Genomic DNA, 57,183 nt, shown 5'->3' with positions numbered 1-57,183 from the left:
GCCTGCCGGCCTGCGCGGGTATGCCGCCGAGTACCAGAACAACGGCCTGGCCCTGTACCTTACCCCTGACGGCAAGCATGTACTGGTCGGCAGCCTGTTCGACGAACAGGGCAAGGACCTCAGTGCCGAGCCGCTGAAGAAGCTGGTGTATGCGCCGATGAGCAAGGAAATCTGGGCGAAGATGGAGAAAACCGCCTGGATCGCCGACGGCAAGGATGATGCGCCACGCAAGGTGTACCTGTTCAGTGACCCCAACTGCCCGTACTGCAACATGTTCTGGGAGCAGGCGCGGCCTTGGGTGGAATCGGGCAAGGTGCAGTTGCGCCATATCATGGTCGGCATCATCCGCGAGGACAGCCCGGGCAAGTCGGCGGCGCTGCTGGCGGCGAAGGACCCGGCCAAGGCACTGCAGCAGCATGAAAAGGCCGGCAAGGCCAGCACGCTGAAGCCGCTGGAGCAGGTGCCGGAGGCGGTGCAGCAGAAACTGGCGGCGAACATGGCGCTGATGGAGGAGATGGGGTTGCAGGCAACCCCGGCGATTTTCTATCAGGATGAACAGGGCAACCTGCAGAGCCAGCAAGGCGCACCGCGGCCGGAGTTGCTTGGGAAGATTCTCGGCAAGCGCTGAAAGATACGGTGCCTGCACCGGCCTCTTCACGGGCGGGCTTGTCCCGCGTAGCGCCGCGCGGGCGGCGCTCGATCTCACAGGCACCACAAATGCCCTGACATGCCCCCGATCGCCCCTGCCCCCTACAACTGCAATCGCATGAAACCAATTACGCCTCTCATTTGACAATTATTATCATTCTGAATAGCTTGTCGCCCGTCGTAGGAAGCTTCCCAACTTTGGGGGCGTCCTCTCCCCCTCTGTAACAAGGTGATTTCCATGACGGAACAACTATCCACAAGTAAGTGCGATTCACCATTACTGCAGGCCTTCGTCGACAACCGCAACATCCTGGTCAAGATCGCTGCCCGTATCACCGGCTGCCGGTCGCGCGCCGAAGATGTGGTGCAGGACGCCTTTTTCCGGCTCATCGCCGCCCCGCAGATCACCTCGTCATTCAAGGCGCAGCTCAGCTACCTGTTCCAGATCGTGCGCAACCTGGCCATCGACCACTACCGCAAGCAGGCAATGGAGTTGAAGTACTCCGGCAGCGAGGAGGAAGGCCTGAACGTGGTCGTGCAAAATGCCTCCCCCGAAGCCACCCACATCAACCTCGCCGCACTGGATGACATTGCCGAGGCGCTGAACGAACTGCCCCAACGCACCCGCCATGCCTTCGAGATGTACCGGTTGCATGGCGTGCTACAGAAGGACATTGCCAAGGAACTGGGGGTGTCGCCGACACTGGTCAACTTCATGATCCGCGATGCGCTGGTGCATTGCCGCAAGACAGCCAATCGGCAGACCTGATCAAGCACAGGGTTCGGGCGCACGGCGTGGGTGGCGTTTGCCGTTGCTCAAAGGCATCGGCTTGGCTCACGGCAATGAAGATAAGGTTTACCGCTGAGAACGTTGCCACAACGCGGGAATTCAGTCTTTTGGTGCAGTCACTGTAATGCGGTAGGGCTCGAAGATGCGCGCCAGCTCGCCACTGTCGCGTAACCCGCGCAGCAACGCCGCGAACGACTGCTCGCCGATAGGCGCCCCCGGGCGCAGCAAGGCGTAGTGATGGTAGACCTGGTCAATGCGCTGCGAGGGCACCAACCGCTCCCGGCTGGCCGGATTGCGCGCCAGGAAATCGCTGAGGTAGGAACGCGTGACCAGGGCGATGTCGGCGCGGCCGGCCTGCACCATCAGCAGGTTGCTGTCATGGGAATAGGTCAGGGTCGCGTTGTAGGTCCTGCGCAGGTAATCCGGGTCGGGGTTGAAGCCGGCGAACGCATAGTGATAGCCGTTGAACAGCGCCAGGCGCTTGCCGTTCAGGTCGTCGAAGTAATGCGGGTCATGACCATTGGCCTGGCGGGCGACAAACACTTCGGCGTCTTCCAGGCACATGTCCACGGTCTTGTGGGGAATCTGCTGCCAACCCCATTGCGGGTTCTCGAAAATGGCCATGTCCGTACGGCCTTGCTGGAAGTCACCGAAACGCCGCTGGACGGACGTGGGTACCAGAACGAAGCGGTAGTGCTGCTGCACGCGGTTGAGCGCGTCGACCAACTGCGGTAGCAGGCCGGTGTCGGCGCCCTGCTCCGGGCGCACGGTGTAGGGCGGGAAATGCGCCGCGCCAATCTTCACTTCTACGGCACCAGCCGCCCATGACGGCGCCGCCGGCCAGAACACAGCCAGCAGCATCATACAAAACAGGGCCTTGAGGCCGGGCGCTGGAGTCAAGAAGGACACTCATCACGGTTCATGCCTGGGTCCGCCTAAGCTAGGCGTTTTCCGGGCCGGACACAACAGCCGGCTAGGTGGCCCTTTATGCCAAAGCCACGGGCAAATTGCCAGGGGGTGCCGGATGCCCGGAGTTTGGCTACGCTCTAGCAGGATCTGCAAGGGAGCCTGGTATGGGCCATTGGTTGGTGATCGACCTGGAAGCCACCACCGATAATGGTGGGTGGCCGGTCACAGAGATGGAAGTCATTGAAATCGGCGCAAGCCTGGTAACCCGCGAAGGCCGCGAGGTCGACCACTTCCAGCGCTTCGTAAAGCCCCGGCGGCGGCCGCAGCTGACCCCGTTCTGCCGCGAGCTGACCCACATCAGCCAGGCCAGCGTGGACAGTGCCGCATCGTTCCGCGAGGTGTGGGCAAGCTTCGAGCGCTGGCTCGGGCACCACCGTGGGCAGCTTCAGGCGTGGGTCAGCTGGGGCGACTACGACCGCCAGCAGTTGCACCAGGAATGGCAGCAACACGGGCTGGACAGCCTGCTGCGGACCCTGCCACACATCAACCTCAAGCAACGCTTCGCCAAGGCCCGCCACTTGCAACGGCCCACCGGCCTGAACAGTGCCCTGCAACTGGCCGGCATGCACTTTTGCGGGCAGCAGCACCGGGCCCTGGAAGATGCGCGAAATACCGCGCGGCTGCTGCCGTTGAGCCTGCCTGCGGGGGCTACCTGAAAGCAGATGACGGGGCCCCTGGGCTTGGGCATACTGGCCAGCCCTTTTTCATCCCCCCTTTTCAGGAGTCGCCCATGTTCCAGGTCAACGAGTACTTCAACGGCACCGTCAAGTCGATCGCCTTCGCGGGCGAAGAAGGTCCGGCCACTGTCGGTGTGATGGCCCCGGGCGAATACGAGTTCGGCACTGCCAAGCGCGAGATCATGCACGTGGTTTCGGGTGCACTGACCGTGAAACTGCCAGGTAGTGACAACTGGGAAACCTTCAAGGCGGGCGACAAGTTCAACGTGCCGGCTGACAGCAAGTTCCAGCTGCAGGTGAAGGTGGATACCGCTTACCTGTGCGAGTACCGCGACTAAGCGTCAGCCTGGTCCGGCCTCTTCGCGGGTAAACCCGCTCCCACAGGTACTGCACAGTTTTCAGATCCTGTGGTGAACCTGTGGGAGCGGGTTCACCCGCGAAGAACCCGGCACTAATCCTTCAGGAATGCTGCAACCTTCTCAGCCGCCGCCTGCAAATGCTGCTCATGGCTGAACCCCGAGGCCTTCAGCGGCTTCAGGTCATGGTCCCCCGCCACTAGCCAGCTCACTTCGATCGCCGGCGACAACGCATACCCTGCCACCGCCTCGCGGTTACCCAGTGCATCCCGCTCGCCCTGCACGATCAAGGTCGGCGTCTTCAAGTCGGCCAGGTGCTCGACCCGTGGCTTCTCCGGTTTGCCCGCCGCATAGAACGGATAGCCCAGGCACACCAGTGCATCAGCCCCCAACTCATCGGCCAGCAGGCTGGCCATGCGCCCGCCCATGGACTTGCCACCCACCGCCAGCCTTCCCGCGACCAAAGGTCGCACCTGCCGGTACACCTCGCGCCAGCATTCGAGCAACACCTTCTGCGGGTTCGGTGGCCGCTTGCCGCCGGTAACCCGGCGCTCGGCCATGTAAGGGAATTCGAAGCGCACTACCGCTACCCCAAGCGCCGCAAGCCTTTGCGCCATTTCGTCCATGAACCCGCTGTCCATCGGCGCACCTGCGCCATGGGCCAGGATCAGGCAGCCCTTGTAGCCGCCCTTGCTCTGAACGTGCGGAGGATCGCAGCGCAAGCCTGGGACATTTGCGACCTTCGCCCATTGATCCCCGTCAATACCGGCACTTTGCCCATTAATCATGCTTGCCTCGCTGTAAAGCCTGCCAAATAACCGTGGATGGGAACCCATACATGAACACAACCAGCAGTACCGCCTATAACTACAAGGTGGTCCGCCAATTCGCCATCATGACGGTGGTGTGGGGAATCGTCGGGATGGGGCTCGGCGTCTTCATCGCCGCCCAGCTCGCCTGGCCTTCCCTCAACTTCGACCTCCCCTGGACCAGCTTCGGCCGCCTGCGCCCCCTACATACCAATGCGGTGATCTTCGCCTTCGGCGGCTGTGCGCTGTTCGCCACCTCCTATTATTCGGTGCAACGCACCTGCCAGACCACCCTGTTCGCACCGGGCCTGGCCGCGTTCACCTTCTGGGGTTGGCAATTGGTGATCCTGCTGGCGGCCATCAGCCTGCCGCTGGGCTACACCAGTTCCAAGGAATACGCCGAACTGGAATGGCCGATCGACATTCTGATCACCATCGTCTGGGTGAGCTACGCCATCGTGTTCTTCGGCACGCTGATGAAGCGCAACACCAAGCATATCTACGTTGGTAACTGGTTCTTCGGCGGCTTCATCCTCACCGTGGCGATGCTGCACGTCGTCAACAACCTGGAACTGCCAGTCAGCCTGACCAAGTCTTACTCGGTCTATGCCGGCGCCACCGATGCCATGGTGCAGTGGTGGTATGGCCACAACGCCGTGGGCTTCTTCCTGACCGCAGGCTTCCTGGGGATGATGTACTACTACGTGCCCAAGCAGGCAGAACGTCCGGTGTATTCCTATCGCCTGTCGATCGTGCACTTCTGGGCGCTGATCACCCTGTACATCTGGGCAGGTCCGCACCACCTGCACTACACCGCGCTGCCCGACTGGGCGCAGTCGCTGGGCATGGTGATGTCGCTGATCCTGCTGGCACCCAGCTGGGGCGGCATGATCAACGGCATGATGACCCTGTCCGGCGCCTGGCACAAACTGCGCAGCGACCCGATCCTGCGTTTCCTGGTGGTGTCGCTGGCGTTCTATGGCATGTCCACCTTCGAAGGCCCGATGATGGCCATCAAGACGGTCAACGCCCTGTCTCACTACACCGACTGGACCATCGGTCACGTCCATGCCGGCGCCCTCGGCTGGGTAGCGATGATCTCGATCGGCGCGCTGTACCACACTATCCCGAAAGTGTTCGGCAAGGAGCGCATGTACAGCATCGGCCTGATCAACGCGCACTTCTGGCTGGCCACCATCGGTACCGTGCTGTACATCGCCTCGATGTGGGTCAACGGTATCGCCCAGGGCCTGATGTGGCGCGCGGTCAACAGCGACGGCACGCTCACCTACTCGTTCGTGGAAACCCTGGTGGCCAGCCACCCAGGCTTCATCGTGCGCTTCGTCGGCGGTGCGATCTTCCTCAGCGGCATGTTCCTGATGGCCTGGAACACCTGGCGCACCGTGCGTTCGCCGGCGCTCGATGTCGCCCCTGCGAACGCCCAGCTGGCTTGAGGAGACCTGCCTGATGAAACATGAAGTCATCGAGAAAAACGTCGGCCTGCTGGCCCTGCTGATGGTATTTGCCGTCAGTATCGGCGGCCTGACCCAGATCGTCCCGCTGTTCTTCCAGGACGTCACCAACAAGCCGGTGGAAGGCATGAAGCCCTACACCGCGCTGCAGCTGGAAGGCCGCGACATCTACATCCGCGAAGGCTGCGTGGGCTGCCATTCGCAGATGATCCGCCCGTTCCGCGCCGAAACCGAGCGCTATGGCCACTACTCGGTGGCCGGTGAAAGCGTGTGGGACCACCCGTTCCTGTGGGGCTCCAAGCGCACCGGGCCGGACCTGGCCCGGGTCGGTGGCCGCTACTCGGACGACTGGCACCGTGCGCACCTGTACAACCCGCGCAACGTGGTACCGGAGTCGAAGATGCCGTCGTACCCGTGGCTGGTCGCCCAGCAGGTCGACAACAGCCATACCGACACCAAGATGCGTACCCTGCGCACCCTGGGCGTGCCGTACACCGACGACGACATCGCCGGGGCCCGCGACGCGGTCAAGGGCAAGACCGAGATGGACGCCCTGGTCGCCTACCTGCAGGTGCTCGGCACCGCGATCAAGAACAAGAGGTGAATGCGATGGGAATGGACATCGGCATGATCCGCGGCCTGGGTACCCTGGTGGTGATGATCGCCTTCATCGGCCTCACCCTGTGGGTATTCAACCGCCGCCGCGACCATGATTTCGCCGAAGCGCGCCTGCTGCCCTTCGTCGACGACCGCCTGCCCTCTGCCGGACAGGAACCTGCTGCAAAAAGGAGTAACGGGCAATGACCACCTTCTGGAGTACGTACATCTGCGTACTGACCATCGGTAGCCTGATTGGCCTGACCTGGCTGCTGCTCGCCACCCGCAAGGGCCAGAGCAACAACACCGCCGACCAGACCATGGGCCACAGTTTCGACGGCATCGAGGAGTACGACAACCCGCTGCCCAAGTGGTGGTTCTGGCTGTTCGTCGGCACCCTGGTGTTCTCGGTCGGCTACCTGATCCTCTACCCGGGCCTGGGCAACTGGAAGGGCATCCTGCCGGGCTATGAAAATGGCTGGACCGGCGCCAACGAATGGCAGAAGGAAATGGACAAGGCCGACGCAAAATTCGGCCCGATCTTCGCCAAGTACGCCGCCATGCCCGTGGAAGAAGTGGCCAAGGACCCGCAGGCGCTGAAAATGGGCAGCCGCCTGTTCGCCTCCAACTGCTCGGTATGCCACGGTTCGGATGCCAAAGGTGCCTATGGCTTCCCCAACCTCACCGACAAGGACTGGCGTTGGGGCGGCGAGGCGGAAACCATCAAGGCGTCGATCATGAACGGTCGCCACGGCGTGATGCCGGCCTGGGCCGAAGTGATCGGCGAGCAGGGCGTGGCGGATGTGGCCGCGTTCGTGCTCACCAACCTCAATGGCCGCACCCTGCCGGAAGGGGCCAAGGCCGACCCGGCCAAGGGCAAGGAGATCTTCGCCGGCAACTGCGTGGCCTGCCACGGGCCTGAAGGCAAGGGCACTCCGGCCATGGGCGCGCCAGACCTGACCCACCCGCAGGCATTCATCTACGGTTCGAGCTTTGCCCAGCTGCAGCAGACCATTCGCTATGGTCGCCAGGGTCAGATGCCGGCGCAGGCGGAGATCCAGGGCAACGACAAGGTGCACCTGCTGGCGGCATATGTGTATAGCCTGTCGCAGGATGGTGCTGCTGAAACCGTCACTGCCAAGTAATACCGCCCAGGGCCGCTTTGCGGCCCATTCGCAGCACAAGGTTGCTCCTACAAGGGGACCGCGCAAGATTATGCGCCCCTGTAGGAGCAGCCTTGTGCTGCGAATGGGCTGCAAAGCAGCCCTCCCCCGCTCTACCCCCTCCTTGCACCCCCTCCGAACAGAACTAAGCTTGTTGCCTCAGTGGGCCTCGCTCCGAAAGGACCGAAGCAGACGCGGCGCGTAGCCTGTCGCCGTCCCGATTAAAAGCCTGACCGATCGATCAGAAAAAGACGAAAAACGGTACACATTACAAATATTTATTTGTGTACAATCGTCCAGACCCGATCGCTGCGGGACATCAGTGAACGGGCTCGGGCACGGGTCGGCGTACCAAAGTTGCGTTGCGGTAACCCCAGTGGTTATCAATACTGGCGCCGATTTTTCGACCAACAAGAACATCAAAACCGTGGAACCTTAGCAATGAGCACAGCAATCAGTCCGACTGCTTATAACTATAAGGTCGTCCGCCAGTTCGCCATCATGACGGTGGTCTGGGGGATCCTTGGCATGGGCCTCGGCGTCTTCATCGCCTCGCAGCTGGTATGGCCGCAACTGAACCTGGACCTGCCCTGGACCAGTTTCGGCCGCCTGCGCCCGCTGCACACCAACCTGGTGATCTTCGCCTTCGGGGGCTGTGCGCTGTTCGGCACCAGCTACTACGTGGTGCAGCGCACCTGCCAGACCCGGCTGATCTCCGACAGCATGGCCGCCTTCACCTTCTGGGGGTGGCAGGCGGTGATCGTCGGGGCGCTGATCACCCTGCCGATGGGCTACACCACCACCAAGGAATACGCCGAGCTCGAGTGGCCGCTGGCGATCCTGCTGGCCATCGTCTGGGTCACCTACGGGCTGGTGTTCTTCGGCACCATCGTCAAGCGCAAGACCAAGCACATCTATGTCGGCAACTGGTTCTACGGCGCCTTCATCGTGGTTACCGCGATGCTGCACATCGTCAACCACATCTCGCTGCCGGTAAGCCTGTTCAAGTCGTACTCGGCTTATTCCGGCGCCACCGACGCGATGATCCAGTGGTGGTACGGCCACAACGCCGTGGGCTTCTTCCTCACCACCGGCTTCCTGGGGATGATGTACTACTTCGTACCCAAGCAGGCCGAACGCCCGATCTACTCGTATCGCCTGTCGATCGTGCACTTCTGGGCACTGATCACCCTGTACATCTGGGCCGGCCCGCACCACCTGCACTACACCGCCCTGCCTGACTGGGCACAGTCGCTGGGCATGGTGATGTCGATCATCCTGCTGGCACCCAGCTGGGGCGGCATGATCAACGGCATGATGACCCTGTCCGGTGCCTGGCACAAACTGCGCACCGACCCGATCCTGCGCTTCCTGGTGGTGTCGCTGGCGTTCTACGGCATGTCCACCTTCGAAGGCCCGATGATGGCCATCAAGACCGTGAACTCGCTGTCGCACTACACCGACTGGACCATCGGCCACGTCCACGCCGGCGCCCTCGGCTGGGTGGCGATGATCTCGATCGGCGCCGTGTACCACATGATCCCGAAACTCTACGGTCGCGAGCAGATGCACAGTGTCGGCCTGATCAACGCGCACTTCTGGCTGGCCACCATCGGTACCGTGCTGTACATCGCCTCGATGTGGGTAAACGGCATCACCCAGGGCCTGATGTGGCGCGCCATCAACGATGACGGCACCCTCACCTACTCCTTCGTCGAAGCCCTGCAGGCAAGCCACCCTGGCTATATCGTCCGCGCCCTGGGCGGTGCGTTCTTCGCCACCGGCATGCTGCTGATGGCCTACAACGTGTTCCGTACCGTACGTGCCGCCAACCCGGCACAGGCCGAGGAAGCCGCCAAGATCGTCGTCGTGGGAGCGCACTGATGAAGCATGAAGCCGTCGAGAAGAACATAGGCCTGCTGGCCTTCTTCATGGTCATCGCCGTGAGCGTCGGTGGCCTGACCCAGATCGTCCCGCTGTTTTTCCAGGACGTCACCAACAAGCCCGTGGAAGGCATGAAGCCGCGCACCGCGCTGGAACTGGAAGGCCGCGATATCTACATCCGCGAAGGCTGCGTGGGCTGCCACTCGCAGATGATCCGCCCGTTCCGCGCCGAAACCGAGCGCTATGGCCACTACTCGGTGGCCGGTGAAAGCGTGTGGGACCACCCGTTCCTGTGGGGCTCCAAGCGTACCGGGCCGGACCTGGCCCGGGTCGGTGGCCGCTACTCCGATGACTGGCACCGTGCGCACCTGTACAACCCGCGCAACGTGGTACCGGAATCGAAGATGCCGTCGTACCCGTGGCTGGTCGAGCACAAGCTCGACGGCAAGGACACCGCGAAGAAGATGGAAGTACTGCGCACCCTCGGCGTGCCATACACCGACGCCGACATCGCAGGGGCCCGCATTGCTGTCAAGGGCAAGACCGAAATGGACGCCATCGTCGCGTACCTGCAGGGTCTTGGCACCATCATCAAGAGCAAACGGTGACGCTGATGGATATCGGGATGATTCGCGGCCTGGGCACCGTCGTGGTGATGGTGGCCTTCGTGGGCCTGGCGCTGTGGGTGTTCAACCCACGGCGTAAAAAGGACTTCGACGAAGCCACCCAACTGCCCTTCGCGGATGACCCCGAGGCTAGCAGGCACGTCGAGCAAGCAAAAGCTTCTGGGAGCAAAAAACAATGACAACCTTCTGGAGTCTGTACGTTACCGTCCTGACCCTGGGCACCATCTTCTCGTTGACCTGGCTGCTGCTGTCGACCCGCAAGGGCCAGCGCGAAGAGGTTACCGATGAAACTGTCGGGCATGCCTTCGATGGCATTGAGGAATACGACAACCCGCTGCCGAAATGGTGGTTCTGGCTGTTCGTCGGCACCATCATCTTCGCCCTCGGCTACCTGGTGCTGTACCCGGGCCTGGGCAACTGGAAAGGCGTCCTGCCGGGCTACTCGTACCTGGATAACGACAAGCAGACCGAGTTCTCCAACGGCCAGCCGGGCTGGACCGGCGTGCACGAGTGGGAAAAGGAAATGGCCAAGGCCGACGCCCGCTTCGGGCCGATCTTCGCCAAATTCGCCGCCATGCCCATCACCGAGGTGGCCAAGGACCCGCAGGCACTGAAGATGGGCGCTCGGCTGTTCGCCTCCAACTGCTCGGTGTGCCACGGCTCCGATGCCAAGGGTGCCTTCGGCTTCCCTAACCTCACCGACAACGACTGGCGCTGGGGCGGCGAGCCGGACACCATCAAGGCCACCATCATGGGCGGTCGCCACGGCGTGATGCCGGCCTGGGCCGAGGTGATCGGTGACCAGGGCGTGGCCGATGTGGCCGCGTTCGTGGTCAGCAAACTCGATGGCCGTACCCTGCCAGAGGGCGTGAAGGCCGATGCCGAGAACGGGCAGAAGATCTTCGCCGCCAACTGCGTGGCCTGCCATGGGCCTGAGGGCAAGGGTACGCCGGCCATGGGTGCGCCGAACCTGACTCATCCGCAGGCGTTCATCTACGGTTCGAGCTTTGCGCAACTGCAGCAGACCATCCGCTATGGCCGCCAAGGGCAGATGCCGGCCCAGGAGCAGTTGCAGGGAAATGACAAGGTGCACCTGCTGGCGGCGTATGTTTACAGCCTGTCGCAGCAGGCCGAACCGGCCAAGGCCGAGTAAGGCAGGCCCGGCCTCTTCGCGGGTAAACCCGCTCCCACAGGTACTGCGCTCGCGTCAGGATCTGTGCGGTCCCTGTGGGAGCGGGTTCACCCGCGAAGAGGCCGGTACTGAAAACACATTTGTTGCAGGCCCCATGACCTGGATCAATTGACACCCGCCATAACACGATTCATACCACGAACCCAACGCGACTAAAGGTCGCAGCTCGACCCCGTACTGCCATCAGCGGCGTATCATGGGCCGCAGAGCGCTAGCAGATTGCGCGAGACTGCGGCCGGCATGCACTGGCCGCGGCGTTTTTCCACTGCCGTGGGACTTGATGATGAGCAAGCAAATTCCGGTACATGACGTCACCCCGCCTGCCAACAAAGGGAAGGATTCCGTCGACCTCTACGCCTCCCGGGAAAAGATCTACACCCGCGCCTTCACCGGTTTGTTCCGACGCTTGCGCATGGTCGGCGGGGCAGTGCTGTTCCTGCTCTACTTCGGCACCGTATGGCTGAACTGGGGCGGCCACCAGGCCGTGTGGTGGAACCTGCCCGAGCGCAAGTTCTACATCTTCGGCGCCACCATCTGGCCGCAAGACTTCATCCTGCTCTCGGGCATCCTCATCGTTGCCGCCTTCGGTCTGTTCTTCATCACCGTATTCGCCGGGCGGGTGTGGTGCGGCTACACCTGCCCGCAAAGCGTGTGGACATGGATTTTCATGTGGTGCGAAAAGGTCACCGAGGGCGATCGCAACCAGCGCATGAAGCTCGACAAAGCCCCCATGAGTGGCAACAAGTTCCTGCGCAAGTTCGCCAAGCACAGCCTGTGGCTGCTGATCGGTTTCGTCACCGGCATGACCTTCGTCGGCTATTTCTCGCCGATCCGTGAACTGGCCACCGAATTCTTCACAGGCGAAGCTGACGGCTGGGCCTACTTCTGGGTCGGCTTCTTCACCCTCGCCACCTACGGCAATGCCGGCTGGTTGCGCGAGCAGGTATGCGTGTACATGTGCCCCTACGCACGCTTCCAGAGCGTGATGTTCGACAAGGACACGCTGATCGTTTCCTACGACCCGCGTCGTGGCGAAACCCGCGGCCCGCGCAAAAAGGACATGGACTACAAGGCTGCGGGCCTGGGCGACTGCATCGACTGCACCATGTGCGTGCAGGTCTGCCCCACCGGCATCGACATCCGTGACGGCCTGCAGATCGAGTGCATCGGCTGCGCCGCGTGCATCGACGCCTGTGACAACATCATGGACAAGATGAACTACCCCAAAGGGCTGATCAGCTACACCACCGAACACAACCTGTCCGGGCAGAAGACCCACATGCTGCGCCCGCGCCTGATCGGCTATGCCGTGGTGCTGCTGGTGATGATGGTCGGCCTGGCCACCGCCTTCGCTACCCGTTCGCTGGTCGGTTTCGACGTCAGCAAGGACCGTGTGCTGTACCGCGAGAACGCCCAGGGCCGGATCGAGAACGTGTACAGCCTGAAGGTGATGAACAAAGACCAGCGTGACCACGTCTACGTGCTGGACGCCACCGGCCTGCCGGACCTGAAGCTTGAAGGCCAGCGCGAGATCCGCGTGGACGCTGGTGATATCGTCAGCCTGCCGGTGCAACTGTCGATCGCACCCGAGAAACTGCCGTCGACCACCAACGAAATCACCTTCATCCTCAAGAGCGCCGATGACAGCGACGCCCAGGTTGAAGCCAAGAGCCGTTTCATCGGCCCACAGATCCGCTGAGAGAGATAACCACCAATGCCTGCCACCGCCGCCAGCCCCTGGTACAAGCACCTCTGGCCCTGGATCATCATCGGCATCCTCGCCACCTCGGTGTGCCTGAGCCTGACCATGGTCAGCATCGCCGTGCACAACCCGGACAACCTGGTGAACGACAACTACTACGAGGCTGGCAAGGGCATCAACCGCTCGCTGGACCGAGAACTGCTGGCACAGAACCTGGGCCTGAAGGCCGGCGTGCACCTGGACGAGCTGACCGGCGAAGTGGACGTGCGCCTGGCCGGCAACAGCGACCCGCAAAGCCTGGAGCTGAACCTGATTTCGCCGACCCAGCCGGAGAAAGACCGCAAGGTACTGCTGAGCAGGGTCGAAGCCGGGCGTTATGTGGGGCAGCTGGAAGACAAGGTCGACGGGCGGCGCTTCGTCGAGCTGCTGGGTAGCGAAGGCGGCCAGGTGTGGCGCTTGTTCGAGGAGGAAAAGGTCGAGCATGGTGTGACCTTGCAGCTGGGTGATGAAGCACTGCAAGGTGCCGAGCACCAATAATCGCACCTCCGCCGCTCCTTGTAGGAGCGGGTTTACCCGCTCCCACAGGTGCCGCGCCCAACCCAGCCGATTTGTTTAAGGCAATGATGTGATGACCCAGCCCACCCCCTGCTACCACTGCGCCCTGCCCGTACCCGCTGGCAGCCGCTTCACCGCTGTGGTCCTCGGCGAGCCCCGGCAGTTCTGCTGCCCTGGCTGCCAGGCGGTGGCCGAGTCGATCGTCGCCGGTGGCCTGGAGCACTATTACCAGCACCGTAGCGACAACAGTGCCAACCCCGAGGCCCTGCCCAAACAGCTGCAGGACGAGCTGGCCCTCTACGACCGCAGCGACGTACAGCAAACCTTCGTACGTCATGCGGGCAATCTGGCCGAAACCACCCTGCTGGTCGAAGGCATCAGCTGCGCCGCCTGCGGCTGGCTGATCGAAAAGCACCTGCGCAACCTGCCCGGCGTCGCCGAGGCGCGCCTGAACCTGTCCAACCACCGCCTGCTGCTGAACTGGGATGACAAGCAACTGCCGCTCTCGCGCCTGCTCGCCGAGCTGCGCCAGATCGGCTACGCCGCCCACCCCTACCAGCCCGACCAGGCCGCCGAGCAACTGGCCCGCGAGAACCGCAGCGCCCTGCGCCGCCTGGGCGTAGCCGGGCTGCTGTGGTTCCAGGCGATGATGGCAACCATGGCTACCTGGCCAGAATTCAACATCGACCTGTCGCCCGAACTGCACACCATCCTGCGCTGGGTGGCGCTGTTCCTCACCATTCCCATCGTGTTCTACAGCTGCGCACCGTTCTTCAAGGGCGCGGCACGCGACCTGCGTACCCGCCACCTGACCATGGACGTTTCGGTGTCGCTGGCCATTGGCCTGGCCTTCGGCGCCGGCATCTGGACCGCCATCACCGGCAGCGGCGAGCTGTATTTCGACACAGTGGGCATGTTCGCGCTGTTCCTGCTCACTGGCCGCTACCTGGAACGCCGCGCCCGCGAACGCACCGCCGCGGCCACTGCGCAACTGGTCAACCTGCTGCCGGCCTCGTGCCTGCGCCTGGACGTCCTCGGCCGCAGCGAGCGTATCCTGCTAAGCGAACTGCAGTGCGGTGACACGGTGCAGGTGCTGCCAGGCGCGGTAATCCCCGCCGATGGGCGCATCGTCGAAGGCCACTCCAGCGTCGATGAATCGTTGCTGACCGGTGAATATCTGCCGCAACCGCGCCGGGTTGGCGAGCGGGTTACTGGCGGTACCCTGAATGTCGAAAGCACCCTGAACGTGGAAGTCGAAGCCCTCGGCCACGACTCGCGGCTGTCGGCCATCGTCCGCCTGCTGGAGCGCGCCCAGACCGAAAAACCACGCTTGGCCGAAATCGCCGACCAGGCCTCGCAGTGGTTCCTGCTGTTCTCGCTGCTGGCCGCCGTCGCCATCGGCCTTTGGTGGTGGCACCTGGACCCGGCGCGGGCGTTCTGGATCGTACTGGCCATGCTGGTAGCGACCTGCCCTTGCGCACTTTCCCTGGCCACGCCAACGGCGCTTACTGCAGCCACCGGCACCTTGCACAAGCTCGGCCTGCTGGTGACTCGTGGTCATGTGCTGGAGGGCCTGAACCAGATCGACACAGTGATTTTCGACAAAACCGGCACGCTGACCGAAGGCCGCCTGACCTTGCGCAGCATCCGCCCACTCGGCAGCCTGCCTGCCGACCGCTGCCTGGCCTTGGCCGCGGCACTGGAAAACCGGTCCGAACACCCCATCGCCCGTGCCTTCGGCCGCACCGCCACACCCGCCGACGATGTGCAGACCGTACCGGGCCTGGGCCTGGAGGGGCTGGTCGAAAGCCAACGCCTGCGCATTGGCCAGGCCGCCTTCGTCTGCGCCCTGAGCGGCACGGAAATCCCTGGGGTGCCGGAGCCGCGCGGCCAGTGGCTACTGCTCGGCGACTGCCAGGGGCCCCTGGCCTGGTTCGGCCTGGACGACCGCCTGCGCGACGATGCCCCTGCCCTGCTGGCGGCCTGCAAGGCCCATGGCTGGCGCACGCTGCTGCTGTCAGGCGACAGCTCGCCAATGGTTGCCGAAGTGGCCGCGCAGCTGGGCATCGACCAGGCCATCGGCGGCCTGCGCCCGGATGACAAGCTGGACCGGCTGAAGGCGCTGCAGGCGGCCGGCCGCAAGGTGCTGATGCTGGGTGACGGGGTCAACGACGTGCCGGTGCTGGCCGCCGCCGACATCAGCATCGCCATGGGCAGCGCCACCGACCTGGCCAAAACCAGTGCCGACGCCGTGCTGCTGTCCAACCGCCTGCAGGCGCTGGTACAGGCCTTCGAGCTGGCCCGCCGCACCCGACGCAACATCCTCGAGAACCTGCTGTGGGCAACCCTGTATAATGGCCTGATGTTGCCGTTCGCCGCGCTCGGCTGGATCACCCCGGTATGGGCAGCCATTGGCATGTCGGTCAGTTCGCTGATCGTGGTGCTCAATGCCCTGCGCCTGACCCGCCTGCCCTTGGCATCGGGTTTGCCAACGAATGAAGCGCCCTTGCCCGGGAGGAAGTCACCATGCCCGCCCTCTATGTCATGATCCCTGCGGCCCTGCTGCTGGTCGGCGTGGCCGTGTACATCTTCTTCTGGGCAGTGGACAGCGGCCAGTACGACGATTTGGAAAGCCCTGCCCACAGCATCCTGTTCGACGATCAGGACCCGCGCCACCAGGCGGCGGTGAAGCCTGACGACAGCCAGGCCGACACCGACAAGGAACCCCCGCCCCGTGCCTGACCTGCTGCCCCTGCTGGGCTCGGCGTTGATCCTCGGCCTGCTCGGCGGCGGCCACTGCCTGGGCATGTGCGGCGGCCTGATGGGTGCGCTGACCCTTGCCATACCGCCCGAACAACGTGGCCGGCGCTTGCGCCTGCTGCTGGCGTATAACCTTGGGCGCATTCTCAGTTATGCCTGTGCCGGCCTGTTGCTGGGCCTGGCCGGCTGGGCCGTGGCCAGCAGCCCGGCAGCTCTGGGGCTGCGCGTGGTGGCAGCGCTGTTGTTGATTGCCATGGGGCTTTACCTGGCCGGCTGGTGGAGCGGGCTCACCCGCATCGAGACGCTGGGCCGGGGACTGTGGCGGCATATCCAGCCGGTGGCGTCGCGTTTGCTACCGGTGTCCAGCATGCCTCGGGCGTTGCTGCTGGGGGCTTTGTGGGGGTGGCTGCCGTGCGGATTGGTGTACAGCACCTTGCTGTGGGCGGCCAGCCAGGGCAATGCCGGGTACAGCGCGGCGCTGATGCTGGCGTTCGGCGTGGGGACCTGGCCGGTGTTGCTGGCTACCGGGCTGGCGGCAGAACGAGTAAACAGGTTGTTGAAGCGGCGCGGTGTGCGGGTGGCGGGTGGCGTGCTGGTGATGCTGTTTGGCGCCTGGACCCTACCTGGGCCACACCAGCATTGGCTGATGGGGCATTGATGGGGGCCGCTTGGCGACCCTTCGCGGGCAAGCCCGCGAAGGGCTGCAGAGCAGCCCCAATGCCCTTGATACAAATCAACACAGATTCCTACAGACGGCCATAGACTCCGGGCACTGCTGCTCTTTCCGGGGACCGCCCTCATGCTCGACGACCTACGTTGGGATACCGACCTGATCCGCCGCTACGATCTGGCCGGACCACGCTACACCTCTTACCCGACCGCCGTGCAACTGCACAGTGAAGTGGGCTCGTTCGACCTGCTCCACGCCCTGCGCGAGAGCCGTCGGGCTGTGCGGCCGCTGTCGCTGTACGTGCACGTGCCATTCTGCGCCAACATCTGCTACTACTGCGCCTGCAACAAGGTCATCACCAAGGACCGCGGCCGCGCCGCGCCCTACCTGCAGCGCCTGGAGCAGGAAATCCAGCTGATCGCCTGCCACCTCGACTCTAAACAGCGTGTTGAACAGCTACATTTCGGCGGCGGTACACCGACCTTTCTCAGCCATGTGGAACTGCGCCAGCTGATGGCCACCCTGCGCCGGCACTTCCATCTGCTGGACGACGACTCCGGCGACTACGGTATCGAGATCGACCCGCGCGAGGCCGACTGGTCGACCATGGGCCTGCTCCGCGAGCTGGGCTTCAACCGCGTCAGCCTGGGCGTGCAGGACCTCGACCCGGCGGTGCAGCGCGCGGTCAACCGCCTGCAAAGCCTGGAGCAGACCCGCACCCTGATCGAGGCCGCGCGCACCTTGCAGTTCCGCTCGGTCAACCTCGACCTGATCTACGGCCTGCCCAAGCAAACCCCGGAAGGCTTTGCCCGTACCGTCGAAGAAGTGATCCGCCTGCAACCCGACCGCCTGTCGGTATTCAACTACGCCCACCTGCCCGAGCGTTTCATGCCGCAGCGGCGCATCGACAGCAACGACCTGCCCAGCGCGGCCGCCAAGCTGGAGATGCTGCACGCCACCATCGACCAGCTGACGGCAGCCGGCTACCGCTACATTGGCATGGACCACTTCGCCCTGCCCGACGACGAGCTGGCCATCGCCCAGGAAGAAGGCACCCTGCAGCGCAACTTCCAGGGCTATACCACCCACGGGCACTGCGACCTGATTGGCATGGGCGTGTCGGCCATCAGCCAGATCGGCGACCTGTACTGCCAGAACAGCAGCGACCTCAACACCTATCAGGACAGCTTGTCCAACGCCCAGCTGGCCACCCAGCGCGGCCTGCTGTGCAACCACGACGATCGCATACGCCGGGCGGTCATCCAGCAGCTGATCTGCCATTTCGAACTGGACTTCGAGCCGATCGAACAGGCCTTCACCATCGATTTTCGCGGCTACTTCAACGACCTCTGGCCAGAACTGCTGACCTTGCAGCGCGACGGCCTGATCCGCCTGGACGACAAAGGCATCCGCATCCTGCCGGCCGGCCGCCTGCTGGCGCGCTCGGTATGCATGGTGTTCGACGCCTACCTGGCGATGCACAACCGCCAGCGCTTTTCGCGGGTGATCTGAAACCGAGTCGTTCAACCGCATGGACAAGTTTCCTTGCCAGGCACACCATGGGCACAGCGAGGGCCCCGGCGCACACCCGCCGGGGCCAGGCCAGCTCGCACTGAAACAGCGCACGCTGGCCTACAACCTACGCCGTGAGTTACCCTTACGTCTTATGTGTGCTTTCCCACAAGGATCGAATGAAAATGTCCGAGCCAGTCAAACTGCGCCCACACAACCAGGCCCATTGCAAGGACTGCAGCCTGGCCCCCCTGTGCCTGCCCCTGTCGCTGAACCTGGAAGACATGGATGCACTTGACGAAATCGTCAAACGCGGGCGGCCGCTGAAAAAAGGCGAGTTCCTGTTCCGCCAGGGTGACAATTTCGGTTCGGTCTACGCGGTACGTTCCGGCGCCCTGAAAACCTTCAGCCTTAGCGACAGTGGCGAAGAGCAGATCACCGGCTTCCACCTGCCCAGCGAACTGGTCGGCCTGTCGGGCATGGACACCGAGGCTTATCCGGTGTCGGCCCAGGCCCAGGAAACCACCTCGGTATGCGAAATACCGTTCGAGCGCCTCGACGAGCTGTCGGTGCAACTGCCGCAGCTACGGCGCCAGCTGATGCGGGTAATGAGCCGGGAAATCCGTGACGACCAGCAAATGATGCTGCTGCTGTCGAAAAAGACCGCCGACGAGCGTATTGCCACCTTCCTGGTCAACCTGTCGGCGCGCTTCCGCGCTCGCGGCTATTCGGCCAACCAGTTCCGCCTGAGCATGTCGCGCAACGAAATCGGCAACTACCTGGGCCTGGCGGTGGAAACCGTGTCGCGGGTGTTCACCCGCTTCCAGCAGAACGGCCTGATCCGTGCCGAAGGCAAGGAAGTGCACATCCTCGACCCGATCCAGCTATGCGCGCTGGCCGGTGGCGCAATCGAGGCCTGAGGCCGACGTTTAGCGGGTATACTTGGGCATTCGTTTTCCCAGGATACCCGCAACAATGCACAGCGACGCCTTCGATCTCAAAGCCCTGATCCGCCCGGTAGTGGACTTCCCCAAACCAGGCGTGATCTTCCGCGATATCACCCCGCTGTTCCAGTCGCCGCGCGGGCTGCGCTACGTGGCCGACCAGTTCATCGAGCGCTATGTCGAGGCCGAGTTCAGCCATATCGGTGCCATGGATGCGCGGGGCTTCCTGATCGGCTCGATCATCGCCCACCAGCTGAACAAGCCACTGATCCTGTTCCGCAAGCAGGGCAAGCTGCCGGCTGACGTGCTGAGCGAGGGCTACCAGACCGAGTACGGCGAAGCCTTCCTGGAAGTGCACGCCGACAGCCTGTGCGAAGGGGATTCGGTGTTGATCTTCGATGACCTGATTGCTACTGGCGGTACACTGCTGGCAGCGGCCAACCTGGTGCGCCGGACCGGGGCGCAGGTATTCGAGGCGGCGGCGATCATCGACCTGCCGGAGCTGGACGGGTCGCGCCGCTTGCAGGCTGCAGGTGTGCCGACCTTCTGCCTGACCGAGTTTTCGCTCAGCGAGTACTGAGTTGGATTTGGGGCCGCTTTGCGGCCCCAACAATTCTCGATCAGAGCGAAATTGGCCGACGCCCCGCAAACGCATGGGCCAAGGTCCCACCATCCACCAGCTCCAGCTCGCCGCCCAATGGCACGCCATGGGCAATCCGCGACGCCACCAGGCCCTTCTCGCTCAGCAACTGGGCAATGTAATGCGCCGTCGCCTCCCCTTCCACCGTCGGGTTGGTCGCCAGGATCACCTCGGTGAAGGTACCCTGCTCCTCGATCCGCGCCATCAGCTGCGGAATCCCGATCGCCTCCGGCCCCAGGCCGTCCAGCGGCGACAGGTGGCCCTTGAGCACGAAGTAACGGCCACGGTAGCCGGTCTGCTCCACCGCATACACATCAGTCGGCCCTTCGACCACACACAGCTGGGTATCATCACGGCGCGTGTCGGCGCATTGCGGGCACAGCTCCTGCTCGGTCAGGGTGCGGCACTGGCGGCAATGCCCTACCCCTTCCATGGCCTGGGTCAAGGCCTGGGCCAGGCGCAGGCCACCGCTGCGGTCACGCTCGAGCAGCTGCAGGGCCATGCGCTGGGCGGTTTTCTGGCCGACACCCGGGAGAATACGCAGGGCATCGATCAGTTGGCGGATGAGAGGGCTGAAGCTCATGGGAAAGGCCTGACAAACAAATAAGAGGCGGTTTATACCCAGCGGGGGGCAATGGCGTCAAATCCGCCCCACGACCTGTGCGGTCCGCCTTGTTTGTGGGAGCGGCCTTGTGTCGCGAAAGGGGCGCGCAGCGGCCCCGGGATTTCAGCTTCGCAGCTTGAATTGCCGGGGCTGCTGCGCAGCCCTTTCGCGACACAAGGCCGCTCCCACAAAAAAACAGACCGCACCAGGGTTGAAATCTCACCAACAAAAAACCGCCGCTGTTGTCAGCGGCGGTTTTCGGTAACGCAAATGCCCTTAGAACGGCATCTTGAAGCCCGGCGGCAACTGCATGCCGGCGGTCATGCTGCCCATCTTTTCCTGGCTGTTCTGCTCGACCTTGCGCACGGCGTCGTTCAGTGCAGCGGCGATCAGGTCTTCCAGCACTTCCTTGTCGTCCTCGTCAGTCGACATCAGGCTCTGGTCGATGCTGACACGCTTGACGTCGTGACGACCGGTCATCACCACGCTCACCAAACCACCACCGGACTGGCCGGTGACTTCGGCGTTGGCCAGCTCTTCCTGCATCTTCTGCATCTTTTCCTGCATCTGCTGGGCCTGCTTCATCAGGCCGGCCATGCCACCTTTCATCATGGGGGTATACCTCGATTGGGTCATGTGATGCGGCCCGGCAGCGGCCGGCCGCATGGTTATCCGTTACTGGCCCTGATTGGCCAGGGCTTCTACAGGCTCAATAGTATCCTGCCGTACCTTGGCGCCGAACAGCTTGATCATCTGCTGGATCAACGGATCCTGCTCGATCGATACCACAGCCTCGTGCTGGCGCTCTCTACGCTTGCGCGCCGCTGCCTGGGCCGGGGTTTCCTGCTCGGGCAGGATCAGCTCGATACGCAGATTAAGCGTGCGCCCCAGGTGCTGGTTGAGCGCTTGGTTCAGGCGCCGCTGCTGGGTGGCGTTGAACAGCGCACCCTGGCCAGGGTCCAGGTGCAGCAGCCAGTCGTCGCCATCGGCGGAAATCAACGTACAGTTTGCCGCGATGTTGCCTGTCATCCCGGAGACAGGCAACTGTGGGAACAATTCCAACCACTGCAGGGCCAGACCAGTGGCCGGCTTGGCCGCTGGCAGCGGTTCGGCTGCCGGCTTGAGCGCTTCTTCCTGCACATGTTCGGCCAGTTCGTCCAGGTAGCTGAAACCGACCGGGTCGCTCTCGCCGCCGTAATAGTCTTCGTCCAGTGGCGGCTCATCGTCGCGGTCCATGCCCACGGCAGCATAGGCGGACGGGTCGAAGGGCGGCTCGTCGTCGTGTGACGGGGTGGCAGGCGCCGGCGTGGGCTCAGGAGCCGGCGCAGGCTCGGCCATTATCGGTGCGGGCGCTGGTGCGGGCTCTTCCCATGGTAGATCAACCGGTTCTGGCTCAGGTTCGCTAACCGGGGCAGGCTCGGCTGCCAACACAGGCTCGACAACCGGCTGTGGCGCCGGTTCGACCGGTGCGGGGGCCTGCACGTGTTGCGCGGTAGCCGGTGCATCAGGCTCCACGACAGCAGCGGCCGGCGGCGCCACGGCAACCGCCGGCGCTGCCACCGGGTTTGCAGGATCAGCTGTGGCCTGGCTGATCCCCACTGGCTTTAGTACCGGCTTCGGCGCGTCGTCGGTGTCGGCCGGGCGAAACGCCAGCATGCGCAGCAGGACCATTTCGAAACCGCCACGCGGATCCGGCGCCAGTGGCAGGTCACGGCGGCCGATCAGGCCCATCTGGTAATAGAACTGCACGTCCTCGGCTGGCAATGCCGAAGCCAGCGCCAGCACCCGCTCACGGTCGCCCTGGCCGTTGTCCACTGCTTCCGGCAGCGCCTGGGCAATGGCCACGCGGTGCAGCACATTGAGCATCTCGGCCAGCACGCCAGCCCAGTCCGGCCCCTGCTCGGCCAGGTTGCGCACGGCCTCCAGCAAGGCCCGGGCATCGCCTTCGAGCAGCGCCTGCAGCACTCCGTAGACCTGACCATGGTCGAGGCTGCCGAGCATGGCCCGCACATCGGCGGCCAGCACCTTGCCTTCGCCAAAGGCGATGGCCTGGTCGGTCAGGCTCATGGCATCACGCATCGAGCCATCGGCAGCGCGGCCAAGCAGCCACAGGGCATCCGGCTCGAACGGCACGTTCTCGGCGGCCAGGACATGGCTGAGATGCTCGACCACCCGCTCCGGGCTCATGTTCTTCAGCGAGAACTGCAGGCAGCGCGACAGGATGGTGGCCGGCAACTTCTGCGGGTCGGTGGTGGCGAGGATGAACTTGACGTAGGGCGGCGGCTCCTCCAGCGTCTTGAGCAAGGCGTTGAACGAGTGGGTCGAGAGCATGTGCACTTCGTCGATCAGGTAGACCTTGAAGCGCCCGCGACTAGGCGCGTACTGCACGTTATCGAGCAGTTCGCGGGTGTCCTCGACCTTGGTGCGGCTGGCGGCGTCGATCTCGATCAGGTCGACGAAACGGCCTTCGTCGATCTCCCGACACACCGAGCAGGTGCCACAGGGTGTGGAGGTGATACCGGTTTCGCAGTTCAGGCACTTGGCGATGATGCGGGCGATGGTGGTCTTGCCCACGCCCCGGGTACCGGTGAACAGGTAGGCATGGTGCAGGCGCTGGTTGTCCAAGGCATTGATCAAGGCCTTGAGCACATGGGCCTGGCCGACCATTTCGCGGAACGAGCGCGGACGCCATTTACGTGCAAGAACCTGATAACTCATCGAAAAACCATCGTAGCCTGATCGAGCGGAAGATCGCTAATGCTAGCGGAGCGGGGGCAAAATTGCACCCTGCGCGAGTCGTCTAAGCTTTGATACTGGCGCGCTATCCAGGGAGGATTGCCTTTGCGAAGACTGCTGGCCCTGTTGCTGCTCTGGAGCACCTACAGCCAGGCTGAACAGCCCGTGTTGCGTTTTTCTGTCGCCGAAAGCTGGAGCATGCCGCTGGTGCGCATCGAAAGCGACCAGCCGGTGGAAGGTTTGCTGTACGACCTGATGCAGGCGCTAGCCAAAGAGGTGAGCGCACGCCCTGTGTACCATGTGATGGCCCGTCTGCGCTTGCAGGAGGCCATGGACCACGGTGATATCGACGTGCGCTGCTATGTCAGCAGCCAGTGGTTCGATGACCCTCCGAAGAATTTTGTCTGGAGCATTCCACTGATTCACCAGCGCGACCTGCTGGTCGGCCGCCCGGGTGACAGCCCCCCGCTATCTCCGCAACAACTGCCACCCCAGGCGATCGGCACGGTGCTGGGCTACACCTATTCGACCCTGCAACCATTGCTTGACCAGGGCCGACTGCACCGTGAAGACAGCCGCAACCAGTTGCTGGTGCTACAGAAGCTGCAGGCCGGGCGGTATCGGCATGCGGTAAGCAACCAGTTGTCGTTGCAGTGGTTCAACCAGGGCTTGCCGGCGGAACAGCGCCTGCAGGCGCTGGCGGTGCTGGAGGAGCAGGACCTGGGGTGCATGGTGCGTAACGACCCGGCGATACCGACCCAAGGGCTGCTGCGGGCGCTGGTGAAGATGAAGCAGTCGGGGGAGATCGAGCGGATTGTGCAGCGGTATGGGGGGATGGGCAACCAAGAACCCATGTCTGTGGCTCGCCCCTGAGCCACGCATACCTGATGAAAGACAAACCCGCCCGACGCTTGCACGCCCGCTGTGGGAGCGGGTGAACCCGCGAACACCGACAAAGCCGGTGCCTACCACCGAGTTGCCCTCTTCGCGGGCATGCCCGCTCCCACAGGATTGTGCGGCGCATTCACAATCTATACTGCAAGCTCAAGCTTGGTGGTGCTGTCAGCAGGCATGCTGAATGTGCGCTCGCGTTAACCAAGCACCCTGCCCTCACGCCAAAGCCAGCAAACCCGCACTCAAGAACATCCCCACGCCAAACACAAAATGCGTGGCCAAGCTCTTCAGGCAGTTGCGCACAGGCGTCGGCGTCCTCGACGCAAAGAACCCCGCGCCTATTGCCGGCTGCATGAAGCACAAAGGCGCCACGACCGTCACCACACCGACAACCAGCGCAGGCAACAATGTAGGCGCCAGCAACCACCCCTCCCCCACGATCACGACCAACAGCATCGCGAACAGCACGCCGATGGCGTAATGAATCCCCCACCCCAACGCCAGCTCATGCCGAACCGGCTCGGCCTTGGCAATCGCCTGGTGCCGCACACGCCCGTGCAACAAATGCCCCGCCCAACGCCCAACCATGGCGAAGTTCAACGTGGCGACACCCAGTCGCTTCAGCAACAGCCCCCACAGGTCCATCACCATCGTGGCACCTACGCCAATCAGCAAGGCAGCGGAAAACATCGTAGTAAACGTCATTGAACAAGTCCTCAAAGATTGACGGTCATCACCATGCCGCGCAGCATAGAAGTTGAAGTCAACTTCAAGTCAAGGGCCCGAAATGGACATTGCCGACGTCGCCAAACGCACAGGCGTACCCGCCTCTACGCTGCGCTACTACGAGAAGAAAGGCCTGCTCAAATCACTTGCCGGCCGCGGCCAGCGGCGGCAGTTCGCAGCCGATGTGGCAGACCGGCTGGCGCTGATCGCCCTGGGCCAGGCTGCAGGGTTTTCGCTGGATGAAGTGGGGGCGATGCTGGTGGACCTGCAGGTCGACCGGCAGATGCTGATAGCCAAGGCCGACGAACTGGATGCACGGATCCGGCGCTTGCAGGCGATGAGCAAGGGCTTGCGACATGCAGCGCAGTGCCCTGAGGAGGATCATTTGGCATGCCCGAAATTCCAGCGGCTGATGAAACTGTCGGCGCCGGGGCATGGAAAAAAACAGGACAGATCAGCAGCTGTCTTGAAACGGCCAGGATAAAACCACCAACGGACCACATCATCTGAACAGGATGATGGCCACATGATATCAATACGCCATTACTCAGTGTAAAGTTACGCGCCTCCGCGCCCAGCCGTGCGCCGAGAACAGTATTCACACTCAGGAAATGTCGCATGCCCACAATTCGAAATCTGACCACTGCCGCACTGATAGTGCTGACCACTGGTTGTGCTACCGGCCTCAATACGGCCCAAGAGTCGGAACTTGCCAGCTATCGCGCCAGAAACCTCGCTGTTGAAGAAAAAAGCCCAGGGCTTGCTGCCGGCCTTGGCCTGCTTCCAGGTGGGGGGTCGTTCTACGGTCGCGCATACGGCTTTGGCGTGGTGAACCTGCTGTTCTGGCCGCTTTCCATGCTTTGGGACCCGGTGAGTGGGCATGACGCCGCAGAGATGATCAACTACCAAGCCACCAAAGCTCACGTTGCAACGCTGAAAAAGCACGATATGGACGAGCTCGATGCCAAGCTGGAGTCTGACTCGATCGACCTCAAGCGCTACACGCTCGACAAACGCAGAATTGATGAAAAGTACAACCTGTAAGGGCATCTGCCGATCAACGCAGCGCTCGGCCTGAGGCCTGCATGCCCCAATGATGCCACGGGGCGGCTTTTCGATCGTTGAAGCCATACACGATGTATGGCTTTCGTCTTTGCATCACTGGCATATCACTCAAGGATTATTCAAGTGACCTACTTCCGTGTGTTTCTAGTCTCGGTATTTATCGCCCTTTGCACAGGCTGCGCCTCACCCGCCCAGATCTCCGGGATGTCCGTGACATCCGACCAGACCGATGCGCAGTTTTACGACCAACGCCTGCATCGCAACATCCAGGTAACCGAGGTAAATGGCGGGGACGCCACCAACCCGCTCTGGACTTCGGAGATCGACGGTCCCGACTTTGGTGCTGCACTCAAACAATCCCTTGCCAATGCTGATCTGCTTGGCGAAGCACCCGCTGCCTACACCCTGCGCGCCAACCTGCTACGCGTCGACCAACCCATTTTTGGCCTGGATTTCGAAGTCACCTGCGAGGCTGAGTACACACTGACCGAGTCAGCTTCAAACACCGTTATCTTTCGAGAGATCATTCGAACGCCCTTTACTGCTGGTGTAGGCGACTCCGTTATCGCGATCAAGCGCCTGCGACTGGCCAATGAAGGCTCGGCACGCACGAATATCAGCACACTGCTGAAGCGCCTCAAGGAACTCAAGCTTGAAGCCAAACAGGTTTCTTTAAAGTAATGAGTAACTGCTGATACCGGCTTTCGATGCGAGTAGGACGACAGCGCCTACTCCGCTACATAGGGAGACACGGCAGTGCTATGCAGCTGTCGCCAGTAGAGTATGAGAAACGCTATTTTCTGAGCTTGGAGAGTGTCTAGGAAACCAGGGGCGATTCAAACGTCACCGCTGCTCATAAGCCTCAAGCAGCCAAATCAACTGATCAAAAAATGATCATAAAGTCATATCCACCACGCAGATATGGCATTGAGCCATATAGAGTTCTTCGGTAAACTAGGCGAAATTTAGTACAGATTTTTTGTGACCTTCAAGGAGGATGAATGAAACTAATAAAATTTTCCGCATCAAACGTTCATGAATATTTAAATTTCAACATCAAGTTCAACAACGATGTCAATTTTATCGCCGGTCTAAATGGCTCGGGCAAAACTTCAGCATTAAATATAATCGCAGCACTACTGGCACCGTCACTAGAAGACCTTGGAAAAATAACATTCTCGTCTTCTGAATTATCTGTACTCACGGACGGAGGAATGCCTTTCTCGATTCATGCACTTCAGCTTGATGACCATCTGGGTATTTTTATCGAAGGGATTGATGCTCTTGCAGATGAAAGAATCATCGTCTCTCTTGATGATCTTAAGCAATCCACCGACCATTCGGTAACTAACAAATTTCGCTCAAACGCTGTCTTCAAATTTATTTCGAATTTACCTTCCCCTATGTACCTTAGCTTGGATAGGAGATTCATCAAGGAAGTAACTCCTTACGATAACTCACCATTCAATTTAAGCAAAATCTGGCTTGATAAAGCACCCGACATTGACCCCAATGCCGATATCGGGATGAAAGATGCTCTAGCATTGATCTCCAAGAAGAGTGCTGAAATCAAAGATAGACAAACAATTGAAGACAGAAGCCTTAGAAATAAAATTATCTTAGACTCTTTCTACATTGATCAGAGCGAAGGCGGGGCAATGGTACTGCCTGACAGCAAAAGCCTTCCACAGCTAAAGGCCAAACAAAAAACAATTAAAAACACGCTCATTAGTCTTGATTTCAAGAACGAAGAGCTTTCAGTCATGTATGATAAGTTCTTTGACAACCTTACAAGCATTCTGAAAAACGTTCATAGAGTGTTCGACAACAACACTAGCGGGACCAACGGATCTTTGAGTCGCAGCCCTACATCCAGAAAGAAGAATCTTGACACCGCAAAAGAAGTCAGCCCAAAAGTACCTGAGCCAATTAATCTTTCCATTGAATCGTCTCGTGTTCTTGGCACTTGGTTTGCCAACAGCCATCAGATGGCGAGGATCGACCGCCTCATAAACCTCATTGGCGAATATGAAAAGATAAAGTCTAACATTTATGAGCCACTTAAAAAATTTGTAAACCTGGTAAACTCCTTTCTTGCACAAACCAAAAAGAAAATAAGCATAACCAATCGCGGCGAAGTAAAAATATTCATATCGGATGTTGAAAAAAACCTCACCGTCCTATCTTCGGGCGAAAGACAAATATTGATTATGCTTGCTCATCTCTCCTTGAATTCGCATCTACCAAAGAGCGGTGTCTTTATCGTAGATGAGCCGGAGCTATCGCTGCACATTGCATGGCAAGATATGTTTGTAGAGGCTATACAAGCCGCTGGTCCCGACCTGCAAATTATTTTGGCAACACACTCTCCTGCAATCATTGGAGGCCGCAAGAAATACTACATACCTTTGAACGGTGGGATTTGACATGTCACTTGACGAAATCCCATCATGGTCTGCACCTGCTAGCGAGAGTATAGGTCTACTCTACAGGGAGCTTCAACCTATTGAAATTTATGTTGAAGACAGCAATTCAGAAGCATTCTATCTTGAGCTATTTAATAGGATGATGGTTGACGGACAGCAAATTAAAAAGATAGTCCCTCTACACGGACGCGACCATGTTCTGAAAAACTGCTCAGAGTATGACGGTGAAAGCCCTGCATTATTCTTAATCGACGGAGACCTGAACCTTTTGCTTGGCGAGCGGGAGCAAGGGTATTTGAACCTATTTCAACTCAACGCATACTGCATTGAAAACTATTTATTCTGCTGCGAGGCAGCACGAGAATTAATAGTTGAAGGTTCAGGCACCGTCAAACGTGAAGACGCTCTACCAGATCATGAATGGAATAATTATTTCGACCCAATCCATCCTGAATTGAAACAGCTCTTCATTGTATTTGCTGCCGCAAGAAAAGCAAAGCCGAGCCTGAAGACTGTTTCAAATGGGCTATCATCAATAGTCACCCAGCACACAAGGGCAGCCGGGCCAGTTATTGATATGGGAAAAATAATCAAGTTGAAATCAGATATTTCTGATGAATGCATTAAAGAAGTAGGCGAGCAAGATTGGAATTTGCTCATTCAAGAAATCACGGAGCTATCCAAAGACCTGAGGCCAATGGACGTGGTATCTGGAAAAGATTATCTTCTCCCACTTTTAACCTTCTTTATACGATCAAAAGTAACTGGATCTACAAGCATCCCTAGTCTTATGTTCAGGCTTGCCAAATATTGCTCTCTCGAACGCCTAGAGAATCTTAAAAACGCACTTCATGAGGTGATAAACGGTAAGACATTTGTCTCTCACTAATACTTACTTCAGATGCGTGCTTCTGCAAACTGAGGCACGCTAAGGCGAGACAAAGCTACTAATTTAGCGGAGCGAGAATATTTTTCAAGAATGGGAACTCCGGCACGCAAATCGAATCAATCTGCTTTCTTAGCTCGTCATCCCCGGAGTTATGCGTTCCCAGACAAAGATAGTAATTTCGCCCTTCATGGACAGCATAAACAATCCATTCTCCTGTCATCTCACCCGCACCATATCGTCGTCGATAGTTATCTTCAACTGCTTCCTTCGCAATTTCAGCAATGTCTTGCTCTCCTAAGAACCGCTCCTCGCCTGACGCCTCTGCCTCTCGAACCTTTTCTGTCAGCCCGGGAAGGCCATTTCTCTTTAGGCCGTTCAGTAAATTTTTCGCCATCGAAGACAAGCCAGGAATTAGATGATGCTTATGCCACAGCCCTTTGAGTGGCAATCTATCGAACCGAGCAGGTGGTTTGGTCGCACTCTGTTTCTCAGTATTCTCTAGCGCCTCAACTTCCGCCATGATCCGACTAGGAGAATTACCAGTAAGGAGCATTTGGCAATATAGCTGTATGACAAAGTAAGAACTGAACCTGTCCGGTGCAAGGCGATTCAGCCCGATGACCTCCCCGAACTCCTTGATCTCTGACGTCTTGTCTTCACCACCCAAGAAGATTTGTTCGAACATCTACAGCCCCTCACCTACCCCTTAGTAAGTAGCACAATGCCACACTCTCTGGACACATCGCCAGTTCCAATAAGATGCAGGTGGTGCATGGCTGCTGACCCTGTGCCAGACCAACACGCCTGAAGCTCAAGCGAGCAAGATTTTAACAACGTAAAAGGCCGAATCACGAGAGGCGGAGCCACAGAATAAGGTCATGGGGCCAGGCTGGGGTACGGGCAATTCAGATCGAGCAGGAGACCGCCTCTGATCCTGATGGTGGGCCAATGTACTCAATCACGCAGCTAGGCGACAACGCACTTCGGCGCTACCTTAAAAAAAGATAGGATATGTGAACTCGATTTAGCACGCCTCTGCCCCCAACGAAAAGGCCATGTGATGCAGACTAGCGAGATCATTAGCACCGCAGGACTACTTGTCACAGCAGCTGTAGCCACTGGTAGCTGGCTTTGGCAACGCTGGCAAGAACGCACCAGCGTACGTGTTGCAATCGTGGCCGAAGTATTGGCATTGAAAAAGATTGCTGAAGAAAGGAAATACCTTACCGGTCTAATCGAGATTGGGGAGGCTCTCCGCGCCTTGCCCGAAGAGGAGCGACCAGAGGCTTCGCTGCAAGTACGAATTCCAGAGCACTACTGCAGAGTGTACGTGGCTAACGTTGGAAGACTGGGCTACCTGCCACCGGAGGATGCACAACTGGTGGTCACCTTCTACCAATACGCCGATAGCGTAGTCCAGGATGTGACAGAAGGTGGAATCATCTACCAAGGTACGAATGACCCAGACACCTTCGCTGAGACAGCAAACATACTCCGCTTCGCAATAGACATCGCCGAAAAGCTGGCTGTGCGGCACACTAACAGGAGATGGGTACGATGGCTAGGAAAGACGTAAGCAGCTATGATGCACAATGCACCACTCAGGTGTACCTAAACGCTGTCACACTTCAAGATTATTGAGCGAGAAATCCTTGAGAATTCAAGGACTTGCGTAATGGAGGCAGCCCCACCAGCCACACCCCGGCACTCGATGTTCCCGCTATGGCTGCTCCCTTCCGGGCCTGACCAGGTTAACGGGTAATCAATGCGGGGGGACCGATGGGGCCACCACTACAAGGCTCGCTGAACAGCGAGTGGCGCCATTGTACCGGTCTTGGGGGCAGATACAACCTCTGGAGGAGAAAAAGTCATCATTTCTCAATGACTTGTCCGGGTTGGGGTGGACTGGGGCTGCCAATTCGCGGGTGAACCCGCTCCTACAGGGGTAGCGCTGACAGCAAGACCAGCGCAGGACCTGTGGGAGCGGGCAAGCTACAGGGGATTTGGCTTCAGACAGCAATTCCCTGCTCGCCCAGGAAGGCGACGAAGGCATCTTCGTCTAGCACCTTCACCCCCAACTCACTGGCCTTGGCCAGCTTGGACCCCGCCCCCGGCCCCGCCACCACGCAGTAGGTCTTGCCGGAAACCGAACCCGCCACCTTGGCCCCCAGGCTTTCCAGCTTTTCCTTGGCAATATCGCGGCTCATGCGCTCCAGGGTACCGGTCAGCACCCAGGTCTGGCCGGCCAGCGGCAAGCCTTCAGCCACTTTCTTCTCGTTACTCCAGTGCATGCCGAACGCCAGCAACTGCGCCTCGATGTCCCGGGCCAGCTTCTGGTTGGCTTCATCCTTGAAGAACTCGCGCACGGCTTCGGCCTGCTTGGGCGCCAGGGCCTGGCGCAGGTCGATACCGTCGGCAGCGATGATCTTGTCCAGGCTGTCGAGCTTGGCCACCAGCTTCTCGGCACCGGTCGGGCCAACCGAAGCGATGTCGAGCTTGGCAATCATCCCGGCCAAGGTGGTGCTGGCGGCGAATTCGGCAGCCAACTCGCCTTCGTCCTGCAATTGCATGCCGCTGTCGAGCAGTTGCCTGATTACCTTGCGGTTGTGCTCGTCTTCGAAAAAGTTGTGAATCTCGTACGCCACTTCCAGGCCGATGTCCGGCAGGTAGGTGAGCACCTGCGGCAGCGCCTGCTGCAGGCGCGCAAGGCTGCCCAGCGAGCGAGCCAGCACCTTGGCGGTCTCCTCGCCTACGTCCGGGATGCCCAGGGCATAGATGAAGCGCGCCAGGCTCGGGCGCTTGCTGGCCTCAATGGCATCCAGCAGCTTCCTGCTGGACACTTCGGCAAAGCCTTCCAGGCCGACGATCTGGTCGAATTCCAGCTTGTACAGGTCGGCAGGTGAGCCAATCAGGCCTTCATCCACCAGTTGCTCGACACTCTTCTCGCCCAGGCCGTCGATATCCATGGCGCGGCGCGACACGTAGTGGATGATCGCCTGCTTGAGCTGGGCACCACAGGCCAGGCGGCCGACGCAGCGGTACACCGCGCCCTCGCTGGTGGTTTCCTTGCCCTTGCTACGCTTGACCAGCTGGGTACGCTCGACCTGCGAGCCGCACACCGGGCATTCGCTCGGCACCTGCACCGGGCGGGCATCTTCCGGGCGGCGCTCCAGCACCACCTGCATCACCTGCGGGATCACGTCACCGGCGCGGCGGATGATCACCGTGTCGCCAATGCGCAGGCCCAGGCGGGCGATTTCGTCCATGTTGTGCAGGGTGGCATTGGACACGGTCACACCGGCGACCTTGACCGGCTTCAGGCGTGCCACGGGCGTTACCGCGCCGGTGCGGCCGACCTGGAACTCGACATCCAGCACCTCGGTCAGCTCTTCCATGGCCGGGAACTTGTGAGCAATCGCCCAGCGTGGCTCACGGGCGCGGAAGCCCAGTTCGCGCTGGGCGGCCAGGCTGTTGACCTTGAACACCACACCGTCGATTTCGTAGGGCAGGCTGTTGCGTCGTTCGCCGATGTCGCGGTAGTAGGCCAGGCATTCTTCGATGCCGGCAGCATGCTTGAGCTCGCGACTGATCGGCAGGCCCCAGGTCTTGAGCTGCTCGAGGATGCCGATGTGGCTGTCGCCGATGCTCGCGGACACCTGACCGACGCCATAGCTGCAGAACTCCAGCGGGCGGCTGGCGGTGATCTTCGAATCCAGCTGACGAAGGCTGCCGGCGGCGGCGTTGCGCGGGTTGGCGAAAGTCTTGCCGCCGGCTTCGGCCTGGGCGGCGTTTAGCCGGTCGAAACCGGCCTTGCTCATGTACACCTCGCCGCGCACCTCCAGCACCGCCGGCCACCCCTCGCCTTGCAGCTTGAGCGGGATGTTGCGCACAGTGCGCACGTTGGCACTTATGTCTTCGCCGGTGGTGCCGTCGCCACGGGTGGCGCCCTGTACCAGTTGGCCGTCGCGGTACAGCAAGCTTACGGCCAGACCGTCGAGCTTGGGCTCGCAGCTATAGTCGACCGCACCGGGCTGGTCGAGGCCCTCTACCACGCGGCGGCCGAACTCACGCAGGTCGGCTTCTTCGAAGGCGTTGCCCAGGCTGAGCATGGGCACTTCGTGGCGCACCTGGCTGAACGCGGCCAGGGCTGCACCACCGACGCGCTGGGTGGGCGAGTCAGGGGTTACCAGGTGTGGGTATTCGGCTTCCAGCGCCTTGAGCTCGTTGAACAGGCGGTCGTATTCGACATCGGGCACACTGGGCTCGTCGAGCACGTAGTAGCGGTAGTTGTGCTGGTCGAGCTGGGTACGCAGTTCGTGGATGCGGGTTTCGGCGGTCATGGGCTTGTCTTCTCTTGCAAAGCAAAAGAGCAGCCTGGGGGTGGTGCCGGGGGCTTGAGGTATTTATTGCCTGTTCCGGCCTCTTCGCGGGTAAACCCGCTCCCACAGGGACACCACAAACCTCAAGGGCTGTGATGTCCCTGTGGGAGCGGGTTTACCCGCGAAGAGGCCGGAGCAGGCGATAACAACACCCGAACCGACCAGCACGCCCTAAGGCTGCTCTTTCGTCTGGATCTGTCAGCGCTTCTGGGTCAGCGCACGGCGCTCGAACTCGACGATGCGCTGGCGGTAGTGCTCGATGGTCTGGGCGGTCAGCACGCTGCGCTGGTCGTCCTTGAGCTCACCGTTCAGTTCGTGCGCCAGCTTGCGCGCCGCAGCCACCATCACGTCGAAGGCCTGCTTCGGATGACGCGGGCCCGGCAGGCCGAGGAAGAAGCTCACCGCGCGAGTGCTGAAGTGGTCGATGTCGTCCAGGTCGAACACGCCAGGCTTGACGGCGTTGGCCATGGAGAACAGCACTTCGCCGTGGCCGGCCATGCTCTCGTGACGGTGGAAGATGTCCATTTCGCCAAAGCGCAGGCCGCTTTCCAGAATGTTCTGCAGCAGCGCCGGGCCCTTGAAGCCGCCCTCGTCGCGAGAGATCACGCTGATCACCAGCACTTCCTCGGCCGGCGGCAGCTCCTTGACGCTGCTGCTGGCAGGCGCCGCAGCGTTGCTGCGGGTATTCTCCGCGGCAAAGTCGTCATCGCTGTCGGCAAACAGGTCTGGCTCGCGTGGCTCGGCGCTCAGGTTCAGGTCGCCCTGCTGCGCATCCGCAGCAGCGGTGGCGCGCTTGCCGCGCTTGCTGGCCTTGGCCGGCCTGGGCTCGCGCTCGCGATCACGCGCAGAAGCGCTGAGCGACGGCAGGTCGCTTTCGTCCAGCTCAGGCTCCTTGTGGGTATCCAGCACCCGCGACGGGCCAAGCACTTCGGCATTGCCTTCCTCGTCCGGCAGGTTGGAATAACTGCGATCCAGACGGAATTTCAACTTGCCTTTCCCGCCGCGCATGCGGCGCCAGCCGTCGAAAAGAATCCCGGCAATGACAATGATGCCGATGACGATCAGCCACTCGCGCAGACCGATTTCCATGTAATTCCGTGCCTCTATAAAAATATGCTTGAAAACAAAGGGTTCAAAGCCCTTTAACACGTGGCGCCAACTCTATGTTCTGACAGGCGTTTTACCCACGCAAAAAACGAGTGACATTAAGCTAGCACGACCAAAGACAACTTTACACCGTCTGTCGCACATGGCGGGGGCATTTCGCTACAGAATGTGCCCTTATCGTCGAGCATCAGGCGTCGACCATGGCCATAGCCTCCTCCACGTCAACGGCAACCAGACGTGAACACCCCGGTTCATGCATGGTCACCCCCATCAATTGATCCGCCATCTCCATGGCAATCTTGTTATGGGTGATATAGATGAACTGCACGCTTTCACTCATTTCCTTGACCAGACGGGCGTAACGCCCGACGTTGGCATCGTCCAGCGGCGCGTCGACCTCGTCGAGCATGCAGAACGGTGCGGGGTTCAACTTGAAAATGGCAAACACCAGCGCCAATGCGGTCAGTGCCTTCTCGCCGCCGGATAGCAGATGGATGGTGCTGTTCTTCTTGCCCGGTGGTCGCGCCATGATCGTCACCCCTGTATCGAGTAAATCTTCGCCCGTCAGTTCCAGATAAGCGCTGCCACCACCGAAAACTTTTGGGAAAAGTGCCTGTAATCCGGCATTTATCTGATCAAAGGTATCCTTGAAGCGGTTGCGGGTTTCCTTGTCGATCTTGCGGATGACGTTTTCCAGGGTTTCCAGGGCTTCGACCAGGTCGGCGTCCTGGGCATCCAGGTAGCGCTTGCGCTCGGACTGCTGCTCGTACTCTTCGATGGCCGCCAGGTTGATCGCCCCCAGGCGCTGGATACGCGCCTCGAGCTGCTCCAGCTCCTGTTCGGTGCCCTGCTCGCTGGCTTCGGCCTCGAGGGTGGCGAGCACCCCTTGCAGGTCGTAGCCATCAGCCAGCAACTGCTCCTGCAAGGTCTTGCGCCGCACATCCAGCCCCTGGCACTCCAGGCGCAGTTGTTCCAGCTGGCCGCGCAGCAGTTGGGCCTGCTGCTCGGCCTGGGTGCGGCGCTTCTCGGCGTCACGCAGTTCGCGGTCGGCCTCATCCATGTGCAGGCGGGCCTGGCGCATTTCCTCATCGACGCCCATGCGCCGCTCCAGCAGTTCCTCCAGCTTCAGGCGCAGTTCTTCCTGCGGGGCCTCGCCCTCTTCCAGGTTCAGGCTCAGTTGCTCCTGGCGCTCGGTCAGCCGCGCAGCCTGCTGCTCCAGGCGCTCCAGGGCCTGCCGGGTGGAGTCGTGCTGGGCGCGCAGCGAGCCCAGGCGCACAGCCAGCTGGTGAGCGTGGTCCTTGTGCTGGCGGGCCTCCTGACGCACGCGATCGAGGTTTTCGCGCAGCGTGTCGCGGCGGGCCATCAATTGCTCGCGCTGCTCGGTGTCCTGGGCCATCAGTTCCAGGGCTTCCTGCAGCAGCAAGCGGGCTTCGCCCAGCTGCTCATGCTCCAGGGCACGCTGCTCTTCCAGTTCGGCCAGCTCTTCCTGCAGGCGCCGGCGGCGCAGTTCGACCTGCTCGGCACGTGCGCGGCCAGCCGACAGGCTGGCCTTCAGCTCGCCATGCAGGCGGTTTTCTTCCTGAGTGCGACGGCGCAGTTGTTCACGCTGTTCTTCCAGCTCCAGCTGCTGCACGCGCAGGGCCTGCAGTTGCTGCTCCAACTGCTCCAGCGCCACTTCCTGCTCCAGTTGCTCCTGGCCCAGGCGCTCGATCTCCTGGCCGCGTGCCAGCACGCCGCCTTCGGCTTCGCCGCCACGGCGCACCCGCAGGAAGTGTCGGCCAACCCAGTAGCCATCACGGCTGACCAGGCTCTGGCCTTCGCCGAGTGAGGCGCGCTGTGCCAGCGCCTGGGCAAGGCCCTCCACGGGCTTGACCTGGCCCAGCCAAGGCGCCAGATCGACACGGCCTTCGACCTTTTCCAGCAAGCTGCCGGGCAACGATGAACCAGTACCGCTAGCCACCAGCAAGCGCAATTCGCCCTGCTCGAGGCCGGTAAAATCAAGATTATTGAAGTCGTCCACCAGCACAGCCTGCAGATCGGCGCCGAGCACGGTCTCTACTGCAAGCTCCCAGCCTGGCTCTACCCGCAACCCTTCAGCCAGCCGCGGCTGTTGCTCCAGGCCTTGGCCCTGCAGCCAGTCCGCAGCACCTGCCCCCGGCTCCAGGGCGGCTTGCTGCAAGGCTTCGAGCGAGGCCAGGCGGCCGCCCAGGCGTTGCAGGTCACCCTGGGCCTGCTGTTGCGCCTGGGTAGCCTGTTGCAGTTGCTCACGCGCGCCTTCCAGGCGCTCGACCACCTGCTCTTCGGACAGCTGCAACTCTTCCAGCAACATTTCGCTGCTGGCCAGCTGCTCGGCCAGTTCGAGCATGGCCGCATCCTGCGGGTCGCTGCCCAGCAACTCGCGCTCTTCGCCCAGCTTGCGCTGGCGCTCGGCCTGGCGCTCCAGGCTGGCTTCCAGCTGCTGCAGGCGCGCCTGCTGCACTTCGGCCTGGCGGCGCGGCTCGGCGGAACGGCTGTTGAAGCTGTCCCACTGTTCCTGCCAGCCGTGCATGCACAGCTCGGCCTCTTCAAGGGCGGCGGCGGCCTCTTCGGCAGCGGCCAGGGTCATTTCCTGCTCAGGTTCGAGCATGGCCAACTCTTCGCCCAAGGTCGCCAGCAGGGTGCGGTCGTGGCCCAGGTGCGATTCGGTCTCCAGGCGTGTGCGCTCGGCTTCCTTGAAGTCATCCTGCAACTGGCGCAGGCGCTGCTGGCCATGCTGGATGCTCTGCTCGACCCGGGCGATATCACCGGCCACCGAGTAGAAGCGGCCCTGCACCTGATTGAAGCGCTCGGACAATTCGTGATGGCCATCGCGCAGGCGCTCGATGCTGGCATCGGCATTGCGCTGCTCGGCCACCAGCGCCTCATGTGACACATCCTGGTCGCCGATCACCGCCTCGCGCTGGCGCACCCGTTCGTCCAGGTCACGCCAGCGCAAGGCCGACAGGCGCGCCTTCATCTGGCGTTCCTGGGCCTTGTATTCGCGATACTTCTCGGCCGCCTGGGCCTGGCGGTGCAGGCGTTCCAGCTGGCGTTCCAGCTCTTCGCGCAGGTCGGTCAGGCGCGCCAGGTTTTCCTGGGTGCGGCGGATGCGGCTCTCGGTTTCACGGCGGCGTTCCTTGTACTTGGAAATGCCGGCGGCTTCCTCGATGAAGTTGCGCAGCTCCTCGGGCTTGGCCTCGATCAGCTTGGAGATCATGCCCTGCTCGATGATCGAGTAGCTGCGCGGCCCCAGGCCGGTACCGAGGAAGATGTCGGTGATATCGCGCCGGCGGCACTTGGCACCGTTGAGGTAGTAGCTGTTCTGCCCGTCGCGGGTGACCTTGCGGCGGATCGAGATCTCGGCGTAGGCGGCATATTCGCCGACCAGGGTGGTTTCGCTGTTGTCGAACACCAGTTCGATGCTGGCCTGGCTGACCGGTTTACGGCCACTGGAGCCGTTGAAGATGACATCGGTCATCGACTCGCCACGCAGGTTCTTCGCCGAACTCTCGCCCATCACCCAGCGCACGGCATCGATGATATTGGACTTGCCACAGCCGTTGGGGCCGACCACGGCCGCCATGTTGCTGGGGAAGTTGACCGTGGTCGGGTCGACGAACGACTTGAACCCGGCCAGGCGAATGCACTTCAGGCGCATCGGTCAGCCTCGGGCCAACGCCGCCAGCACCAGTTCGCAGCTGCGCTGGCCGTAGGCGGTGAGCACCTCGCGAATGCGCGGCAGGTCACGGGCGATAACAGCGTCGAGCAGGCGGGCGAACAGGTCCAGGTAGTCGATCATGTTGGCCTGGCGCTGCTCCAGGGACAGATAGTAGGCACGGCTCATGGCCGGCTGCAGGTTTTCCACGGTTTCCTGCAGGAACGGGTTGTCGGCGAACGGATAGGCCGCCCGCATGACCGCGAAGCTGTCGGCGACGAAGGCCTTGATGTCCAACTGGTCATGGGCCCGCTGCAGGCGCTGCTGAATTTCCAGGAACGGGCGCAGGTCGGCATCGGTGCGCCATTTTTGCGCAACCGCGTTACCCAGCAGGATGTAGAACTCGCTCATCAGTGCGCACAAGCTGCGCACACTGCGCTCATCGAGCTCGGTTACGTGGGCCCCACGGCGCGGCAGGATCGCCACCAGGTGGCGGCGTTCGAGGATCAACAGCGCTTCGCGCACCGAGCCGCGGCTGACGTTGAGTGCCTGGGTGACCTTCTGCTCCTGGATACGCTCGCCTGGCGCCAGCTCGCCACGGATGATGCGCTCGGCCAGGTAATCGGCAATCTGCTCGGAGAGGCTGTCCGGGGCCTTGAACGTCATGGTTTTCCTTCAAAATCATTGAACTGGGCACAAGGGGCGAATTGTAGCGTACTTGGCCAGTAATCGCGCAGAGGGGCCTGGCGGTTTATTTGACCTGCAAGGCAGCCACGCGCCCGGCGCGATCTATGCTTGGGATATGGGCAATGTGTGCGGCCGGACTTGGACACGAGCAATTTCTTGACCTTTGAGTCAGAAAAATATTGACCAGCTGGACAGCTCTTGCTTAGAGTCCGCCCAACAACAATAAAACCATTGCGAGGCCATCCCCGTGATCCAGTTTCTCGTCAACCAGGAATTGCGTAGTGAGCATGCCCTGGACCCGAACATGACGGTGCTGCAGTACCTGCGCGAGCACCTGGGCAAACCTGGCACCAAGGAGGGCTGCGCCAGTGGTGACTGCGGCGCCTGCACCGTGGTGGTCGGCGAACTGACCCAGGACGACCAGGGCAACGACAGCTTGCGCTACCGCAGCCTCAACTCGTGCCTGACCTTCGTTTCGTCGCTGCACGGCAAGCAACTGATCAGCGTCGAGGGCCTCAAGCACCAAGGCCAGCTGCACAGCGTGCAACAGGCCATGGCCGATTGCCATGGCTCGCAGTGCGGCTTCTGCACCCCCGGCTTCGTCATGTCGCTGTTCGCCCTGCAGAAGAACAGCAACGGCCCCGACCTGCACCAGGCCCAGGAAGCCCTGGCCGGCAACCTGTGCCGCTGCACCGGCTACCGGCCAATCCTCGACGCCGCCGAGCAGAGCTGCCGCCAGCCCTGCCGCGACCAGTTCGATGCCCAGCAGGCGCAGACCATCAGCCGCCTCAAGGCCATTGCGCCAACCCAGACCGGCGAGCTGAACAGCGGCGACAAGCGCTGCCTGGTGCCACTGACCGTCGCCGACCTGGCCGACCTGTACAGCTCGCACCCCGAAGCGCGGTTGCTGGCTGGCGGTACCGACCTGGCCCTGGAAGTCACTCAGTTCCACAAGACCTTGCCGGTGATGATCTACGTCGGCCATGTGGCCGAGCTCAAGCGCATCGAGAAAACCGCCAGCCACCTGGAAATCGGCGCCGCCACCCCGCTCACCGACTGCTACGGCGCGCTGAACGAGGAATACCCGGACTTCGGCGCCCTGCTGCACCGCTTCGCTTCGCTGCAGATCCGCAACCAGGGCACCCTGGGCGGCAATATCGGCAACGCTTCGCCAATCGGCGACTCGCCACCCCTGCTGATTGCCCTGGATGCGCAGATCGTCCTGCGCCAGGGCGAGCGCCAGCGGGTGATGGCACTGGAAGACTACTTCATCGACTACCGCATCACTGCCCGTCAGGACAGCGAGTTCATCGAGAAGATCATCGTGCCGCGCGCCACCAGCGACTGGGCGTTCCGCGCCTATAAAGTGTCCAAGCGCCTGGACGATGACATTTCCGCCGTGTGCGGTGCCTTCAACCTCAGCATCGAAGACGGTGTGGTCAGCGGTGTGCGTATCGCCTTCGGCGGCATGGCGGCGATCCCAAAACGGGCCCGTGCCTGCGAAGCAGCGCTGCGTGGCAAGCCGTGGAACCAGGCTGCCATCGAGCGCGCCTGCCAGGCCCTGGCCGAAGACTTCACCCCGCTCAGCGACTTCCGCGCCAGCAAGGAATACCGCCTGCTGACCGCGCAGAACCTGCTGCGCAAGTACTTCATCGAACAGCAAACGCCGCACATCGAGACCCGGGTGACCGCTTATGTCTAACCATCACGTAGCCAAGAGCCAGGCCGAGATGGCCGAACTGTTCCGCCAGGACCTGACCACCGGGGTCGGCCGCAGCGTCAAGCACGACAGCGCCGACAAGCATGTGTCCGGCGAAGCGGTGTACATCGACGACCGTTTGGAATTCCCCAACCAGTTGCACGTCTATGCGCGCACCGCCGACCGCGCCCACGCGCGCATCCTGCGCATCGACACCACGCCGTGCTATGCCTTCGAGGGGGTGCGCATTGCCATCACCCACGAAGACATCCCCGGCCTCAAGGACATCGGCCCGGTGGTGGCCGGCGACCCGCTGCTGGCCATCGACAAGGTCGAGTTCTTCGGCCAGCCGGTGCTCGCCGTGGCCGCCCGTGACCTCGACACCGCACGCCGTGCGGCCATGGCCGCCATCGTCGAGTATGAAGACCTGGAGCCGGTGCTGGATGTGGTCGAGGCGTTCCGCAAGAAGCACTTCGTGCTCGACAGCCACACCCACCAGCGTGGCGACTCCGCTGCTGCCCTGGCCAGTGCCCCGCACCGCATCCAGGGCACCCTGCATATCGGTGGCCAGGAGCACTTCTACCTGGAAACGCAGATTTCCTCGGTGATGCCCACCGAAGACGGCGGCATGATCGTCTACTGCTCCACGCAAAACCCCACCGAAGTGCAGAAGCTGGTCGCTGAAGTACTCGACGTACCAATGAACAAGGTGGTGCTGGACATGCGCCGCATGGGGGGTGGTTTTGGCGGCAAGGAAACCCAGGCCGCCAGCCCGGCGTGCCTGTGCGCCGTGGTGGCGCGCCTGACCGGCCAGCCAACCAAGATGCGCCTGCCACGGGTCGAAGACATGACCATGACCGGCAAGCGCCACCCGTTCTACGTCGAGTACGACGTGGGCTTCGACGACGACGGGCGCCTGCACGGCATCAACTTCGACCTGGCCGGCAACTGCGGTTACTCGCCTGACCTGTCCGGTTCGATCGTCGACCGCGCCATGTTCCACTCCGACAATGCCTACTACCTGGGCGATGCCACCGTGCACGGCCACCGCTGCAAGACCAACACCGCCTCCAACACCGCCTACCGCGGCTTCGGCGGCCCACAGGGCATGGTCGCCATCGAGCAGGTGATGGACCACATCGCCCGCCACCTGGGCCGTGACCCGCTGGCCGTACGCAAGGCCAACTATTACGGCAAGACCGAGCGCAACGTCACCCACTACTACCAGACCGTCGAGCACAACATGCTCGAAGAGATGACCGCAGAGCTCGAAGCCAGCAGCGACTACGCCGAGCGCCGCGAGTCGATCCGTCGCTTCAATGCCAACAGCCCGATCCTGAAGAAGGGCCTGGCGCTGACGCCGGTCAAGTTCGGCATTTCGTTCACCGCCACCTTCCTCAACCAGGCCGGTGCGCTGATCCATATCTACACCGACGGCAGCATTCACCTGAACCACGGCGGCACCGAGATGGGCCAGGGCCTGAACACCAAGGTGGCACAGGTGGTGGCGCAGATCTTCCAGGTCGATTTCAGCCGCATCCAGATCACCGCCACCAACACTGACAAGGTGCCCAACACCTCACCGACCGCCGCCTCCAGTGGTGCCGACCTGAACGGCAAGGCAGCACAGAATGCGGCCGAGATCCTCAAGAAGCGCCTGACCGAGTTCGCCGCGCGGCACTACCAGGTGACCGAGGAAGACATCGAGTTCCGCAACGGCCATGTGCGCGTGCGCGACCAGATCGTCAGCTTCGAGCAGCTGGTGCAGCAGGCCTACTTCGCCCAGGTGTCGCTGTCGAGCACCGGTTTCTACCGCACGCCGAAGATCTACTACGACCGCAGTCAGGCCCGCGGCCGGCCGTTCTATTACTTCGCCTTCGGCGCTGCCTGCGTGGAAGTGGTGGTCGACACCCTGACCGGTGAATACAAGATGCTGCGCGCCGACATCCTGCACGATGTGGGTGATTCGCTGAACCCGGCCATCGACATAGGCCAGGTGGAAGGCGGCTTCATCCAGGGCATGGGCTGGCTGACCACCGAAGAGCTGGTGTGGAACGCCAAGGGCAAGCTGATGACCAACGGCCCGGCCAGCTACAAGATCCCGGCAGTGGCCGACATGCCGCTGGATTTGCGGGTAAAGCTGGTGGAGAACCGCAAGAACCCGGAAGACACCGTGTTCCACTCCAAGGCCGTGGGCGAACCGCCGTTCATGCTCGGCATCGCCGCCTGGTGCGCGATCAAGGACGCCGTGGCCAGCATCGCCGACTACCGCGTGCAGCCACAGGTGGATGCACCGGCGACGCCGGAGCGGGTGTTGTGGGGTTGCGAGCAGATGCGCAAGGCGGTGGCTGCCGCGCAACCTGCCGAGCCGGAGCTGGAAACCGTCACCCAGTAACTCCGCCGGCCCGCTTTTTGTAGGAGCGGCCTTGTGTCGCGAAAGGGCCGCGCAGCGGCCCCAAAAAACTGTACAGCAACATGGATTTCTGGGGCTGCTGCGCAGCCCTTTCGCGACACAAGGCCGCTCCTACACAAAGCGGACCGCGTTGTCCTGAAGAGGAATTGCATCATGCACCAATGGATCAACGCCCTCGCCGACCACCAGTCCCGTGGCGAAGCCTGCGTGCTGGTTACCATCATCGAGGAGCGCGGCTCGACCCCGCGCAATGCCGGCTCGAAAATGGTCGTCAGCGCCAGCGGCCTGTTCGACACCATCGGCGGCGGCCACCTGGAATACAAGGCCCTGCACATCGCCCGGCAAATGCTCGAAGAGCACCGCACCACCCCGCATCTGGAGCGCTTCAGCCTCGGTGCCAGCCTTGGCCAGTGCTGCGGCGGCGTCACTGTGCTGCTGTTCGAACCCATGGCCGCGGTGCAGGCGCAGATCGCCGTGTTCGGCGCGGGCCATGTCGGCCGGGCTCTGGTACCCTTGCTCGCCGCGCTGCCCTGCCGGGTGCGCTGGATCGATTCGCGCGAGCAGGAATTCCCTGCCCTGATCCCAGACGGGGTGACCAAGGTAGTCAGCGAGGAGCCGGTCGACGAAGTGGCAGAGCTGCCGCCAGGCTGCTACTGCATCGTCATGACCCACAACCACCAGCTCGACCTGGAACTGACCGCCGCCATTCTCAAGCGCAACGACTTCACCTGGTTCGGCCTGATCGGCTCGAAGACCAAACGGGTCAAGTTCGAGCACCGCCTGCGCGAGCGCGGCTACGACGATGCCGTGATGGCGCGCATGCGCTGCCCGATGGGCCTGGCCGAGGTCAAGGGCAAGCTGCCCATCGAGATCGCCGTGTCCATCGCCGGTGAAATCATCGCCACCTACAACGCCTGCTTCGGCCAGCACGACGCTGCCGCCAATGCCGGCCCCATTGCCCAGTTGCTGCCGCCCTCCCGGCGCAGTCAAGCCATTTGACGAGTGTGTTATGACCGTTACCCGCAAAGCCTACCGTGCCGCCATCCTGCACAGCATCGCCGACCCGGCCGAGGTGGGCCTGGAGGCTTCCCATGAATACTTCGAGGACGGCCTGCTGGTGGTCGACGATGGCCGTATCCGCGCCGTTGGCCACGCAGCCGAACTGCTGCCGACCCTGGACGCCGATATCCCGGTCGAGCACTACCAGGACGCACTGATCACCCCGGGCTTCATCGACACCCACATCCACTTCCCGCAGACCGGCATGATCGGCTCCTACGGCGAACAGCTGCTGGACTGGCTGAACACCTACACCTTCCCCTGCGAAAAGCAGTTCGCCGACAAGGATCACGCCGACCAGGTGGCGAAGATCTTCCTCAAGGAACTGCTGCGCAACGGCACCACCACCGCGCTGGTGTTCGGCAGCGTGCACCCGGAATCGGTCAACGCCCTGTTCGAAGAGGCCGAGCGCCTGGACCTGCGCCTGATCGCCGGCAAGGTGATGATGGACCGCAACGCCCCGGACTACCTGACCGACACCGCCGAGTCCGGTTATACCGAAAGCAAGGCGCTGATCGAGCGCTGGCACGGCAAGGGCCGCCTGCATTATGCAGTCACCCCGCGTTTCGCCCCGACCAGTACGCCTGAACAGCTGGCGCTGGCGGGCCAACTGCTCAAGGAGCACCCGGGCGTGTACATGCACACGCACCTGTCGGAAAACCTCAAGGAAATCGACTGGGTCAAGTCGCTGTTCCCCGAGCAGAAGGGTTACCTGGACGTATACGACCACTTCGAGCTGCTGGGCGAGCGCTCGGTGTTCGCCCATGGCGTGCACCTGTGCGATGACGAATGCCAGCGCCTGGCCGAAACCGGCTCGGCCGTGGCCTTCTGCCCCACCTCCAACCTGTTCCTCGGCAGCGGCCTGTTCAACCTGCCCCAGGCCGAGCGCTTCAAGGTCAATGTAGGCCTGGGCACCGACGTTGGCGCCGGCACCAGCTTCTCGCTACTCAACACCCTCAACGAAGCGTACAAGGTGATGCAGCTGCAGGGCGCGCGCCTGCACCCGTACAAGTCACTGTACCTGGCCACCCTTGGCGGCGCCCGCGCGCTGCGCCTGGACGACCGCATCGGCAGCCTGCGCCCAGGCAACGATGCCGACTTCGTGGTACTGGACTACAAGGCCACGCCACTGCTGGACTACCGCATCCAGCAGTCCAACAGCATCGAGGAAACCCTGTTCGTGCTAACCACCCTCGGCGACGACCGCACTGTGCGTGAAACCTACGCCGCCGGGCGTTGCGTGCACCAGCGCTAAGGTTCTTTTGCCAGGCCCCGGTACAGCGCGCCGCCGATAGCAGCACCAATCAGCGGCGCCACCCAGAACAGCCACAGCTGCTGCAGGGCCCAGCCACCGACGAACAAGGCCGGCCCCGTGCTACGCGCGGGGTTGACCGAGGTATTGGTCACCGGGATCGAGATCAGGTGGATCAGGGTCAGGGCCAGGCCGATGGCGATCGGTGCAAAACCCGCCGGCGCCCGGGCATCGGTGGCGCCCATGATCACCACCAGGAACATCGCCGTCATCACCACTTCACTGACAAAGCCCGCCCCGAGCGTGTAGCCGCCGGGCGAGTGGTCGGCGTAGCCGTTCGAAGCCAATCCCGCAGACAGCTCGAAACCTGCCTTGCCACTGGCGATGAGGTAGATCACACCTGCCGCCAGGATGGCGCCAATCACCTGGGCGATCACGTAGGGCAGCAGCTCTTTGGCCGGGAAGCGCCCGCCCACCACCAGCCCGAACGACACGGCGGGGTTGAGGTGACAGCCGGAGATATGGCCAATGGCGAAGGCCATGGTCAGCACGGTGAGGCCAAAGGCGAAGGCGACACCGAGTACACCGATGCCGACGGGGGAACTGGCAGCGAGTACCGCACTGCCACAGCCACCAAGTACCAGCCAGAAGGTGCCGACCAGTTCGGCCCCCATGCGTTTACCGAGGGACATGCTCATGAATCCTTTCCTCAAGAAGTTGAACGCAACAGATGCGCAAGCCCAACTGCTTGATGAAGGTTTGCTCACAAGAATTTAGCAGACATCAGGCTTATGGCCAGAAATGGCTGGGGGCCGCTTCGCGCCCCATTCGCAGCACAAGGCTGCTCCTACAGAGGTTATGCGATCCCTGTAGGAGCAGCCTTGTGCTGCGAATGGGCTGCAAAGCAGCCCCCTTCAGTCAACCAGGCAAACGATCAACCCTTGGCAGAAACCTTGGGCTTTTTCAGCAGATGCGAGAACACCGCATGCAGATCGTCCGAGGCACTCTCCTCGTCCAGGTTCAGCTTGCTGTCGATGTGGTCCATGTGGTGCATCATCAGGCTCACCGCCTGCTCGGCATCGCGCGCCTCGATGGCATCGATCAGCTGCATGTGCTCGTCATACGAGCAATGCGAGCGGTTGCCACTTTCGTACTGGGCAATGATCAGCGAGGTCTGCGACACCAGGCTGCGCTGGAAACTGACCAGCGGCGCATTACCCGCCGCCTCGGCCAGCTTGAGGTGGAACTCGCCGGAAAGGCGAATGCCGGCACCGCGGTCACCACGGGAGAAACTGTCGCGTTCCTCACGCACCATCTGCCGCAACTCGTTGAGCTGTTCGAGGGTAGCGTGCTGCACGGCCAGTTCGGTGATGGCCCGCTCGACCATGCGCCGGGAGAAGAACACCTGGCGGGCCTCCTCCACCGTCGGGCTGGCCACCACCGCGCCACGGTTCGGCCGCAACAGCACCACGCTTTCGTGGGCCAGGCGCGACAAGGCGCGGCGGATGATGGTGCGGCTGACGCCGAAGATCTCGCCCAGCGCTTCCTCGCTCAACTTGGTGCCCGGGGCCAGACGCTGCTCGAGGATCGCCTCGAAAATATGCGCGTAGACGATGTCATCCTGGGTACCACTGCGGCCAGCCTTGCCGGCACGCGCAGGTTTCTTCAGAGGTTGCAGCTGTTCGTTCATGGGCTCTCGAGGCACGAAGGAAAGTATGGCGCCATTGTACACAGGCTGAGCCGTTTCTGCAGGTGGCCTTTTACCCATATAGCCGTTGTACGACGTATTGCGCACACAAAAGATAAAACATTATTTGCATTCTTTGTACACAAAAGCATAATCCACCGAGCAACTTCTTGACCCATAAGTCAACAAACCGGTCAGACGTCTGCCTTCCCTCGCGGAGCCGCCAAGTGCATTGCGCAGGACAATGGCTCTACAACAACAAGAAAGACTTGAGGAGTACTCGCTGTGGAAAGCCGCAAATCCGACGCCCCTACGCTGGATCTTGCCCCACCGCTCGAAACGAGCTGGCTGGAGCGGATTTTCAAACTCAAGCAGCATGGCAGCACCGTCAGGACCGAAATGATCGCCGGGGTGACCACCTTCATCACCATGGCCTACATCATCTTCGTCAACCCCAACATCATGGCCGACGCCGGCATCGACCATGGTGCCGCTTTCGTCGCCACCTGCATCGCCGCCGCGCTGGGTTGCCTGCTGATGGGCCTGTACGCCAACTGGCCAGTGGGCCTGGCGCCGGGCATGGGGCTTAACGCCTTCTTCACCTACACCGTGGTCGGCACCATGGGCTACAACTGGGAAACCGCGCTGGGGGCTGTGTTCGTCTCCGGCGTGCTGTTCATGTTCCTGACCTTGTCGAAAGTGCGCGAATGGTTGCTCAACAGCATCCCGGTCAGCTTGCGCCATGCCATGGGGGCCGGCGTCGGATTGTTTCTCGGGCTGATCGGCCTGAAAACGGCAGGCATCATCGTCGACAGCCCGGCCACCCTGATCAAGCTGGGCTCGCTGCACGAGCCGGGGCCGCTGCTGGCGGCCGTGTGCTTCCTGCTGATCGCCATCCTCAGCTACAAGCGGGTGTTCGGCGCCATCCTGATCAGCATCATCGGTGTCACCCTGGCCGGCTGGGGCCTGGGCCTGGTGAAATTCGGCGGGGTGATGTCGATGCCGCCGAGCCTGGCACCGACCTGGATGGCCATGGACGTGGCCGGCGTGTTCAACGTCAGCATGATCAGCGTGGTGCTGGCGTTCCTGTTCGTGCACATGTTCGACACCGCTGGCACCCTGATGGGCGTGGCGCAGCGCGCCAACCTGGTGGCGCCGGACGGGCGTATCGAGAACCTGTCGAAGGCCCTCAAGGCCGACAGTGCCTCCAGCGTGTTCGGTGCCGTGGTCGGCGTGCCGCCGGTGACCAGCTATGTGGAGAGTGCCGCAGGCGTGGCTGCAGGTGGCCGTACCGGCCTGACTGCCGTAGTGGTCGGCCTGCTGTTCATCGCGGCGATGTTCTTTGCGCCGTTGGCGGGGATGATTCCGGCCTATGCCACTGCCGGTGCGCTGATCTACGTGGCGATGCTGATGATGGGCAGCATGGCGCACATTCATTGGGACGAGGCCACCGACAGCATTCCGGCGATCGTGACAGTGATCATGATGCCGCTGACCTTCTCGGTCGCCGATGGTATTGCCCTGGGCTTCATCAGCTATGTGGCGCTGAAGGCGGGTACTGGCAAGTACAAGGAAATTTCGGCCAGCCTGTGGGTGCTGTGCGCGATCTTCATTGCCAAGTTCGTGTTCCTCTGACCCCTGCTGCACCAACCAAGGGCGCCTCGGCGCCCTTTCTTTATTTGGCCGGCATCAATCTGCTGACATGCACTGGCTTTTGTAGGAGCGGCCTTGTGTCGCGAAAGGGCTGCAAAGCAGCCCCAGGGTTTCAGCGCAGATGCACAAATTGCCGGGGCTGCTCCGCAGCCCTTTCGCGACACAAGGCCGCTCCTACAAGGGCCCGCGCTACCTATCGGATGGCAGCTGGCTTGCCGGCGACAAACAGCAGACGAAAAAAAGCCCGCCAGTGTGAGAGCGGGCCAAAGGACCTACGAAGATTCTTCTAGCGACCAACTAGCTTCCACGATAGGTCGAATAGCTGTACGGCGAGATCAGCAGCGGCACATGGTAGTGCTCCTGCTGCTCGTCGATGCCAAAGCGCAACACGACAACATCCAGGAACGCCTGGTCCGGCAGCTGTACACCGCGAGCGCGGTAGTAGTCACCAGCGCTGAACTGCAGTTGGTAAACGCCGGTACGGTAGTCGTCACCCTGCAGCAGTGGCGCGTCGACGCGGCCATCGCTGTTGGTCAGGGCGGTGTTCACCAGCTCCAGCTGCTGGCCTTCGACACGGTACAGCTCGACCTTGATCGAGCTGCCCGGGCAGCCATGCGCGGCATCCAGTACATGTGTGGTCAAACGTCCCATTGCTTGTCGCCTCTTGTTCAATCTGTGGGCAAAAAATACTCAGCCATCGCATCAGCATAGCGCCTGCGGCAGGCGGGAATGACGCCATTAAGACATTCAGACGCAAGATTGTACACAATTTTTTCACCCCATCTGTCGCACCCTGCGTTTCTTGCCTGTGAACGACCCATCGATCGCAAATACAGGCACGGTAACGACGCCAACGTCATTAGCTGACCAATCAGGCAGGTTTCTTGCACTGTTTTTCCAGGTCGCTCCGAGGCGACAAAAGGGAAGAAATGCGGAAAAACAGGCTTACAAATGATTTCAGAAGTTGTATACAATCAGCCCATCCGGTGGTGCGACATCCCGACGCGGTCCGCCCACCCCGCACAAACGCACAAGAAGGAAGACTGCAGTGAGCGCTGACTACCCTCGCGACCTGATCGGTTACGGCAACAACCCTCCTCACCCGCAATGGCCGGGCAATGCTCGCATCGCGCTGTCTTTCGTCCTCAACTACGAGGAAGGTGGCGAACGCAACATCCTGCACGGTGACAAGGAGTCCGAAGCGTTCCTCTCGGAGATGGTCGCCGCCCAGCCATTGCAGGGCGTGCGCAACATGAGCATGGAATCACTGTACGAATACGGCAGCCGCGCCGGTGTATGGCGCCTGCTGAAGCTGTTCAAGGACAGCGGCGTGCCGCTGACCATCTTCGCCGTGGCCATGGCCGCCCAGCGCCACCCCGACGTGATCCGCGCCATGGTCGAGGCCGGCCATGAAATCTGCAGCCACGGCTACCGCTGGATCGACTACCAGTACATGGACGAGGTCCAGGAGCGCGAGCACATGCTCGAAGCCATCCGCATCCTCACCGAAATCACCGGCGAGCGCCCGCTGGGCTGGTACACCGGCCGCACCGGCCCGAACACCCGTCGCCTGGTGATGGAGGAAGGCGGCTTCCTGTACGACAGCGACACCTACGACGATGACCTGCCCTACTGGGAGCCGAACAACCCCACCGGCAAGCCGCACCTGGTGATCCCCTACACCCTCGACACCAACGACATGCGTTTCACCCAGGTACAGGGGTTCAACTGCGGCGAGCAGTTCTTCCAGTACCTGAAGGATGCCTTCGATGTCCTGTACGCCGAAGGTGCCGAAGCACCGAAGATGCTGTCGATCGGCCTGCACTGCCGTCTGGTCGGCCGCCCTGCACGCCTGGCCGCACTGAAGCGCTTCGTCGACTACGCAAAAAGCCATGACCAGGTCTGGTTCGCCCGTCGCGTGGACATCGCCCGCCACTGGCACACCACTCACCCGTACAAGAAAGAGAACGCCTGATGACCGCCTTCAACACCCTCAAGCCATCCGCCCTGGGCCGTGACGCCTTCGTCAAGGCCTTCGCCGACATCTACGAGCACTCGCCGTGGGTAGCCGAAAAAGCCTATGACCTGGGCCAGCTGGGCGAACTGGACGAGATCGAGGCGCTGCACCAGCGCATGAGCGACATCCTGCTCAGCGCCAACCACGCCGACCAGCTGGCGCTGATCAACGCTCACCCGGACCTGGCCGGCAAGGCCGCCATCCAGGGCGAACTGACCGAATCGAGCACCAATGAGCAGGCCGGCGCCGGTATTCACCAGTGCACCGCCGAAGAGTTCGCCCGTTTCACCGAGCTGAACGATGCCTACAAGGCCAAGTTCAAGTTCCCGTTCATCATGGCGGTGAAAGGCAGCAACCGGCACCAGATCCTCGCCTCCTTCGAGAAACGCATCCACAACGATGTCGATGCCGAATTCAAGGAAGCCCTGGCGCAGATCAACCTGATCGCCCTGTTCCGCCTGCTGCAGCTGTAACCGGCACGGCAGCGTTCGAGCCGTATCCAGAACAACGACATATATAGAAGAGATAACCGCATGCGCACCCTGATGATCGAGCCCCTGACCAAAGAAGCCTTCGCCCCCTTCGGAGACGTGATCGAAACCGACGGCAGCGACCACTTCATGATCAACAACGGCTCGACCATGCGCTTCCACAAGCTCGCCACGGTCGAAACCGCCGAGCCTGAAGACAAGGCGATCATCAGCATCTTCCGCGCCGATGCGCTGGACATGCCGCTGACCGTGCGCATGCTGGAACGCCATCCGCTGGGCAGCCAGGCTTTCATCCCGCTGCTCGGCAACCCCTTTCTGATCGTGGTCGCGCCAGTTGGCGATGCACCTGTATCAGGCTTGGTCCGAGCCTTCCGCAGTAACGGCAGGCAGGGCGTTAATTACCATCGCGGCGTCTGGCACCACCCGGTGCTGACGATCGAAAAGCGGGATGACTTCCTGGTGGTTGATCGCAGTGGTTCCGGCAACAACTGCGACGAGCATTACTTCACCGAGGAACAGATGCTGATCCTCAATCCCCACCAATAAGAAAAGGTCGGTCATTCAAGGGCATACCCCGAGCGGGTGACCGGCAAGAGGTACATACTGTGGAAGCACACCTTCACGAATGGCTGAACCTGAGCATTCGCTGGGTTCACATGATCACCGGCGTCGCCTGGATCGGTGCATCGTTCTACTTCGTCTGGCTGGAGAACCACCTGAACCGAAGCAACCCGCGCGATGGGTTGTCGGGTGATCTCTGGGCAATTCACGGCGGTGGTATCTACCACCTGGAGAAATACAAGCTCGCCCCCCCGAAAATGCCCGAGAACCTGCACTGGTTCAAATGGGAAGCCTACTTCACCTGGATGTCCGGTATTGCCCTGCTGTGCGTGGTGTTCTACTGGAACCCGGCCCTTTACCTGCTGGCCCCTGGCAGCACCTTGAGCGGTGCCGAAGGCGTGGCCATCGGTATCGGCTCGCTGATTGCCGGCTGGTTCATCTACGACTTCCTGTGCGACTCGCCCCTGGGCAAGAAGCCAGCGCTGCTCGGTGCCGTACTGTTCGTGCTGATCATCGCCGCATGCTGGGGCTTCAGCCTGGTGTTCAGCGGCCGTGGTGCTTACCTGCATACCGGCGCGATCATCGGCACCATCATGGTTGGCAACGTGTTCCGCATCATCATGCCGGCACAGCGCCAGCTGGTGGCGGCGATCGAGAACAACCAGACGCCTGACCCGGTACTGCCGGCCAAGGGCCTGCTGCGCTCGCGCCACAACAACTACTTCACCCTGCCGGTGCTGTTCATCATGATCAGCAACCACTTCCCGAGCACCTACGGTAGCCAGTACAACTGGCTGATCCTGGCCGGTATCGCAGTAGCCGCGGTCCTGATCCGTCACTACTTCAACACCCGCCACGACAGCAACAAGTACGCCTGGACCCTGCCGGTCGGCGCTCTGGCGATGATCTGCCTGGCCTACGTCACCGGTCCGAAACCGATGGCCGTAAGCCCTGAGCAAGCCGCAGCGAAGATCGAATACCAGCCACTGCCCGCGACCGCAGTAGGTGGCAAGACCGCTGCCGAGCAACGCGCCGAGGACGCCGCCAAGGCTGCCGCAGCACCTGCCGCGCCGGCTGAAGCCCCTGCCCAGGCCACGGCCCAGGCTGGCGGCGAGAGCTTCGACAAGATCCACACTGTCATCCAGGAACGCTGCACCGTGTGCCACTCGTCCAAACCGACCAGCCCACTGTTCAGCGCTGCCCCTGCCGGCGTGATGTTCGACACCCCGCAGCAGATCCAGGCCCAGGCCGCGCGCATCCAGGCGCAAGCGGTCGCCAGCCAGATCATGCCGCTGGGCAACATCACCCAGATGACCACCGAAGAGCGCAAACTCGTCGGCGACTGGATCGCCAAAGGCGCCCCGGTGAACTGAAACACAATTGTCGGGATAACACCGCCCCCCTGTGGGAGCGGGTTCACCCGCGAAGAGGCCGGCAACCCCGGCCTCGAGGTCACGCAACAAGCAAGCATCGAGCGTTCAGTGTCAGGCGGAAACCCCAGGCTCTCTTCACAGTGAGCCTGCCGCCTGACGCTGCCGCTTGGATCCGAGAATAAAAACAAAACTCGAGGTGCTGCATGTCCAAGTCACGCAAGGCGTACATCCCAGTTGCCCCGCCGCGCGAGCCCTTGCCTCTGTTCCAACTGATCCTGGTTGGCCTGCAACACGTTCTGCTGATGTACGGCGGCGCGATCGCCGTGCCGTTGATCATCGGCCAGGCCGCCGGGCTGTCCCGTGAAGAAGTCGCTTTCCTGATCAACGCCGACCTGCTGGTCGCTGGCGTCGCCACCATCATCCAGTCATTCGGTATCGGCCCGGTGGGCATCCGCATGCCGGTGATGATGGGTGCCAGTTTCGCTGCCGTCGGCAGCATGGTGGCCATGGCCGGCATGCCCGGCGTGGGCCTGCAGGGGATCTTCGGCGCAACCATCGCCGCCGGGTTCTTCGGCATGCTGATCGCGCCGTTCATGTCCAAGGTCGTACGCTTCTTCCCGCCACTGGTCACCGGCACGGTGATCACCTCGATTGGCCTGTCGCTGTTCCCGGTGGCGGTCAACTGGGCTGGTGGCGGCCAGCAGGCAGATACCTTCGGCTCGCCGATCTACCTGCTGGTGGCCGGCCTGGTGCTGGCGGTCATCCTGCTGATCAACCGTTTCATGCGCGGTTTCTGGGTCAACGTGTCGGTGCTGGTGGGCATGGGCCTGGGCTACATCCTGGCCGGTTCCATCGGCATGGTCGACCTGTCGGGCCTGAAAGACGCGCCGTGGCTGCAAGTGGTGACCCCACTGCATTTCGGCATGCCGACCTTCAGCCTGGCGCCGATCCTGTCCATGTGCCTGGTGGTGGTGATCATCTTCGTCGAGTCCACCGGCATGTTCCTGGCCCTGGGCAAGGTGACCGATCGTGAAGTCACCCCAGGGATGCTGCGTCGCGGCCTGTTGTGCGATGCCGGCGCATCGTTCATCGCCGGCTTCTTCAACACCTTCACCCACTCCTCGTTCGCCCAGAACATCGGTCTGGTACAGATGACCGGGGTGCGCTGCCGCTATGTCACCATCGTGGCCGGTGCGCTGCTGATCCTGCTCAGCCTGCTGCCCAAGGCGGCCTTCCTGATTGCCTCGATCCCGCCTGCGGTACTGGGCGGCGCGTCCATCGCCATGTTCGGCATGGTCACCGCCACCGGGATCAAGATTCTCCAGGAGGCGGACATCGGCGACCGTCGCAACCAGCTGCTGGTTGCGGTGAGCGTCGGCTTCGGGTTGATCCCCGTGGTACGTCCGGAGTTCTTCGCCCAGATGCCACAGTGGATGGAACCCATCACCCACAGTGGTATCGCCATGGCCACGGTCAGTGCCCTGGTGTTGAACGTACTGTTCAACATTCTCGGTGGTGCCGACCGGGCGGTGCACAACGAAGCCTGTCACCAGCATTGAACAAAGGGGGCGGCGCACTGCCGCCCCCTCGACCTCGCCGTAAACGCTACACCGTCGGCCCGCCGGAATGGGCCTTCCGGGGCGCCTGCGCGCCAAAAAAACCAAAAAAACAATAAGTCCGGGAACCACAACATGAAACGCATCACCTCGTCCCTCTTGCTGGGCAGCAGCCTGCTGGCCACCCTCCCCGCCCATGCTGGAGAATGGCTGCAGTGGCATGGCGAAAGCCTGACCTACCTGTACGGCAAGGACTTCAAGGTCAACCCACGCATCCAGCAGACGGTAACCTTCGAGCACGCCAACAAATGGAAGTACGGCGACACCTTCATGTTCGTCGACAAGGTCTTCTACAACGGCAAGCCCGACCCGGGCAAAGGCGTGACCAGCTACTACGGTGAGTTCAGCCCGCGCCTGTCGTTCGGCAAGATCTTCGACCAGAAGCTGGCGTTCGGCCCGATCAAGGACGTGCTGCTGGCCATGACCTACGAGCGTGGCGAAGGCGACAACGAGGCCTACCTGATCGGCCCCGGCTTCGACCTGAATATCCCCGGCTTCAACTACTTCACTCTCAATTTCTACCTGCGCAACACCGAAGGTAGCCGCCCCGGTGACAACGTCTGGCAGATCACCCCGGCCTTCTCGTACACCATCCCGGTGGGCAAATCCGACATTCTGATCGACGGTTACATGGACTGGGTGGTCGACAACGACCAGACCCGCCGTGGCACCTACCACGCCAACCTGCAGTTCAACCCGCAGGTCAAGTACGACCTGGGCAAAGCCCTGAACCTTGGCGCCAAGCAGCTGTACGTGGGCATCGAATACAGCTACTGGAAGGACAAGTACGGCATCGACAGCCAAGGCAACATCGACAGCAACCAGAGCGTCACCAGTGCCCTGATCAAGGTGCACTTCTAGAAAGCTGACCAAACGCACAAGTTTGTTCCACTCTGCTCCAGGACGGAGCACTTGAGGCAAGGCGCGCAAGCCAGTAATCTGCGCGCCCCCTCGATCAGGGCAGGAGGGATTCTGCCTGCGTTTACTGACCGCTCAGTCAATGAATACGGGCGGTTGGCCAACGTGTTGCCAGCCTGAAAGACCCTTTTCATCCGTTCAGAACGAAGTCGAGCAGGAAGGTTTTGCCAGCCCAGGAAAGTTGGCTCAACCCTTGCCAGACAGCTGTGGCCCATCGAAAAAAACTGACTCAAAAGACAAAAAAGCGCCAACAACAAGCGCTGACAATAGATCAATCAAGGGAGCGACACTCGCAATGCGTACCATCAACAGCCTGATCCTCGCCGGCGGCCTGCTGGCTTGTGGCACCACCTTCGCCGGCGACCTGCTGCAATGGCAGAACAACAGCCTGACCTACCTGTGGGGCAAGAACTTCAAGGTCAACCCGTCGATCCAGCAAACCGTCACCTTCGAGCACGCTGATGGCTGGAAGTACGGCGACAACTTCATCTTTGTCGACAAGATCTTCTATCAAGGCCAGAAAGACGCCGGCAATGGCCCTAACACCTACTACGGCGAAATCAGCCCACGCCTGTCCTTCGGCAAGATCTTCGACCAGAAGCTGGCGTTCGGCCCGGTAAAGGATGTGCTGCTGGCGATGACCTACGAGTTCGGCGAAGGTGATACCGAGTCGTACCTGATCGGTCCTGGCTTCGACCTGGCCATCCCTGGCTTCGACTACTTCCAGCTGAACTTCTACAACCGCACCACCGACGGCAGCCGCGCCGGCGACAACGTGTGGCAGATCACCCCGGTATGGTCGTACACCATTCCGGTCGGTTCGTCCGATGTGCTGATCGACGGTTTCATGGACTGGGTGGTGGACAACGACGAGAACCGCCACGGCACCTACCAGGCCAACCTGCACTTCAACCCGCAGATCAAGTATGACCTGGGCAAGGCCTTGCACCTGGGCGAGAAGCAGCTGTATGTGGGTGTGGAGTACGACTACTGGAAGAACAAGTACGGCATCAAGGACAGCGATGCCTTCACCACTGATCAGAACACCATGAGCTTCCTGGTCAAGGTTCACTTCTGATCTGAGTACAGGGGCCGCCTTGCGGCCCATTCGCGGGTAAACCCGCTCCCACAGGGTCCGCACCGGATTCATGGCAGACGCTATACATGTGGGAGATTCTATGGTTTTCAGCAAGCCAGTTTCCCGCCTTTGGTGACATATTCGTCCTGATTTTTCATCAGGGCGAATGCCACCCGCGCGAGCTTTCTAGCAAGGATTACCAGAGCTTGGGTGG

At 61.6% G+C, this 57,183-nt stretch carries 53 protein-coding genes, 1 other RNA gene and 1 pseudogene (1 of these 55 only partly in view); 39 read left to right on the top strand and 16 right to left on the bottom strand.

All coding sequences use genetic code 11. The features are described from left to right. Both dsbG and CAY82_RS03090 read left to right on the top strand, forming a co-directional pair. Positions 1-628, top strand: the 3' portion of a protein-coding gene (dsbG, locus tag CAY82_RS03095; protein ID WP_087499896.1) for a thiol:disulfide interchange protein DsbG. It extends 131 nt beyond the left edge of the window; the window shows 628 of its 759 coding nt (coding positions 132-759); its start codon lies beyond the left edge, outside the window; it ends in the stop codon at positions 626-628. Positions 629-886: 258 nt separating this feature from the next. Continuing rightward, positions 887-1,417 (top strand): RNA polymerase factor sigma-70, encoded by a 531-nt coding sequence (locus CAY82_RS03090; protein WP_087499895.1) that lies wholly within the window; start codon positions 887-889, stop codon positions 1,415-1,417. Positions 1,418-1,537: 120 nt separating this feature from the next. On the opposite strand, the gene CAY82_RS03085 is transcribed toward CAY82_RS03090, so the two are convergent. After that, the gene (locus tag CAY82_RS03085; protein ID WP_087500198.1) at positions 1,538-2,338 is read right to left on the bottom strand and encodes an ABC transporter substrate-binding protein; all 801 of its coding nucleotides are present in this window, start codon (positions 2,336-2,338) and stop codon (positions 1,538-1,540) included. A gap of 173 nt (positions 2,339-2,511) precedes the next feature. Between CAY82_RS03085 and CAY82_RS03080 the strand changes: the two genes are divergently transcribed. Beyond that, positions 2,512-3,063, top strand: a complete 552-nt coding sequence (locus CAY82_RS03080; RefSeq protein WP_087499894.1) for an exonuclease domain-containing protein — start codon at positions 2,512-2,514, stop codon at positions 3,061-3,063. Positions 3,064-3,137: 74 nt separating this feature from the next. Then, positions 3,138-3,422 (top strand): pyrimidine/purine nucleoside phosphorylase, encoded by a 285-nt coding sequence (locus CAY82_RS03075; RefSeq protein WP_003259920.1) that lies wholly within the window; start codon positions 3,138-3,140, stop codon positions 3,420-3,422. Positions 3,423-3,535: 113 nt separating this feature from the next. On the opposite strand, the gene CAY82_RS03070 is transcribed toward CAY82_RS03075, so the two are convergent. Beyond that, entirely contained in the window at positions 3,536-4,228 is a 693-nt protein-coding gene (locus CAY82_RS03070) for an alpha/beta family hydrolase (RefSeq protein WP_087499893.1), read from the bottom strand. Between the two features lie 50 nt (positions 4,229-4,278). On the opposite strand from CAY82_RS03070, the gene ccoN (CAY82_RS03065) reads away from it, so the two are divergent. The 16 genes from ccoN (CAY82_RS03065) to CAY82_RS02985 all read left to right on the top strand — a co-directional run bounded on the left by ccoN (CAY82_RS03065) (position 4,279) and on the right by CAY82_RS02985 (position 19,906). Continuing rightward, positions 4,279-5,703, top strand: coding sequence for a cytochrome-c oxidase, cbb3-type subunit I (gene ccoN / locus CAY82_RS03065; protein WP_013973491.1), 1,425 nt, complete (start codon positions 4,279-4,281; stop codon positions 5,701-5,703). A 13-nt stretch (positions 5,704-5,716) separates the two neighbouring features. Next, positions 5,717-6,325, top strand: a complete 609-nt coding sequence (ccoO, locus tag CAY82_RS03060; protein WP_013973492.1) for a cytochrome-c oxidase, cbb3-type subunit II — start codon at positions 5,717-5,719, stop codon at positions 6,323-6,325. Between the two features lie 5 nt (positions 6,326-6,330). Next, positions 6,331-6,525, top strand: coding sequence for a CcoQ/FixQ family Cbb3-type cytochrome c oxidase assembly chaperone (locus CAY82_RS03055; RefSeq protein WP_087499892.1), 195 nt, complete (start codon positions 6,331-6,333; stop codon positions 6,523-6,525). Next, the gene (gene ccoP, locus CAY82_RS03050; RefSeq protein WP_087499891.1) at positions 6,522-7,463 is read left to right on the top strand and encodes a cytochrome-c oxidase, cbb3-type subunit III; all 942 of its coding nucleotides are present in this window, start codon (positions 6,522-6,524) and stop codon (positions 7,461-7,463) included. Before CAY82_RS03055 ends, ccoP (CAY82_RS03050) begins: the two co-directional genes overlap by 4 nt. A 459-nt stretch (positions 7,464-7,922) precedes the next feature. Then, a complete protein-coding gene (ccoN, locus tag CAY82_RS03040) occupies positions 7,923-9,365 on the top strand; it encodes a cytochrome-c oxidase, cbb3-type subunit I (protein WP_087499890.1) in 1,443 nt (480 codons plus the stop codon). Further along, positions 9,365-9,973 carry a cytochrome-c oxidase, cbb3-type subunit II gene (gene ccoO, locus CAY82_RS03035; RefSeq protein WP_087499889.1) on the top strand — a complete coding sequence of 203 codons (609 nt, stop codon included), beginning with the start codon at positions 9,365-9,367 and terminating at the stop codon, positions 9,971-9,973. The genes ccoN (CAY82_RS03040) and ccoO (CAY82_RS03035) overlap by 1 nt, the downstream gene beginning before the upstream one ends. A 5-nt stretch (positions 9,974-9,978) precedes the next feature. Then, a complete protein-coding gene (locus tag CAY82_RS03030) occupies positions 9,979-10,170 on the top strand; it encodes a CcoQ/FixQ family Cbb3-type cytochrome c oxidase assembly chaperone (protein ID WP_003259925.1) in 192 nt (63 codons plus the stop codon). Next, a complete protein-coding gene (gene ccoP / locus CAY82_RS03025; RefSeq protein ID WP_087499888.1) occupies positions 10,167-11,144 on the top strand; it encodes a cytochrome-c oxidase, cbb3-type subunit III in 978 nt (325 codons plus the stop codon). Before CAY82_RS03030 ends, ccoP (CAY82_RS03025) begins: the two co-directional genes overlap by 4 nt. 322 nt (positions 11,145-11,466) lie before the next feature. Continuing rightward, entirely contained in the window at positions 11,467-12,882 is a 1,416-nt protein-coding gene (gene ccoG, locus CAY82_RS03020) for a cytochrome c oxidase accessory protein CcoG (protein ID WP_087499887.1), read from the top strand. 15 nt (positions 12,883-12,897) lie between these two features. Further along, the gene (locus CAY82_RS03015) at positions 12,898-13,422 is read left to right on the top strand and encodes a FixH family protein (protein ID WP_087499886.1); all 525 of its coding nucleotides are present in this window, start codon (positions 12,898-12,900) and stop codon (positions 13,420-13,422) included. Positions 13,423-13,513: 91 nt separating this feature from the next. Continuing rightward, complete coding sequence (locus CAY82_RS03010) at positions 13,514-15,988, top strand: heavy metal translocating P-type ATPase (RefSeq protein ID WP_087499885.1); 2,475 nt, start codon at positions 13,514-13,516, stop codon at positions 15,986-15,988. Beyond that, positions 15,967-16,182, top strand: a complete 216-nt coding sequence (gene ccoS / locus CAY82_RS03005) for a cbb3-type cytochrome oxidase assembly protein CcoS (RefSeq protein ID WP_087499884.1) — start codon at positions 15,967-15,969, stop codon at positions 16,180-16,182. The genes CAY82_RS03010 and ccoS overlap by 22 nt, the downstream gene beginning before the upstream one ends. Next, positions 16,175-16,858, top strand: a complete 684-nt coding sequence (locus tag CAY82_RS03000) for a sulfite exporter TauE/SafE family protein (protein ID WP_087499883.1) — start codon at positions 16,175-16,177, stop codon at positions 16,856-16,858. The genes ccoS and CAY82_RS03000 overlap by 8 nt, the downstream gene beginning before the upstream one ends. 141 nt (positions 16,859-16,999) lie before the next feature. Continuing rightward, a complete protein-coding gene (gene hemN / locus CAY82_RS02995) occupies positions 17,000-18,382 on the top strand; it encodes an oxygen-independent coproporphyrinogen III oxidase (RefSeq protein ID WP_087499882.1) in 1,383 nt (460 codons plus the stop codon). A 185-nt stretch (positions 18,383-18,567) separates the two neighbouring features. Further along, positions 18,568-19,302: a Crp/Fnr family transcriptional regulator FnrA gene (gene fnrA / locus CAY82_RS02990; RefSeq protein WP_016711709.1), complete on the top strand. Its 735-nt coding sequence runs from the start codon at positions 18,568-18,570 to the stop codon at positions 19,300-19,302. Positions 19,303-19,357: 55 nt separating this feature from the next. After that, positions 19,358-19,906: an adenine phosphoribosyltransferase gene (locus tag CAY82_RS02985; RefSeq protein ID WP_009683910.1), complete on the top strand. Its 549-nt coding sequence runs from the start codon at positions 19,358-19,360 to the stop codon at positions 19,904-19,906. A 40-nt stretch (positions 19,907-19,946) separates the two neighbouring features. Here the strand turns inward: CAY82_RS02985 and recR are convergent, their stop codons facing one another. The 3 genes from recR to dnaX all read right to left on the bottom strand — a co-directional run bounded on the left by recR (position 19,947) and on the right by dnaX (position 23,288). Next, positions 19,947-20,549: a recombination mediator RecR gene (gene recR / locus CAY82_RS02980; RefSeq protein WP_003259670.1), complete on the bottom strand. Its 603-nt coding sequence runs from the start codon at positions 20,547-20,549 to the stop codon at positions 19,947-19,949. A gap of 297 nt (positions 20,550-20,846) precedes the next feature. Continuing rightward, complete coding sequence (locus CAY82_RS02970; protein WP_087499880.1) at positions 20,847-21,182, bottom strand: YbaB/EbfC family nucleoid-associated protein; 336 nt, start codon at positions 21,180-21,182, stop codon at positions 20,847-20,849. 63 nt (positions 21,183-21,245) lie between these two features. Next, complete coding sequence (gene dnaX / locus CAY82_RS02965; RefSeq protein WP_087499879.1) at positions 21,246-23,288, bottom strand: DNA polymerase III subunit gamma/tau; 2,043 nt, start codon at positions 23,286-23,288, stop codon at positions 21,246-21,248. 123 nt (positions 23,289-23,411) lie between these two features. Between dnaX and CAY82_RS02960 the strand changes: the two genes are divergently transcribed. After that, positions 23,412-24,179 (top strand): ABC transporter substrate-binding protein, encoded by a 768-nt coding sequence (locus CAY82_RS02960; protein ID WP_087499878.1) that lies wholly within the window; start codon positions 23,412-23,414, stop codon positions 24,177-24,179. 237 nt (positions 24,180-24,416) lie between these two features. Here the strand turns inward: CAY82_RS02960 and CAY82_RS02950 are convergent, their stop codons facing one another. Next, positions 24,417-24,905 (bottom strand): DUF2938 domain-containing protein, encoded by a 489-nt coding sequence (locus tag CAY82_RS02950; protein ID WP_087499877.1) that lies wholly within the window; start codon positions 24,903-24,905, stop codon positions 24,417-24,419. A gap of 82 nt (positions 24,906-24,987) precedes the next feature. Here CAY82_RS02950 and CAY82_RS02945 point away from each other — a divergent pair, with 82 nt between their 5' ends. From CAY82_RS02945 to CAY82_RS02925, 5 genes are all read left to right on the top strand, one after another. Further along, entirely contained in the window at positions 24,988-25,410 is a 423-nt protein-coding gene (locus CAY82_RS02945; protein WP_087499876.1) for a helix-turn-helix domain-containing protein, read from the top strand. A 134-nt stretch (positions 25,411-25,544) separates the two neighbouring features. Continuing rightward, positions 25,545-25,970 (top strand): hypothetical protein, encoded by a 426-nt coding sequence (locus CAY82_RS02940; RefSeq protein WP_087499875.1) that lies wholly within the window; start codon positions 25,545-25,547, stop codon positions 25,968-25,970. A 144-nt stretch (positions 25,971-26,114) separates the two neighbouring features. Further along, positions 26,115-26,672 carry a hypothetical protein gene (locus CAY82_RS02935; protein ID WP_256576217.1) on the top strand — a complete coding sequence of 186 codons (558 nt, stop codon included), beginning with the start codon at positions 26,115-26,117 and terminating at the stop codon, positions 26,670-26,672. Between the two features lie 320 nt (positions 26,673-26,992). Next, the gene (locus tag CAY82_RS02930; protein ID WP_087499873.1) at positions 26,993-28,417 is read left to right on the top strand and encodes an AAA family ATPase; all 1,425 of its coding nucleotides are present in this window, start codon (positions 26,993-26,995) and stop codon (positions 28,415-28,417) included. A 1-nt stretch (position 28,418) separates the two neighbouring features. Next, on the top strand, positions 28,419-29,306 hold the full coding sequence (locus CAY82_RS02925) for a DUF4435 domain-containing protein (RefSeq protein WP_087499872.1): 888 nt from the start codon (positions 28,419-28,421) through the stop codon (positions 29,304-29,306). A 58-nt stretch (positions 29,307-29,364) separates the two neighbouring features. On the opposite strand, the gene CAY82_RS02920 is transcribed toward CAY82_RS02925, so the two are convergent. Continuing rightward, positions 29,365-29,991: a hypothetical protein gene (locus tag CAY82_RS02920; RefSeq protein ID WP_087499871.1), complete on the bottom strand. Its 627-nt coding sequence runs from the start codon at positions 29,989-29,991 to the stop codon at positions 29,365-29,367. Positions 29,992-30,480: 489 nt separating this feature from the next. Between CAY82_RS02920 and CAY82_RS02915 the strand changes: the two genes are divergently transcribed. Next, the gene (locus tag CAY82_RS02915; RefSeq protein ID WP_140399072.1) at positions 30,481-30,882 is read left to right on the top strand and encodes a hypothetical protein; all 402 of its coding nucleotides are present in this window, start codon (positions 30,481-30,483) and stop codon (positions 30,880-30,882) included. 109 nt (positions 30,883-30,991) lie between these two features. Here CAY82_RS02915 and ffs read toward each other — a convergent pair. From ffs to CAY82_RS02890, 5 genes are all read right to left on the bottom strand, one after another. Beyond that, positions 30,992-31,088: signal recognition particle sRNA small type (gene ffs / locus CAY82_RS02910), an RNA gene on the bottom strand. Positions 31,089-31,315: 227 nt separating this feature from the next. After that, positions 31,316-33,646 carry an NAD-dependent DNA ligase LigA gene (ligA, locus tag CAY82_RS02905; RefSeq protein WP_087499869.1) on the bottom strand — a complete coding sequence of 777 codons (2,331 nt, stop codon included), beginning with the start codon at positions 33,644-33,646 and terminating at the stop codon, positions 31,316-31,318. 237 nt (positions 33,647-33,883) lie between these two features. Beyond that, positions 33,884-34,774 (bottom strand): cell division protein ZipA, encoded by an 891-nt coding sequence (gene zipA / locus CAY82_RS02900; RefSeq protein ID WP_087499868.1) that lies wholly within the window; start codon positions 34,772-34,774, stop codon positions 33,884-33,886. A gap of 205 nt (positions 34,775-34,979) precedes the next feature. Next, positions 34,980-38,468 carry a chromosome segregation protein SMC gene (smc, locus tag CAY82_RS02895; protein WP_087499867.1) on the bottom strand — a complete coding sequence of 1,163 codons (3,489 nt, stop codon included), beginning with the start codon at positions 38,466-38,468 and terminating at the stop codon, positions 34,980-34,982. A gap of 3 nt (positions 38,469-38,471) precedes the next feature. Continuing rightward, positions 38,472-39,131: a GntR family transcriptional regulator gene (locus CAY82_RS02890; RefSeq protein ID WP_087499866.1), complete on the bottom strand. Its 660-nt coding sequence runs from the start codon at positions 39,129-39,131 to the stop codon at positions 38,472-38,474. A 268-nt stretch (positions 39,132-39,399) separates the two neighbouring features. Here CAY82_RS02890 and xdhA point away from each other — a divergent pair, with 268 nt between their 5' ends. From xdhA to guaD, 4 genes are all read left to right on the top strand, one after another. Further along, a complete protein-coding gene (gene xdhA / locus CAY82_RS02885) occupies positions 39,400-40,854 on the top strand; it encodes a xanthine dehydrogenase small subunit (protein ID WP_087499865.1) in 1,455 nt (484 codons plus the stop codon). Next, a complete protein-coding gene (gene xdhB / locus CAY82_RS02880) occupies positions 40,847-43,246 on the top strand; it encodes a xanthine dehydrogenase molybdopterin binding subunit (protein ID WP_087499864.1) in 2,400 nt (799 codons plus the stop codon). The genes xdhA and xdhB overlap by 8 nt, the downstream gene beginning before the upstream one ends. A gap of 171 nt (positions 43,247-43,417) precedes the next feature. After that, positions 43,418-44,263, top strand: coding sequence for a xanthine dehydrogenase accessory protein XdhC (xdhC, locus tag CAY82_RS02875; protein ID WP_063912780.1), 846 nt, complete (start codon positions 43,418-43,420; stop codon positions 44,261-44,263). Between the two features lie 10 nt (positions 44,264-44,273). Then, entirely contained in the window at positions 44,274-45,578 is a 1,305-nt protein-coding gene (gene guaD, locus CAY82_RS02870; protein WP_087499863.1) for a guanine deaminase, read from the top strand. On the opposite strand, the gene aqpZ is transcribed toward guaD, so the two are convergent. Both aqpZ and CAY82_RS02860 read right to left on the bottom strand, forming a co-directional pair. Next, a complete protein-coding gene (gene aqpZ, locus CAY82_RS02865; protein ID WP_087499862.1) occupies positions 45,575-46,273 on the bottom strand; it encodes an aquaporin Z in 699 nt (232 codons plus the stop codon). The genes guaD and aqpZ overlap by 4 nt on opposite strands. Positions 46,274-46,509: 236 nt before the next feature. Then, entirely contained in the window at positions 46,510-47,265 is a 756-nt protein-coding gene (locus CAY82_RS02860; protein WP_085625463.1) for a GntR family transcriptional regulator, read from the bottom strand. Positions 47,266-47,577: 312 nt separating this feature from the next. On the opposite strand from CAY82_RS02860, the gene CAY82_RS02855 reads away from it, so the two are divergent. Then, complete coding sequence (locus CAY82_RS02855; protein ID WP_153671158.1) at positions 47,578-48,897, top strand: NCS2 family permease; 1,320 nt, start codon at positions 47,578-47,580, stop codon at positions 48,895-48,897. A gap of 315 nt (positions 48,898-49,212) precedes the next feature. Here the strand turns inward: CAY82_RS02855 and uraH are convergent, their stop codons facing one another. Next, positions 49,213-49,566 carry a hydroxyisourate hydrolase gene (gene uraH, locus CAY82_RS02845; RefSeq protein WP_087499859.1) on the bottom strand — a complete coding sequence of 118 codons (354 nt, stop codon included), beginning with the start codon at positions 49,564-49,566 and terminating at the stop codon, positions 49,213-49,215. A 397-nt stretch (positions 49,567-49,963) separates the two neighbouring features. On the opposite strand from uraH, the gene puuE reads away from it, so the two are divergent. The 7 genes from puuE (at position 49,964) to CAY82_RS02810 (ending at position 56,969) form a co-directional block, all read left to right on the top strand. After that, entirely contained in the window at positions 49,964-50,890 is a 927-nt protein-coding gene (gene puuE, locus CAY82_RS02840; RefSeq protein ID WP_087499858.1) for an allantoinase PuuE, read from the top strand. After that, entirely contained in the window at positions 50,890-51,405 is a 516-nt protein-coding gene (uraD, locus tag CAY82_RS02835) for a 2-oxo-4-hydroxy-4-carboxy-5-ureidoimidazoline decarboxylase (RefSeq protein WP_087499857.1), read from the top strand. The genes puuE and uraD overlap by 1 nt, the downstream gene beginning before the upstream one ends. Positions 51,406-51,465: 60 nt before the next feature. Beyond that, positions 51,466-51,969 (top strand): ureidoglycolate lyase, encoded by a 504-nt coding sequence (locus CAY82_RS02830; RefSeq protein ID WP_012315446.1) that lies wholly within the window; start codon positions 51,466-51,468, stop codon positions 51,967-51,969. Between the two features lie 59 nt (positions 51,970-52,028). Then, positions 52,029-53,357, top strand: coding sequence for a urate hydroxylase PuuD (locus CAY82_RS02825; protein ID WP_087499856.1), 1,329 nt, complete (start codon positions 52,029-52,031; stop codon positions 53,355-53,357). A 203-nt stretch (positions 53,358-53,560) separates the two neighbouring features. Continuing rightward, on the top strand, positions 53,561-54,916 hold the full coding sequence (locus tag CAY82_RS02820; RefSeq protein ID WP_087499855.1) for a nucleobase:cation symporter-2 family protein: 1,356 nt from the start codon (positions 53,561-53,563) through the stop codon (positions 54,914-54,916). A gap of 132 nt (positions 54,917-55,048) precedes the next feature. Further along, positions 55,049-55,834, top strand: a complete 786-nt coding sequence (locus CAY82_RS02815; RefSeq protein WP_013973536.1) for an outer membrane protein OmpK — start codon at positions 55,049-55,051, stop codon at positions 55,832-55,834. A 352-nt stretch (positions 55,835-56,186) separates the two neighbouring features. Continuing rightward, a complete protein-coding gene (locus CAY82_RS02810) occupies positions 56,187-56,969 on the top strand; it encodes an outer membrane protein OmpK (RefSeq protein WP_087499854.1) in 783 nt (260 codons plus the stop codon). Positions 56,970-57,076: 107 nt separating this feature from the next. Here CAY82_RS02810 and CAY82_RS26955 read toward each other — a convergent pair. Beyond that, positions 57,077-57,183, bottom strand: a pseudogene (locus tag CAY82_RS26955) (IS110 family transposase); the annotation flags it as partial.

This window comes from Pseudomonas sp. SID14000, from assembly GCF_002165135.1.
In the GTDB taxonomy this organism is placed as follows: Bacteria; Pseudomonadota; Gammaproteobacteria; order Pseudomonadales; family Pseudomonadaceae; genus Aquipseudomonas.
Note: the sequence above shows the minus strand (reverse complement) of the source record. Positions and strands in the feature narration are given on the sequence as shown.

Bases quoted from the DNA above. Each gene is read 5' to 3' on its own strand.
- CAY82_RS03090 (WP_087499895.1), top strand. From the start codon at position 887: ATGACGGAACAACTATCCACAAGTAAGTGCGATTCACCATTACTGCAG.
- CAY82_RS03080 (WP_087499894.1), top strand. From the start codon at position 2,512: ATGGGCCATTGGTTGGTGATCGACCTGGAAGCCACCACCGATAATGGT.
- CAY82_RS03075 (WP_003259920.1), top strand. From the start codon at position 3,138: ATGTTCCAGGTCAACGAGTACTTCAACGGCACCGTCAAGTCGATCGCC.
- CAY82_RS03070 (WP_087499893.1), bottom strand. From the start codon at position 4,228: ATGATTAATGGGCAAAGTGCCGGTATTGACGGGGATCAATGGGCGAAG.
- ccoN (WP_013973491.1), top strand. From the start codon at position 4,279: ATGAACACAACCAGCAGTACCGCCTATAACTACAAGGTGGTCCGCCAA.
- ccoO (WP_013973492.1), top strand. From the start codon at position 5,717: ATGAAACATGAAGTCATCGAGAAAAACGTCGGCCTGCTGGCCCTGCTG.
- CAY82_RS03055 (WP_087499892.1), top strand. From the start codon at position 6,331: ATGGGAATGGACATCGGCATGATCCGCGGCCTGGGTACCCTGGTGGTG.
- ccoP (WP_087499891.1), top strand. From the start codon at position 6,522: ATGACCACCTTCTGGAGTACGTACATCTGCGTACTGACCATCGGTAGC.
- ccoN (WP_087499890.1), top strand. From the start codon at position 7,923: ATGAGCACAGCAATCAGTCCGACTGCTTATAACTATAAGGTCGTCCGC.
- ccoO (WP_087499889.1), top strand. From the start codon at position 9,365: ATGAAGCATGAAGCCGTCGAGAAGAACATAGGCCTGCTGGCCTTCTTC.
- CAY82_RS03030 (WP_003259925.1), top strand. From the start codon at position 9,979: ATGGATATCGGGATGATTCGCGGCCTGGGCACCGTCGTGGTGATGGTG.
- ccoP (WP_087499888.1), top strand. From the start codon at position 10,167: ATGACAACCTTCTGGAGTCTGTACGTTACCGTCCTGACCCTGGGCACC.
- ccoG (WP_087499887.1), top strand. From the start codon at position 11,467: ATGAGCAAGCAAATTCCGGTACATGACGTCACCCCGCCTGCCAACAAA.
- CAY82_RS03015 (WP_087499886.1), top strand. From the start codon at position 12,898: ATGCCTGCCACCGCCGCCAGCCCCTGGTACAAGCACCTCTGGCCCTGG.
- CAY82_RS03010 (WP_087499885.1), top strand. From the start codon at position 13,514: ATGACCCAGCCCACCCCCTGCTACCACTGCGCCCTGCCCGTACCCGCT.
- ccoS (WP_087499884.1), top strand. From the start codon at position 15,967: ATGCCCGCCCTCTATGTCATGATCCCTGCGGCCCTGCTGCTGGTCGGC.
- hemN (WP_087499882.1), top strand. From the start codon at position 17,000: ATGCTCGACGACCTACGTTGGGATACCGACCTGATCCGCCGCTACGAT.
- fnrA (WP_016711709.1), top strand. From the start codon at position 18,568: ATGTCCGAGCCAGTCAAACTGCGCCCACACAACCAGGCCCATTGCAAG.
- CAY82_RS02985 (WP_009683910.1), top strand. From the start codon at position 19,358: ATGCACAGCGACGCCTTCGATCTCAAAGCCCTGATCCGCCCGGTAGTG.
- recR (WP_003259670.1), bottom strand. From the start codon at position 20,549: ATGAGCTTCAGCCCTCTCATCCGCCAACTGATCGATGCCCTGCGTATT.
- CAY82_RS02970 (WP_087499880.1), bottom strand. From the start codon at position 21,182: ATGATGAAAGGTGGCATGGCCGGCCTGATGAAGCAGGCCCAGCAGATG.
- dnaX (WP_087499879.1), bottom strand. From the start codon at position 23,288: ATGAGTTATCAGGTTCTTGCACGTAAATGGCGTCCGCGCTCGTTCCGC.
- CAY82_RS02950 (WP_087499877.1), bottom strand. From the start codon at position 24,905: ATGACGTTTACTACGATGTTTTCCGCTGCCTTGCTGATTGGCGTAGGT.
- CAY82_RS02945 (WP_087499876.1), top strand. From the start codon at position 24,988: ATGGACATTGCCGACGTCGCCAAACGCACAGGCGTACCCGCCTCTACG.
- CAY82_RS02940 (WP_087499875.1), top strand. From the start codon at position 25,545: ATGCCCACAATTCGAAATCTGACCACTGCCGCACTGATAGTGCTGACC.
- CAY82_RS02930 (WP_087499873.1), top strand. From the start codon at position 26,993: ATGAAACTAATAAAATTTTCCGCATCAAACGTTCATGAATATTTAAAT.
- CAY82_RS02925 (WP_087499872.1), top strand. From the start codon at position 28,419: ATGTCACTTGACGAAATCCCATCATGGTCTGCACCTGCTAGCGAGAGT.
- CAY82_RS02920 (WP_087499871.1), bottom strand. From the start codon at position 29,991: ATGTTCGAACAAATCTTCTTGGGTGGTGAAGACAAGACGTCAGAGATC.
- ligA (WP_087499869.1), bottom strand. From the start codon at position 33,646: ATGACCGCCGAAACCCGCATCCACGAACTGCGTACCCAGCTCGACCAG.
- zipA (WP_087499868.1), bottom strand. From the start codon at position 34,774: ATGGAAATCGGTCTGCGCGAGTGGCTGATCGTCATCGGCATCATTGTC.
- smc (WP_087499867.1), bottom strand. From the start codon at position 38,468: ATGCGCCTGAAGTGCATTCGCCTGGCCGGGTTCAAGTCGTTCGTCGAC.
- CAY82_RS02890 (WP_087499866.1), bottom strand. From the start codon at position 39,131: ATGACGTTCAAGGCCCCGGACAGCCTCTCCGAGCAGATTGCCGATTAC.
- xdhB (WP_087499864.1), top strand. From the start codon at position 40,847: ATGTCTAACCATCACGTAGCCAAGAGCCAGGCCGAGATGGCCGAACTG.
- xdhC (WP_063912780.1), top strand. From the start codon at position 43,418: ATGCACCAATGGATCAACGCCCTCGCCGACCACCAGTCCCGTGGCGAA.
- guaD (WP_087499863.1), top strand. From the start codon at position 44,274: ATGACCGTTACCCGCAAAGCCTACCGTGCCGCCATCCTGCACAGCATC.
- aqpZ (WP_087499862.1), bottom strand. From the start codon at position 46,273: ATGAGCATGTCCCTCGGTAAACGCATGGGGGCCGAACTGGTCGGCACC.
- CAY82_RS02860 (WP_085625463.1), bottom strand. From the start codon at position 47,265: ATGAACGAACAGCTGCAACCTCTGAAGAAACCTGCGCGTGCCGGCAAG.
- uraH (WP_087499859.1), bottom strand. From the start codon at position 49,566: ATGGGACGTTTGACCACACATGTACTGGATGCCGCGCATGGCTGCCCG.
- uraD (WP_087499857.1), top strand. From the start codon at position 50,890: ATGACCGCCTTCAACACCCTCAAGCCATCCGCCCTGGGCCGTGACGCC.
- CAY82_RS02830 (WP_012315446.1), top strand. From the start codon at position 51,466: ATGCGCACCCTGATGATCGAGCCCCTGACCAAAGAAGCCTTCGCCCCC.
- CAY82_RS02820 (WP_087499855.1), top strand. From the start codon at position 53,561: ATGTCCAAGTCACGCAAGGCGTACATCCCAGTTGCCCCGCCGCGCGAG.
- CAY82_RS02815 (WP_013973536.1), top strand. From the start codon at position 55,049: ATGAAACGCATCACCTCGTCCCTCTTGCTGGGCAGCAGCCTGCTGGCC.
- CAY82_RS02810 (WP_087499854.1), top strand. From the start codon at position 56,187: ATGCGTACCATCAACAGCCTGATCCTCGCCGGCGGCCTGCTGGCTTGT.